Annotated in this window: 44 protein-coding genes and 1 tRNA gene; 12 read left to right on the top strand and 33 right to left on the bottom strand. The window is 68.3% G+C overall.

All coding sequences use genetic code 11. The features are described 5' to 3' along the window. Positions 1 to 36: 36 nt before the first annotated feature. The 11 genes from WBL06_RS06380 to WBL06_RS06330 form a co-directional block, all read right to left on the bottom strand. Positions 37 to 1347 carry an ABC transporter substrate-binding protein gene (locus WBL06_RS06380; RefSeq protein WP_424455142.1) on the bottom strand — a complete coding sequence of 437 codons (1311 nt, stop codon included), beginning with the start codon at positions 1345 to 1347 and terminating at the stop codon, positions 37 to 39. A 145-nt stretch (positions 1348 to 1492) separates the two neighbouring features. Next, positions 1493 to 2458, bottom strand: coding sequence for a DMT family transporter (locus tag WBL06_RS06375; RefSeq protein ID WP_424455141.1), 966 nt, complete (start codon positions 2456 to 2458; stop codon positions 1493 to 1495). After that, positions 2455 to 2925, bottom strand: a complete 471-nt coding sequence (locus WBL06_RS06370) for an RpiB/LacA/LacB family sugar-phosphate isomerase (protein ID WP_424455140.1) — start codon at positions 2923 to 2925, stop codon at positions 2455 to 2457. Before WBL06_RS06370 ends, WBL06_RS06375 begins: the two co-directional genes overlap by 4 nt. After that, on the bottom strand, positions 2918 to 4168 hold the full coding sequence (locus tag WBL06_RS06365; protein WP_424455139.1) for a Tm-1-like ATP-binding domain-containing protein: 1251 nt from the start codon (positions 4166 to 4168) through the stop codon (positions 2918 to 2920). The genes WBL06_RS06370 and WBL06_RS06365 overlap by 8 nt, the downstream gene beginning before the upstream one ends. Beyond that, positions 4165 to 5001, bottom strand: a complete 837-nt coding sequence (locus tag WBL06_RS06360) for a phosphoenolpyruvate hydrolase family protein (RefSeq protein WP_424455138.1) — start codon at positions 4999 to 5001, stop codon at positions 4165 to 4167. The genes WBL06_RS06365 and WBL06_RS06360 overlap by 4 nt, the downstream gene beginning before the upstream one ends. Positions 5002 to 5007: 6 nt before the next feature. Then, a complete protein-coding gene (tpiA, locus tag WBL06_RS06355) occupies positions 5008 to 5802 on the bottom strand; it encodes a triose-phosphate isomerase (RefSeq protein WP_424455137.1) in 795 nt (264 codons plus the stop codon). Positions 5803 to 5805: 3 nt separating this feature from the next. Continuing rightward, the gene (locus WBL06_RS06350) at positions 5806 to 6930 is read right to left on the bottom strand and encodes a Gfo/Idh/MocA family protein (protein WP_424455136.1); all 1125 of its coding nucleotides are present in this window, start codon (positions 6928 to 6930) and stop codon (positions 5806 to 5808) included. A gap of 29 nt (positions 6931 to 6959) precedes the next feature. Further along, positions 6960 to 7739, bottom strand: a complete 780-nt coding sequence (locus WBL06_RS06345) for an amidohydrolase family protein (protein WP_424455135.1) — start codon at positions 7737 to 7739, stop codon at positions 6960 to 6962. Continuing rightward, positions 7736 to 8167: a cupin domain-containing protein gene (locus WBL06_RS06340; protein WP_424455134.1), complete on the bottom strand. Its 432-nt coding sequence runs from the start codon at positions 8165 to 8167 to the stop codon at positions 7736 to 7738. Before WBL06_RS06340 ends, WBL06_RS06345 begins: the two co-directional genes overlap by 4 nt. Further along, positions 8164 to 8805 (bottom strand): NADPH-dependent F420 reductase, encoded by a 642-nt coding sequence (locus WBL06_RS06335; protein ID WP_424455133.1) that lies wholly within the window; start codon positions 8803 to 8805, stop codon positions 8164 to 8166. The genes WBL06_RS06340 and WBL06_RS06335 overlap by 4 nt, the downstream gene beginning before the upstream one ends. Continuing rightward, positions 8802 to 9113, bottom strand: a complete 312-nt coding sequence (locus WBL06_RS06330) for an antibiotic biosynthesis monooxygenase family protein (RefSeq protein ID WP_424455132.1) — start codon at positions 9111 to 9113, stop codon at positions 8802 to 8804. Before WBL06_RS06330 ends, WBL06_RS06335 begins: the two co-directional genes overlap by 4 nt. A gap of 387 nt (positions 9114 to 9500) precedes the next feature. Here WBL06_RS06330 and WBL06_RS06325 point away from each other — a divergent pair, with 387 nt between their 5' ends. The 3 genes from WBL06_RS06325 to WBL06_RS06315 are packed head-to-tail and all read left to right on the top strand — an operon-like array spanning position 9501 to position 12634. Continuing rightward, positions 9501 to 10814, top strand: a complete 1314-nt coding sequence (locus WBL06_RS06325) for an ABC transporter substrate-binding protein (protein WP_424455130.1) — start codon at positions 9501 to 9503, stop codon at positions 10812 to 10814. Further along, on the top strand, positions 10807 to 11760 hold the full coding sequence (locus WBL06_RS06320; RefSeq protein WP_424455129.1) for a carbohydrate ABC transporter permease: 954 nt from the start codon (positions 10807 to 10809) through the stop codon (positions 11758 to 11760). Before WBL06_RS06325 ends, WBL06_RS06320 begins: the two co-directional genes overlap by 8 nt. Further along, positions 11753 to 12634: a carbohydrate ABC transporter permease gene (locus WBL06_RS06315; RefSeq protein WP_424455128.1), complete on the top strand. Its 882-nt coding sequence runs from the start codon at positions 11753 to 11755 to the stop codon at positions 12632 to 12634. Before WBL06_RS06320 ends, WBL06_RS06315 begins: the two co-directional genes overlap by 8 nt. On the opposite strand, the gene WBL06_RS06310 is transcribed toward WBL06_RS06315, so the two are convergent. From WBL06_RS06310 to WBL06_RS06300, 3 genes are all read right to left on the bottom strand, one after another. Further along, positions 12624 to 13610, bottom strand: a complete 987-nt coding sequence (locus tag WBL06_RS06310) for a LacI family DNA-binding transcriptional regulator (protein WP_424455127.1) — start codon at positions 13608 to 13610, stop codon at positions 12624 to 12626. The two genes, WBL06_RS06315 and WBL06_RS06310, sit on opposite strands and share 11 nt — an antisense overlap. Before the next feature lie 377 nt (positions 13611 to 13987). After that, a tRNA-Ala gene (locus WBL06_RS06305) sits at positions 13988 to 14063 on the bottom strand. A 37-nt stretch (positions 14064 to 14100) separates the two neighbouring features. Then, complete coding sequence (locus WBL06_RS06300; protein WP_424455126.1) at positions 14101 to 14976, bottom strand: hypothetical protein; 876 nt, start codon at positions 14974 to 14976, stop codon at positions 14101 to 14103. Positions 14977 to 15100: 124 nt separating this feature from the next. On the opposite strand from WBL06_RS06300, the gene WBL06_RS06295 reads away from it, so the two are divergent. Next, positions 15101 to 15784, top strand: coding sequence for a hypothetical protein (locus WBL06_RS06295; RefSeq protein WP_424455125.1), 684 nt, complete (start codon positions 15101 to 15103; stop codon positions 15782 to 15784). Between the two features lie 24 nt (positions 15785 to 15808). Here WBL06_RS06295 and WBL06_RS06290 read toward each other — a convergent pair whose 3' ends face one another. Together WBL06_RS06290 and galU are read right to left on the bottom strand one after the other, a co-directional pair. Beyond that, positions 15809 to 16450, bottom strand: coding sequence for a GNAT family N-acetyltransferase (locus WBL06_RS06290; RefSeq protein ID WP_424455124.1), 642 nt, complete (start codon positions 16448 to 16450; stop codon positions 15809 to 15811). Then, entirely contained in the window at positions 16447 to 17361 is a 915-nt protein-coding gene (galU, locus tag WBL06_RS06285; RefSeq protein ID WP_424455123.1) for a UTP--glucose-1-phosphate uridylyltransferase GalU, read from the bottom strand. The genes WBL06_RS06290 and galU overlap by 4 nt, the downstream gene beginning before the upstream one ends. A 35-nt stretch (positions 17362 to 17396) precedes the next feature. On the opposite strand from galU, the gene WBL06_RS06280 reads away from it, so the two are divergent. The 3 genes from WBL06_RS06280 to mscL are packed head-to-tail and all read left to right on the top strand — an operon-like array spanning position 17397 to position 18714. Next, positions 17397 to 17972, top strand: coding sequence for a 5-formyltetrahydrofolate cyclo-ligase (locus tag WBL06_RS06280; RefSeq protein WP_424455122.1), 576 nt, complete (start codon positions 17397 to 17399; stop codon positions 17970 to 17972). 11 nt (positions 17973 to 17983) lie between these two features. Further along, positions 17984 to 18289, top strand: coding sequence for an FmdB family zinc ribbon protein (locus WBL06_RS06275; RefSeq protein WP_424455121.1), 306 nt, complete (start codon positions 17984 to 17986; stop codon positions 18287 to 18289). After that, positions 18286 to 18714: a large conductance mechanosensitive channel protein MscL gene (gene mscL / locus WBL06_RS06270; RefSeq protein WP_424455120.1), complete on the top strand. Its 429-nt coding sequence runs from the start codon at positions 18286 to 18288 to the stop codon at positions 18712 to 18714. Before WBL06_RS06275 ends, mscL begins: the two co-directional genes overlap by 4 nt. 247 nt (positions 18715 to 18961) lie before the next feature. Here the strand turns inward: mscL and WBL06_RS06265 are convergent, their stop codons facing one another. Next, positions 18962 to 22690 carry an AAA family ATPase gene (locus WBL06_RS06265; RefSeq protein WP_424455143.1) on the bottom strand — a complete coding sequence of 1243 codons (3729 nt, stop codon included), beginning with the start codon at positions 22688 to 22690 and terminating at the stop codon, positions 18962 to 18964. Positions 22691 to 22811: 121 nt separating this feature from the next. Between WBL06_RS06265 and WBL06_RS06260 the strand changes: the two genes are divergently transcribed. Then, the gene (locus tag WBL06_RS06260; RefSeq protein ID WP_424455119.1) at positions 22812 to 24065 is read left to right on the top strand and encodes a hypothetical protein; all 1254 of its coding nucleotides are present in this window, start codon (positions 22812 to 22814) and stop codon (positions 24063 to 24065) included. 95 nt (positions 24066 to 24160) lie between these two features. Here WBL06_RS06260 and WBL06_RS06255 read toward each other — a convergent pair whose 3' ends face one another. The 6 genes from WBL06_RS06255 to WBL06_RS06230 all read right to left on the bottom strand — a co-directional run bounded on the left by WBL06_RS06255 (position 24161) and on the right by WBL06_RS06230 (position 29521). Next, entirely contained in the window at positions 24161 to 25057 is an 897-nt protein-coding gene (locus WBL06_RS06255) for a 2-hydroxyacid dehydrogenase (protein ID WP_424455118.1), read from the bottom strand. A gap of 35 nt (positions 25058 to 25092) precedes the next feature. Next, on the bottom strand, positions 25093 to 25890 hold the full coding sequence (locus WBL06_RS06250) for an SDR family NAD(P)-dependent oxidoreductase (RefSeq protein WP_424455117.1): 798 nt from the start codon (positions 25888 to 25890) through the stop codon (positions 25093 to 25095). A 99-nt stretch (positions 25891 to 25989) separates the two neighbouring features. Beyond that, positions 25990 to 27252, bottom strand: a complete 1263-nt coding sequence (locus WBL06_RS06245) for an NAD(P)-binding domain-containing protein (RefSeq protein WP_424455116.1) — start codon at positions 27250 to 27252, stop codon at positions 25990 to 25992. 16 nt (positions 27253 to 27268) lie between these two features. Next, positions 27269 to 27826: an OsmC family protein gene (locus WBL06_RS06240; RefSeq protein ID WP_424455115.1), complete on the bottom strand. Its 558-nt coding sequence runs from the start codon at positions 27824 to 27826 to the stop codon at positions 27269 to 27271. Positions 27827 to 27909: 83 nt separating this feature from the next. Beyond that, a complete protein-coding gene (gene deoC / locus WBL06_RS06235) occupies positions 27910 to 28584 on the bottom strand; it encodes a deoxyribose-phosphate aldolase (protein ID WP_424455114.1) in 675 nt (224 codons plus the stop codon). A gap of 10 nt (positions 28585 to 28594) precedes the next feature. Further along, positions 28595 to 29521, bottom strand: a complete 927-nt coding sequence (locus WBL06_RS06230) for a ribokinase (RefSeq protein WP_424455113.1) — start codon at positions 29519 to 29521, stop codon at positions 28595 to 28597. Between the two features lie 89 nt (positions 29522 to 29610). On the opposite strand from WBL06_RS06230, the gene WBL06_RS06225 reads away from it, so the two are divergent. Next, positions 29611 to 30651 carry an SIS domain-containing protein gene (locus WBL06_RS06225; protein WP_424455112.1) on the top strand — a complete coding sequence of 347 codons (1041 nt, stop codon included), beginning with the start codon at positions 29611 to 29613 and terminating at the stop codon, positions 30649 to 30651. Further along, positions 30651 to 31442, top strand: coding sequence for a PfkB family carbohydrate kinase (locus WBL06_RS06220; RefSeq protein WP_424455111.1), 792 nt, complete (start codon positions 30651 to 30653; stop codon positions 31440 to 31442). The genes WBL06_RS06225 and WBL06_RS06220 overlap by 1 nt, the downstream gene beginning before the upstream one ends. 24 nt (positions 31443 to 31466) lie before the next feature. Here the strand turns inward: WBL06_RS06220 and WBL06_RS06215 are convergent, their stop codons facing one another. From WBL06_RS06215 to WBL06_RS06190, 6 genes are read right to left on the bottom strand one after another with little or no spacing between them, the layout of a single operon-like run. Continuing rightward, complete coding sequence (locus tag WBL06_RS06215; protein ID WP_424455110.1) at positions 31467 to 32651, bottom strand: NAD(P)/FAD-dependent oxidoreductase; 1185 nt, start codon at positions 32649 to 32651, stop codon at positions 31467 to 31469. Then, entirely contained in the window at positions 32648 to 33697 is a 1050-nt protein-coding gene (locus WBL06_RS06210) for a Gfo/Idh/MocA family protein (RefSeq protein WP_424455109.1), read from the bottom strand. The genes WBL06_RS06215 and WBL06_RS06210 overlap by 4 nt, the downstream gene beginning before the upstream one ends. 2 nt (positions 33698 to 33699) lie before the next feature. Then, a complete protein-coding gene (locus tag WBL06_RS06205; RefSeq protein ID WP_424455108.1) occupies positions 33700 to 34359 on the bottom strand; it encodes an HAD family hydrolase in 660 nt (219 codons plus the stop codon). Continuing rightward, positions 34359 to 35219: a carbohydrate ABC transporter permease gene (locus tag WBL06_RS06200; protein ID WP_424455107.1), complete on the bottom strand. Its 861-nt coding sequence runs from the start codon at positions 35217 to 35219 to the stop codon at positions 34359 to 34361. The genes WBL06_RS06205 and WBL06_RS06200 overlap by 1 nt, the downstream gene beginning before the upstream one ends. Continuing rightward, positions 35213 to 36184, bottom strand: coding sequence for a carbohydrate ABC transporter permease (locus WBL06_RS06195; protein WP_424455106.1), 972 nt, complete (start codon positions 36182 to 36184; stop codon positions 35213 to 35215). The genes WBL06_RS06200 and WBL06_RS06195 overlap by 7 nt, the downstream gene beginning before the upstream one ends. Before the next feature lie 14 nt (positions 36185 to 36198). Beyond that, the gene (locus tag WBL06_RS06190; protein ID WP_424455104.1) at positions 36199 to 37467 is read right to left on the bottom strand and encodes an ABC transporter substrate-binding protein; all 1269 of its coding nucleotides are present in this window, start codon (positions 37465 to 37467) and stop codon (positions 36199 to 36201) included. Positions 37468 to 37836: 369 nt separating this feature from the next. On the opposite strand from WBL06_RS06190, the gene WBL06_RS06185 reads away from it, so the two are divergent. After that, on the top strand, positions 37837 to 38580 hold the full coding sequence (locus tag WBL06_RS06185) for a GntR family transcriptional regulator (protein WP_424455103.1): 744 nt from the start codon (positions 37837 to 37839) through the stop codon (positions 38578 to 38580). On the opposite strand, the gene WBL06_RS06180 is transcribed toward WBL06_RS06185, so the two are convergent. The 4 genes from WBL06_RS06180 to WBL06_RS06165 all read right to left on the bottom strand — a co-directional run bounded on the left by WBL06_RS06180 (position 38558) and on the right by WBL06_RS06165 (position 43020). Next, positions 38558 to 39709 (bottom strand): LacI family DNA-binding transcriptional regulator, encoded by a 1152-nt coding sequence (locus WBL06_RS06180; protein ID WP_424455102.1) that lies wholly within the window; start codon positions 39707 to 39709, stop codon positions 38558 to 38560. The genes WBL06_RS06185 and WBL06_RS06180 overlap by 23 nt on opposite strands. A 71-nt stretch (positions 39710 to 39780) precedes the next feature. Beyond that, positions 39781 to 40647 (bottom strand): PfkB family carbohydrate kinase, encoded by an 867-nt coding sequence (locus tag WBL06_RS06175; RefSeq protein WP_424455101.1) that lies wholly within the window; start codon positions 40645 to 40647, stop codon positions 39781 to 39783. A gap of 7 nt (positions 40648 to 40654) precedes the next feature. Then, positions 40655 to 41647, bottom strand: a complete 993-nt coding sequence (locus WBL06_RS06170) for an SIS domain-containing protein (RefSeq protein ID WP_424455100.1) — start codon at positions 41645 to 41647, stop codon at positions 40655 to 40657. A gap of 212 nt (positions 41648 to 41859) precedes the next feature. Beyond that, positions 41860 to 43020, bottom strand: a complete 1161-nt coding sequence (locus tag WBL06_RS06165; protein WP_424455099.1) for an acyl-CoA dehydrogenase family protein — start codon at positions 43018 to 43020, stop codon at positions 41860 to 41862. Positions 43021 to 43098: 78 nt separating this feature from the next. Here WBL06_RS06165 and WBL06_RS06160 point away from each other — a divergent pair, with 78 nt between their 5' ends. After that, positions 43099 to 44466, top strand: a complete 1368-nt coding sequence (locus tag WBL06_RS06160; RefSeq protein WP_424455098.1) for an NAD-dependent succinate-semialdehyde dehydrogenase — start codon at positions 43099 to 43101, stop codon at positions 44464 to 44466. Positions 44467 to 44672: the final 206 nt, after the last annotated feature.

Here is a 44672-nt window from a genome sequence, read left to right as displayed (position 1 = left end):
GGCCGGAGCCGGCCACCGCCTGGGCATGCGGGCAAGCTAGCCGATGATGGCCTCGACCTGCGCCTTTGCCTCCTTGAGCAGGGCGGCGTTATCCGCACCCGGCTCCACCGCCTTCTGCAGCAACGGGGTCAGCACGGTGTTGACGATCTCGTTCCACTTCGCTGTCGCCGGACGCGCCTTGGTTGCCGGCGAGTTCAGCGTCTCCAGAATTGCCGCGTAGTTCTCTTTGCCCTCGATGCCGGCCTGCGACTCGAACGCCGAGATGCGCGCGACGAGGCCCAGCGAGGTGTCGATCGACAGCTCGTTGTGCTCGTAGGCGAAGGCGATGAAGTCCTTGGCGGCGTCCTTGTGCGTGCCCGCTGTCGGGACCGAGAGGTACCAGGCACCGGGCACACCGGCGATGCCACCGGGGCCGGCGATCATCGGCGCGGCGCCGATGTTGCCCTTCACGACTGCATCATCCGGCGTCTGGGTGTAGGCGTGTCCCCAGAACCGCATCATCGCGAGCTGGCCCTGGTAGAAGAGGTTCTGAGCTCCCGGCCAGTCCAGCTGGGCGGCGCCGGAGGGCGCGTACGGCAGGAGGCTGGTGTAGAAGTCGAGCGCCTCGAGGTGCTCGGCGCTGTCGATCGTGACCTCCCCGCTCGCGGGGTCGAGCACCATCTGCTCGGCCCCTGCCTGCGAGACGGTCGCGAGCCATTCGGTCTCCACCCCGCCCTTCACATCGGTGCCATAGAGGTCGATTTCGCCATCGCCGTCAGTGTCCCGAGTAAAGAACTTCGCGACATCGGTGTACTCCCCCCACGTCGTTGGCGGCGCGAGCGGGTAGCCGTACTCCGCCTCAAAGTCGGCCTGGTTCTGTGCATCGCCGAACAGGTCGGTGCGGTAGAAGAGGATCTCCGAGTTGGTAAAGATGGGCATGCCGATGTGGGTGCCGTCGACCTGCGACTCGGAAACGAGTCCGGGGAACAGGTCGGATTTGACCTCGTCGGTGAACAGGTCGTCGAGCGGCTCCACCCCGTCGGCGAATGCGCTCAGCCAGATCGCGTCGAGCGCGGCGATGTCGAACGACACGGACCCCGACCCGAGCTCGGTCTGAACACGGTCGAACAGGCCGTCGTAGGGGAGTTCGACGAGCTTGATGCTGGTGCCCGTCTCCTCCTCGTAGAGGTCGGCGATTGGCTGGAGCTCGGCGAGACCGCCGCCCTCCACCAGCACCGTCAGTTCATCGGTTGCACCGTCCGACTGTCCGCCGGCACCGCAACCGCTCAGGGCAAGCGCCGTGATCGATATCACGGCCGTTCCGAATAGCGCGGCACGGGTACCGCGCATCTTGCGAAGCTTCGACACTTCGACTCCGTTCTTCGGTAGCAGCATCGCTACGCACTGTGGTTGGGGATCACCAGATGATGATCTAAACGTTTTGGCAAAACGTCTTGGCACGATTCTGGGCGAAGTCCGACCGGTTGTCCACTGCCAAAAGAGCCAAAACCGGCTATCCGGGCGGGGGCGCCATCGAACGGGACCCGACGCCGATCCAGACGACAGCGGCGAGCGTCAGAGCCACGCCCACATACGTCGGCAACGACGGCGCGTTGCCATCGACCACGTCGAGAACGACCCCCGCCGTGAGCTGCCCGAGAGCGATGAAGATCGCCAACTCCAACACACCTCGTCGGGCGACGAGGACGCTGACTACCGCGATGGACAGGACCGCGAACAGCGCGCTCCCGATCAGCCCGGGATCGAGAAGCGCGACGAACGGAGGCATCTCCGCGCCGGTGGCCACCACGATGACGCCGACGGCGAGAAAGCCCACGCCGACGTTCACGGTCGCGGTCGGTGCAAGGTGCCGCGCCGACCGGAGGGTGCGCCCGGAGGCGGCACCCACCCCGGCAGCGATCGCCCCGACGAGCAGGACCAGCGCGACGATCCACGGCGGCGGGGCGCTCACTCCCTGCCCGGCGGCCCCGATCGCTGAACCGGCGATCGCGAGACCAGCGCCGGCCAGCCGCGCCGCCGTCGGGCGCCTCCGCATCCCGGTCGCCCCGAGCGCATCGAGCAGGATCGCGCCGACGACCTGCCCTGCCAGAAACGTCATCCCGAACACCGCCACCCCGAGAGGCTCGACCGCGAGCCCCTGGCTGAGGACGAACAGCGCTCCTCCGAGGCCGCTCATCACCGCCCACCACGGCAGGCGTCTGGCGCGGAGGTCGGCGACGATGCGCACCGCTCCCCCGCGGGCTCGACGCGAGATGATCGACCACGCCGCCGCGATGAGCAACCCGATGCCGAACATGACGAAGGCGGCGCGGTCGGCGCCCAATCGTTGCGAACCCTCCGCCATCAAGAAGGCCTGAACGGACGCCCCGGCTCCGATCGAGAGCGCGAGAATCCACGCTCCGATGTCGAGCGGAGAAATCAGGGCCCAACGCGCTCCGCGTGCGAGGCCCCCCGTCACGAAGGGCGTCGGCGCTCGAAGTCGGTGATCTCGGCGACCTTGTCGTTCGACGGCGACGCGGGGTCGAACCGATAGCCGAGCCACTCCCGCGCCAGGCGACGCGCCAGCTCCAGGCCGACCACCCGTTCCCCCATCGTCAGCACCTGGCAGTCGTTCGACAGCACGGATCGCTCGCAGCTGTACGAGTCGGCCACGACGGTGGCGCGAATGCCCGGGACCTTGTTCGCGCTGATCGCCATTCCGATCCCGGTGCCGCAGATCAGGATGGCGCGGTCGGCGTCACCGGACGCGACCAGCTGGGCGGCCTCTATCCCGACCTGCGGATACGGGCGCACCTCCGCATCGAAGACACCCAGGTCGACGACGGACGACACACGCGGATCACTGCGCAGATCGTCGGCGATCTGGTCTTTGTACTTCCGACCCGCCTCGTCGGCTCCCACGACAACGCGCCATTGTTCAGTCATCTGCGGCCCCCCTGTGTTCGTGCACTGCGATGAAACGGTCGGCGACCGCATCGGCGAACGCCGCATCGTTGATGTGGGATTCGGATGTCGTCACCGCGATGTCGGCGCGAAGCGCGCCCACCAGGTGGTCGGCGAAGGCGGCGTCGGACGCGGGATCGGAGAACGGTCCCCCCGGCGCGTCGTAACTGTCGAAGCCGCCTCGCGGGATCAGGACGTCGACGCTCCCGACGGCCTGGTTGAGGCGTCCCGCCACCTCGTCGGCGACCCGGATGAGCTCCTCCTGCGTCGCTCGGACGGCCGTCACCTCGGCGTTGTGCCGCACGAGCGGACGGGATCCGTCGCGCAGGTGCTCGGGCACCGTGTCGAAGCCACCGAAGTTGATCACCTCGACGGCGCCGGGCACCACCACCTGCGGGATGCCGAGCCGGCCAGCGGTGCGCAGCCGATCGGGGCCCGCCACGAAAACGCCGCCGAGCAGGTCGTCGGTGACCTCCTTGATGGTGAGATCGATGACGCCGCTGAGGACGCCCGACGCGATGAGGCTCTCGAGCGCCCGGCCGCCGGAGCCGACCGTGTGGAAGACGATGGGGTCGAAGCCCGCTGCCTCGAGGCGTTCGACGATGCGGAGGCCCGCCGGGGTCGTGACGCCGAGCATCGTCACGCCGACCGCGGGTGCGTCCTCGACGTCCGATTCCGCGGAGGCCGCCGCGATCATGCCGGCGAGCGCACCCGCCGCGTTGCGGAGGATCGGCCGGGAGATGCGATTGAGGCCGGCGATGTCGGTCACGGCGTGCATGATGCACATGTCACTCGACTGCACGTACGAGCTCACGTCGCCGGAGCCCATGGTCGAGACCAGCAGCTTGGGAACCCCGAGGGGCAGCGAGCGCAGCACCGCGCTCAGCAGCGAGCTGCCGCCGGAGCCGCCGAGACCGAGCACGCCGTCACACCGACCGGTTGCGCGGAGCTCCGATACGATCGCGACGGCGCCTCGGCTCATCACGTCGAGCGCGTGGCCGCGGGTGTCGCTGCCCTCGCGCGCGAAGCGCAGGTCGTCCAGCGGCACGCCGGCCGCATCCGCGACCTCGCGCGCGCTCACGTCCACCGGAATCACGGGGTCACCGAGAACGCCGACATCGACCAGGAGAACATCGACGCCGGCGCTTTCCAACTCCGCACGCACGAACTCGTATTCACGCCCCTTGGTGTCGAGCGTGCCGATCAGAACGGCCGTGCTGGTCATCTCGTGCGCAGCCGGAGGTCACGGAACGAACGGACGGTCTGCTCGATCGCCCGCTCGACCGGCAGCCGCTCTATGCTCGACGCTCCGAGGAAGCCGTCGACGTCGACGCGGTCGTACACGGCCTGGACGTTCTCGGGCTCATCGAAGGGCCCGCCGTGTGCGACGACCCAGATGTCGGGACGTACGGCGCGCGCGGCAGCCGTCATCTCCGCCACCCGCTCGCACGCGTCGTCGAGCGCGAGCGCGTTCTGCGCGCCGATCATGCCGCCGACAGTCAGTCCGACGTGGGCACCGATGACGTCCGCGCCCGCGCCGGCCATGGCGGCCGCCTCGTCGGGGGTGAACGCGTACGCGATCGAGAACACATCCTGTCGGTCGCATTCGGCGATCAGCTCGAGCTCACGCGGGTACCCCAGGTCGGTGGCGTCGATGTGGGCCCGGAAGGTGCCGTCGTAGATGCCGGCGGTGGGGACGTTGGTGATGCCCGAGAAACCGAGATCGATCAGCTGCCCGATGAGCCGGATCGGGTCACGATACGGGTCGGCGGCACCGATGCCGGCGATCACGGGGGTATCCCGCACGACGGGCAGCACGTGGCGAGCGAGGTCGATCGTCATGCCGTTCGAATCGCCGTAGGCGAGGTAGCCCGAGAGGGAACCGTGGCCGTCCATCCGGAACGGACCGGTGTTGTACGCCATGAGCGCGTCGATACCGGCGCGGTCGGCCGCCTTCGCGATCAGGCCGACGCCCGCGCCGCCGATCACCAGCGGTTCGCGCGCCGCCACGCGGGCCGCGAACCGGTCACGTACCTGCTGGCGAGACATTCCTGACATCAGCTCTTACTCCTTGACGGCCACGAGGGCCGTGTCGATGATCTGATCGAGGTGGATGAAGACCTCGACGTCGAGCGCGGCGCGGCCGACGAAAAGCCCGTCGACGTCTGCCAGCGCCACAAGTTCGGCGGTGTTCTCGGGTCGGACACCACCGCCGTAGAGCACCGGCACGCGCACACCGGCGCCGCCGATGACGTGCGCGGTGTGCCGGATCACGTCGTGAACCTCGGCCACCTGGGCAGGGGTCGCCGGCGTTCCGTCGGTGCCGATCGACCATGCGGGTTCGTAGGCCACCACGACGCGGTCCCACTCGTCATCCGCGAGGCCGTGAAGCGCGACCCGGATCTGACGCTCGACCGTCGAGGTCGCCGCCCCGAGGCTGCGCTCGTAGCCGAGCTCGCCGACGCAGAGCAGAGGCCGTAGCCCGGAGTCGAGGGTGCGGCGCACCTTCGCCCGCACGAGCACATCGTCCTCGTGGTGATCCCGTCGGCGCTCCTGGTGGCCGATCTCGACGAGCGTCGCTCCGGCGTCGAGCAGCATCCCGGCCGAAATGTCGCCGGTGTGCGGCCCGTCCGGTTCGGGATGCACATCCTGCGCACCGACCAGGATGCCGGTGCCGGTCAGGATCTGCGCAACGCGGGCGATCGCGGTGAACGGCGGGACGACGAACAGCTGCGATGTCGACGACCGGGTGGAGGCGTACGCCGCCAGGCTGCGGGCGTACGCCTCCGCTTCTCCGATGGTCTTGTTCATCTTCCACGACGTCCCCAGCCACGGGGCCGAGCGACCGCCCGCGTGCATCGGTTAGACCGTCGCTCGCGCCTGCGAGGCACCCAGGAAGGCCTCTGCAACAGCAGACGGGACGGCGACGTCGACCTCCTCACGAGCGAGGAGGCTGGCGGCGAGGGCTTCCATCGTGAACGTGTTCACCACTGTCTCGGCGAGCGAGACCCGCGGCGCGGACGCACCCCTGACCACCTCGGCGACGTTCAGCAACTGGTCCTGGAACGCGTTCGACCGCGGAACGGCCAGCCGGTCGTCGATGGTCCGGAAGATCCGCTCGTTGTCGCGATGACTCGTGGGCACCGAGCGCCGGATCGTGATCTCTGTCTCGTCGTAGATGGTCCAGCTGAAGGGGAGATAGAGGGTTCCCAGCTCGGCGGAGATCTGCAGCTCCTGGGTGGAGTCGGAGATCTCGCTGGCCTCGATCATCCCGACGACGCCGTTGGCGTAGTCGATGAGTCCCATGATCTTGTCGCTCGTGCCGAACTCGTTGGCCGGTCGGCCGAACGCGGCGACGCGGGTGGGGACGGACGCGGCCACATGGGTGCACGCGTTGATCGCGTACGCACCGATGTCGTAGAGGGCGCCGCCGCCCTGGTCGGCGCGGAACCGCCACGGGCGGTTGGGGTCCTTCGGGTCGATCCCCAGCTCCGAGGCCAGGTTGACGTACGTGAAGCTGGCGCGGACGTGATCGATCGCGCCGAGGGCGCGCGCGTCGAGCAGCCCGTCGATCCGCGTGATCGCCGGGTGGTGGCGGTACATGAACGCCTCGGTGATCGTCGCGCCGGAGCTCGCGGCGAGCTCCCAGACCTCGAACGCCTGGGCACCGGTGAGCACGAACGGCTTCTCGCAGAGGATGTGACGGACTCCCGCGTCGACGCACTGCCGGATGAGCTCGAGGTGGGTGCTCGGCCAGGTGGCGATGACGACGGCGTCGAGGTCCTCGGTGCGGAGCATCTCGGCGACGTCGCCGTAGGCGTGCGCCCACCCGAAGCGTTCGGCGAGCGCGGCGGCCGCCGCGGCGTTGGCGTCGGCGACGGCGACGAACTCGACGTCACGCGGGATCGCAGCCGCGGCGGTGCCGTGCACGCCCGCGATGTAGCCGGCGCCGATGACGCCGAGACGGACGGGAGACTGAGCGGACATTCTTCTCTTCCTTTAGCGGTGGTCGGAGCTCAGCGATGAGCGTCCAGGACGCGTTGGACGTTGGCGAACAGCACGTCGTCCTTGGCGGTCTCGGGGATGTCGGCGGCGAGCACGGATCGATGCACGTCGCCGAGGTCGTAGAACGGGGTGTCACTGCCGAACACGACGCGATCGGAGCCCACGGCGGCGACGAGCTCCTCGGTCAGCGCGGGGTCCGACTGATAGGCGATGTCGAAGTAGACGTGCGGGAAATCGCGCACGATCTCGATCGCCTCGGCCTTCTGCTGGGCGCTCAGGAAGGCGTGCCCGAGGAAGGTCGTGACGTTCGGGAACCGGCTGACGACCGTTCGCACGGCGGCGGCGGACTCACCCGACCCGGGGTCCGGCGAGCTGTGCATCAGGCAGATCGCCCGGCGGTCGTCGAGGATCTCCCAGAGCGGGTCGACCCGGAGCGGGGTGTCGAGGTAGTAGCCCTCGAGCGTCGGATGGACGGCGATGCCCGCGAGGCCGAGTTCGTCGAGGATGCGGATCAGCTCCCTGACGGCGTGCTCCTCGTGCCGCGGCTCGACGAGCCCGAAGCCCGTGGGGAAGCGATCGGGGTGATCCCGCACCGCTGCTGCGACGACGTCGTTCATGCGCCGCGTGTCGACGATGCCCTCGACCTGACGATCGGCCGCCGCCGGCGAGAGCAGCGCCTCGCTGACCGCCGCGGCATCCATGCGTCCGATCAGCTCGTCGACCGTCTGCCCGATGTTGTTCGCGACCGTCTTGCCCACGTGGGCGTGGACGTCGATCACCCGGCGCGTCATGGCGCGCTCTCGGTGTCGACGACGTCCGTGTGCATAAGGACGGGAGCGCCGGGAGCCGCGATGAGGTGCGCGGTCTCGGGCGTACCCGACTCCGGACCCGCGGGGCTGTACATCACGAGCAGGCGCAGCGGCTCCCACCCGGTGTTGTGCGAGTCGTGCCCGACTCCCGTCGGGACGTAGACGGCGTCGCCGGGGCCGATCGGCATCCGCAGGTTCTCACCGACCCCGAACGAGCCGTGGCCGGACAGGACGTACACGATCTCATCGCTCTCCGGGTGGTCGTGCCACTCGTGCGACTTGCCCGGGAGCACGACGACCTCGCCGCACGACAGGGTCGAGCCGTGGGTCTTCTGGCTCACGAGCCACTTCGCGACGCCCCAGGACAGGACCGTGGTCTCCACGTCGTTCGCGTTGACGACGCCGGTCACCGGGCACGCTCCGGCGCGTCGGCCGGGAGCCCGGTGAAACGCCACCCGGTCTTCATCGTGAAGTCGCAGTACGTGCGGTCGAGAATGAGCATCAGCGAGACCATCCCGTCGATGAAGCGGGCGTTGTGCAGGGGGCCGCAGTCGAGCCAGCGGAGACCGAGGTCGCTCGCGAGCTCGGCGACGGCCGCCTTGGCCGCTTCGTCGTCGCCCGCGATCTTGACGTCGGGTCGCTCGGCGCCGTCGGCGTTGATGGTGGCCGCGAAGTTGTCCTTGAACGCGGCGACGAGGCCCTCGCTGCCGCCCAGGGCGTCCGCGGTGAACTCGACCGCCGCGCGCTCGTTGTGCGGGAGGTGGTCGAAGGGGTTCGAGATGTCGATGACGATCTTCCCGCGCAGCGCGTCGCGGAGAGCCGTAACCGTGGGGACGACCTCCGGGAACGGGATCGCGAGGACGACGAAGTCGGCGCCGTCGACCGCCTCGGCGGGCGTCCCTGCGAAGTGCGGAGCGAAGCCCAGCTTGTCCGCGCTCGCGTTCGCGACATCGCGCGTCCCGATTCGCACCGAGTGGCCGGTCCGCGTCCACCCCGCGCCGAGCGCCTTGGACATCAGTCCCGTGCCGAGGATCGCGATGACGCTCACAGCTGGACCTCGCCGCCGAAGGCCGAGGAGACGTGGGAGACCTGGGGTGCCGCGACGAGGAACGGCCCGATGAGCTCGTCGAACGACCGGAAGGCCGGTGACGCCACGAAGCGTTCCGTGTGGTCGGCGATCTCGCGCCACGTCACGAGGAACACGTAGTGACCCGGACGTTCGACGTCGGACATCAGTCGCGAGCCGAGGTGGCCGTCCGCCGCGCGCACGAAAGTCACGGCGTTCTCGAACACCTCCTCGAACTCCGCGCTGCGCTCGGGGTCGATCTCGATCGCTGCAATCTCTAGAACGCTCACGCGTCGGCTCCTTTCCGCGGCTCCGCGGTTGTGAACATCGCCGAGCTGTTACAGCGATGGGGACGAGTCTGGCCAGTACAGTGCGCACTGCCAAATGGATTGGGCCGACTGTAGCCGCTCGCGGGCGCCGCGGTCAAGTCGCTAGAGATATGCCGTATTGACAGGCCACGAGAGGGCTGCTTTACTCGGCTCCCAAGTTGCAAAATGGATTGGGCACGTCCGGATTGGCTGCCAAAGCGATTTTGCAACGCGAGAGGTCTCGGTGGCCCGTAGGGTCACACCAGGACCGCTCCGAAGCGGCCCGCACCCGTGGGCCGCGAACCCCTCACACCGGCGCGACGACCTCGACAGCGCGGCGTCGCGCCGTAGGATGCAAAGGAGCACCAAATGAAGTTCACGAGGCATCGGCTTGCCACGACCGTGGTTGCAGCTGGACTCGTCGTCGGCCTTGCCGGCTGCGGTACCAGCGGCGGAACGGGCAACACGGGCACGACCGGCGACTACGTCGCCCCCGAGTCCGACGTCACAGCGACCCTTACCGTTTCGAACTGGGGAAACCCCGGTGACGAGGTCCTCTACCAGGCCGCGATCGATCGTTTCAACGAGAGGTACCCGAACGTCACCGTCACCAACAACGTGACACAGGTCGTCAACTGGAGCGACTACATCAACAAGATTCTGACGTCGATCGCTTCCGGCGACGCACCCGACATCATCAACATCGCCACGGAGGGCGTCGAGTTCGGGCTGAGCAAGGATCTGTTCCTGCCCCTGACCAACTACATCGAGCAGGACGACTCAGTGAGAGACCTGATCGAGGACATCGACCCGAACCTCATCGCGGGCTTTACCAAGGACGGCGAGACTTATCTGGTGCCGAACAACTGGAACGCGATGGTCGTCTACTACAACAAGGCGATGTTCGACGCGGCCGGCATCGAGCGACCCAGTGACGACTGGACGTGGGATGAATTCCACGCGATCGCCGAGAAGCTGACCAGCGGGTCGGGAAGCAGCAAGACGTACGGATTCGGCCTGCAGACCTACACGTTCGCCTACTTCCCCTGGCTCTATTCGAACGGCGGCTCGATCGCGACGGATGACCTGAGCGCTCCGGCCCTTGACTCGCCCGAGACCATCGAGGCGGTTCAGTTCCTCCAGGATCTGGTCCTGAAGGACGGGATTGCGCCGGACCCTGCTGGCACGGAAGCCAACCAGTTGTTCCAGGCCGGAAAGATCGCGATGACGGCTGCCCCCGCGAATCTGTCGGCCATCCTTGTTCAGGATCTGCCCGACTTTGAGTTCGGCATCCTGCCGATGCCCCAGAGTCAGGAGAAGAAGACAGTCTTCGGCGCCGCCGGGTTCTCTGTGTACAAGGGTTCGGAGAACCAGGATCTGGCCTGGGAGCTCACGAAGGAACTGGCCAGCCAGGAGACCCAGGCGGGGTGGGCCGAGCTGGGCAGCTCGAACCCGACGACCCTCACTGCGGCGACCTCCGACGTGTTCGTCAACCGCCACCCGGACGCGTCGGTGCTCTACGACGCCATCCAGTATGCGAAGCCGGTCGCGGCTCCGACCTTCTTCACCACGCTGGAGCCGGCGTTCCAGCGAGCGCTTCAAGCCATCATGGCGGGCGGCGACCCCGCCGAAGAGCTCGCCAAGGCGCAGGCAGAAGTCGAGGCAACTGTCGGCAATGGCTGACTTCATCACCCGCGACCAGACGTCGTCGCACACCTTCCGGGCGGGACGCACGCGTCCCGCCCGGAAGGGCCTCGGCCGACGTGATGCCATCGCCGGATACCTCTTCGTACTCCCGTCCGTTCTCGGCTTTCTCGTCTTCGTGCTCGGACCCCTGCTCGCAGCGCTCTGGTTCAGCTTCACGCGCTATGACGTCATCTCGGCCCCGACCTTCGTCGGCCTGGACAACTACGCGCGCTTGCTCAGCGACGAGCGGCTGCGCCTGGTCTACTTCAACACGATCATCTACGTGGTCGCTGCCGTCGTCCTCATCAACGGACTCGGTCTTCTCTTCGCAGTCCTCATCAACGTGAGAATGCCGCGCGCCCTGACCTACGTCTTTCGTTCCGTGTATTTCTTCCCGTCCCTGGTCGCTCTCGCCTATATCTCGCTCATCTGGCAGGCGCTCTTCCAGCGTGATACCGGGATCATCAACTACTACCTCGAAGTCATAGGCGCCGACCCGGTCAACTGGCTGAACAGCTCGAGCCAGTCGCGGTTGAGCGTCATCATTGTCGATGTCTGGCGCAACGTCGGCTTTGCGATGTTGATCTACGTCGCGGCGCTCCAGGAGGTCCCCCGGGAACTCGAGGAGGCTGCGCAGATCGACGGCGCGGGGCCATTCACGCAGTTCCGTCGGATCACCGTCCCGATGATCAGTCAGGCCATTTTCTTCAACGTCACGATCACCGTCATCGGTGCGTTCCAGATCTACGAGTCGATAATCGTCCTCACCAAGGGCGGGCCGGGCGACGCCACGCGCAGCATCGTGATGTACATCGCCGAGAAGGCCTTTGCCGACTTCGACCTGGGATACGCATCCGCGATCTCGATGACGCTCTTCGCGATCATCCTTCTCGTCACCGTTCTGCAATTCCGAATCCGGAGAGCTTGGGTCCACTATGAGTAGCGCCGCCACCCTCCCCTTGCGACCGGGTCCCCGACGGCGTCGGGTTCCGGTCGGCCGCGTCATCGCCGTCGCCATCCTGTTCATTGGCGGGTTCGGGATGATCGCACCATTCCTGTGGATGATCGTCACCGCGTTGAAGTCGCCCGAGCACCTCTTCGACGTGCCCCCGAACTGGATCCCGCTCGAATTCCAATGGGACAACTTCTCGAAAGCCGTGAATGGTCCTCTACCGCTACTTCGGAACATGTTCAACAGCGCGTTCATCGCCATCCTCGGCACGCTGGGCATCCTGATCACGGCACCGATGGCCGGTTACGCGTTCGCGCGGCTGAAGTTCCGCGGTCAGAACGCGATCTTCCTGGGCCTACTCGCGTCGATGATGGTCCCGGTCCAGGTCACGATCATCCCGCTGTTCCTCATCATGCGGAACCTGGGCGTCATCAACACCCCGTGGAGCCTGATCCTGCCCGCCCTCACCTGGGCGTTCGGTGTCTTCCTGATGCGCCAGTTCTTCCTCACGGTGCCGAAGGAGATCCTGGAGGCGGCGCGCATCGACGGGGCAGGGCCCTGGACGACCTACCGTCTGGTTGCACTTCCGCTGGTGAAGAACGGGCTGAGCGCACTCGGAGTCATCGCATTCCTCAACAATCCGTACCTGTGGAACGCGTACTTCGCGCCGTCCATCTTCCTCAACAGTCAGGACACCGCGACCCTGCCGCTCGCCCTCGTGCTGATGCAGGGACCGTTCAGCACGGGTCAGATGAACGTCGTCATGGCGGCAACGACCCTCGCGGTGATCCCGGCTCTGGTCGTCTTCTTGCTCGCACAACGATGGATCATCGCCAGCCTCACGCAGTCGGCCGTCAAGGGCTGACACCGAGGCGGCGAATCGAATCGCGTCGCACCACGGTGCTGGCGAGAGCCACGTGCGTCTCCGTACGCAGGGGCTCGCCCTTGAGTTCAGCGACCAGGATGTCCACGGCCACGGCGCCCATCTCGTAGTAGGGCAGCGCCAGGGTCGTCAACGCGGGCGATAGTGCCTCGGCGACGATCTCTTGATTGTCGAAGCCGACGACGGAGAGGTCGTCCGGGATCGCGAGGCCGGCCTCCCGTGCCGCGCGATAGGTGCCCATCGCCATGCGGTCGTTGAAGCAGAACACGGCCGTCGGGCGCCGCGAACGGAACAAGGCGGATGCCGCCTCGTAGCCATCCACGGCGAACGAGCTGCGACCGGCGACCACCAGCGACTTGTTGAACCGGATCCCCGCGTCCTTGAGCGCGGCGCGGTACCCCTCGAGTCGTCCATCACGCGCGGGCATGGGAGTCATCGTGTTGATGAAGGCGATCGACGTGTGACCGGCGCGGATCAACTCCTCCGTCGCGGCGTACGCGCCTTGGAACTCGTCGGGGTAGACGGACCGATGGGTGGCCTGCGTCGACTCGGCGTTCACCACGATGAGGGGCTTTCCCTCGAGCGAAGCGGGCACATCGAGCACGCGATGATGTGCCGCGGCGTACAACACGCCGTCGACCTGATGCTGCCAGATCGCCGAGATCTCCCGCTCCTCGACGGACTTCACGTTCCCTGTCGTCATGATGATCAGGAGCCATCCGTGGCGCGACGCCGCCTCTTGGGCTCCGAGGATGAGTCGGCCGGCGTATGGAGTCGTCGCGATCTCGTCGCTGAGGAGGGCGAGGGTGTTCGACCGTTGGGTCCGGAGGGCGCGAGCGAGTCCGTTGGGCTGATAGCCCATCTCGCGCGCCGCGATCTCGACCCGTTCCCGAGTCGCGTCGGCCACGCGAGCTCCCGCCACCCGGTTGAGCACATGCGACACCGTGGTCGGAGACACACCAGCGCGCGCGGCGATGTCAGTGATGTTCGGACGTCCCTTTCGAGGCACCTGACGCCCTTTCGGCGAAATCCTTTTTGCTTGAGTTTAGAGCGTTTCTGAAGACCTGGGCCCGCTCTCTTCCGGATACTGCGCCTCGACGAAGCTTCTGTTCTTCTGCAAGGTGATGGCCTTGAAGTCGCCTGCGACCCTTCCAGGAGCTGTCCCTGCGTTCCGCCATCTTCACAGATGGCACCGTCATGGACGATGACCCTTGACGTGACACTAGTGACTACCCGGGTCGTCGGGTCCGAGCATGGGCGGCTGCTCACACGTGTGAGCATCACGTGTGAGCATGGGAAGAGCGGTGAGCCCAGCTTCGCCGACTCACCGCCCGGTGGTGGACCCTAGGGGATTTGAACCCCTGACCTCCTCGATGCGAACGAGGCGCGCTACCAACTGCGCCAAGGGCCCGTACAAGCAACGACTCTACCAGCCCTTCGGAGTGTGCTCAGCCCGCCGACCGCCTCCGCCGCAGCACCTCGTCGAGGTCGGTCGTCTCGACGGCGTCGGGGCCGAGCACGCCCATGCCGGCGTACTTCGAGGGTCGCGACGAACGCAGCCGTACGACCTCGGGGGAAGCCTGCGCGGCGCGGAGCGTGGCTTCCGCCTCCGCCGCCGCGGCTCTCAGCGCCTCCTGCAGATCGGCGCGTGGTGCGACCGACTCGGGCGCCGGGCGCGACAGGTACATCGGGCGCGGCATCTCGACGGGGGTCCACGGCTGGCGTCGCACTTCGGGGGGGGCCTCGGCGAGCTGCACGGCGGTGCGCGAATGAGAGGATGCCGCCACGCGCGGCATCGCTCGCGCATCGAGGCGGCGCTGCACCGCGATCGCGATCGCGCCGCCCGTTGCCGCGAGCGCCAGCACGCCGACGGCGCCCGGGGTCACGCCGGTGGTGGCGATGAGCCAGACCTGAAGCAGAGCGACGATCGTCGTCGCGGCCATGAGCAGCGACGCGCCCAGGCGGGTACGGCGCATCCGACGACGACGCAGGATGTCGGGATCGAGCGACACCCGCGGTGCCGATGACGGGGTCTCACGGCGAACCGCCGCGACCTGCCGGGCTGCCATGGCATCCGCTCGGCGTTGCTGCGCACGCAGGATGCGTTCCTGCCGGGCCGCCTCCCGGGCGGTCGCGGCGACGCGCACCGTGTCGGGCATCTCGGCGGTTTCGGCCATCACCCGGATGGTCTGTTGCAGCCGGGTCGCGGTGCGCTCGGTCGCCAGATACTCGCGACGCCGCAGCCAGGTCGGCACGAGGTAGAGGAACCACAGCAGCGCCGCGATGGCGAGCATGATCGCCGTCCCCGCACCCGTGCCGTCCATGACCAGAGATTACGGTTCGCGCACCCCAGCTCTGGGGTGCCGCGCCGAGCCGACAACGCCGCTCACGGCATCCTCGCAGGCGCTAGCCTGAGCCGACCCGTCCGCACCGACCATCGAGGCCTCCATGTCCGAAACCGCCCCCGACGCGACCGCCCCGGCACCCACCGGCCCGTGGTGGAAGCGCCACGTCGACCTGATCACCGTCATCATGCTCGGCGTCGTCGCGACTGCGACCGCGTACACGTCGTTCCAGTCGGGCATCTACGGCGGCCAGAGCGACGACAAGATTTCGCAGAGCGAGGCGGCGGGCACCCTCGCCGAGTCGCTCTACCTCGAAGGCAACCAGCAGTACGTCGTCGACTCGCAGACCATCCAGCAGCTCTCCGCCTACGCGATCGCGGCGGATGCGGGGAGCGCCACCGCCGCGCAGCAGTACGACGACCTCTACTTCATCGGCGTCTCGGATGTTCTGCATGCCGCGATCCAGAGCGCCGCCGCCCTCGACGAGTCCGACCCCGACTTCTGGCATGACCCGCAGTACGACGAGGCCTACCAGGACGCGCTGTTCGGCGGATACGCCGAGGAAGACGCCAACGCGATCGCACTCCGCGCGGAGGGCGACGAGCTCGGCTACCGCGGCGACCTGCTGAGCCTCTACACGACGCTGATGGCCGTGACGCTGTTCCTGCTCGGTATCGCCGCCGTGCTGAAGCGGCCGGTGCTGCAGTGGGTGCTCATCGCGACCGGCGGGGCGATCTTCCTCGTCACCTCGGTGCTGACGGCTTTGGTGCCGTTCACCTGGTTGTAGGGTCGGGCACCCTCTCGGCTTGGGCTAGCGCTGCGGAGTCGCCGCGGCGCGGCGGTCGGCTTCGGGCACGACGCCGGCACCGGCGGGAACCCGGCCGTCCTTCCAGCGACGCAGCACGCCCTGTGGGATCTCCTCCACCGTGAGGGCGAAGCAGAAGTGGTCGCGCCAGTCGCCATTGATGTGGATGAAGCGACGCCGCAGGCCCTCGTAACGGAAACCGAGCTTCTCGACGACGCGTAGTGACGCGGCGTTCTCGGGGCGGATGCAGATCTCCATGCGGTGCAGCCCGAGGCCGAAGAACACGTGGTCGGTGGCGAGGGCGACGGCGGTCGGCGTGACGCTGTTGCCGGCGAAGCGTTCGGCGACCCAATACCCGATGGATGCCGACGACAGCGAGCCGTACGACATGCCCGAGACGTTGAGTTGGCCCGCGAACTCGCCCGCGTATTCGATCACGAACGGCACCCCGCTGCCGGTACGCGCGTGCGCGAGAAGCGACCGGATGCTGCCCTTCGCGTCGAAACCGATCGGGCCACCCGGGTTGGTGGCCTCCCACTGGCGCAGCCAGGAGCGATTGGCCAGCAGCTCACGTTCGAGCGCGCGGGCGTCGCGAACGCGGATGGGGCGGATCGTGACCGATCCGTCGCGCAGGGTCGGGATGCTCACGACTCCGCCGGGGCATTGCCCGGCAGCCCCGCGGCGAACGGCTTGAGCCACTCCCGGAAGTCGTCGCCGAGGTCATCGTGGTCGCTGGCAAGCTGCACGATCGCTTTGAGGTAGTCGAGCCGGTCCCCCGTGTCGTAGCGACGACCGCGGAACACCACGCCGTGCACTCCCCCGGCCCACTCCGGGCCGGTCGCGAGCGCCTGCAGCGCATCCGTGAGCTGAATCTCTCCGCCCTTGCCCGGCTCCGTGGTTTCGAGGATGTCGAAGATCTCCGGGCGCAGCACGTAGCGCCCGATGATGGCCAGGTTCGACGGGGAGCTGCCCGGTTCGGGCTTCTCGACGAGCCCGGTGATGCGAACGACATCGTCGTCGTCGGTCGGCTCGACGGTCGCGATGCCGTACAGGTGGGTCTGCGACGGATCGACCTCGAGGAGGGCGACCACGGTGGTGTTGCGCGTTGCCTGCACCTCGAGCATCCGGCTCAGCAGCACGTCGCGGGAGTCGATGATGTCGTCACCGAGCAGCACCGCGAACGGCTCGTCGCCGACGTGCATGCGCGCCCGCAGCACCGCGTGACCGAGCCCCTTGGGGTCGCCTTGCCGCACGTAGTGCACATCGGCGAGGTCGGTGGAGTGCCGCACCTTCTCCAGCTTCTCGAGGTCGCCCTTGCCGGTGAGGATCTGCTCCAGCTCGCCGACCTTGTCGAAGTGGTTCTCGAGGGCGCTCTTGTTGCGCCCCGTGATCATCAGCACGTCGTGCAGCCCGGCCGCCACGGCCTCCTCGACCACGTACTGGATGGCCGGCATGTCGACGACCGGCAGCATCTCCTTCGGCATCGCCTTCGTCGCGGGGAGGAACCGTGTTCCCAGACCCGCCGCGGGGATGACGGCTTTCGTGATGGGAGCAGGCATGCTCCCAGCGTATCCGGCCCCGTAAGCTCGAACCTGTGCCCGACGTGGAGAGCGAGAAGCGTGCCCTGCGCGCGGAGCTGCGTGAGCGCCGCCGCATCCGCACCTCCACGCGCACGACGCAGGACTCGACCGCGCTCACCGCCAACCTGCAGAAGGTGACGACCGACTCGGGGGCGCGGTCGCTCTCCGCCTACCTCTCCTTGCCCGAGGAGCCGAACACCCGGCCGTTCCTGCGCTGGGCCGCCGAGCAGGGACTGCGCGTGCTGCTGCCGGTGTCACGCGACGATGGCCTGCTCGACTGGGCGCCCTATGACGGCGAAGAAGAGGATGCCGACATCATGGGGCTGCCCACGCCGACCTCCGAACTGCTCGGGCCGATCGCGATCAACGACGTCGACCTGATCCTGGTGCCCGCCGCGGCCGTCGACCGCACCGGGATGCGGATGGGCTGGGGCCGCGGCTACTTCGACAAGACGCTCGGATCGATGGAGGGCAGCCCGCCCGTCTATGCTGTGATCTTCGACGACGAGCTCGTCGAAGCGGTGCCGCGGGAGCGCCACGACATGCCGGTGAACGGCGTCGTGACTCCGAGTGGCATCGTCACGTTCTGAACTGGGGACCCATGCCCACCTATTCCTACCGCTGCACGGAGTGTTCGACGGCGTTCGACATCCAGCAGGCCTTCACTGACGACTCGCTCACCGAATGCCCCGCGTGCCAGGGCCGGTTGCGCAAGCTCTTCTCTGCTGTCGGGGTGACGTTCAGCGGTTCCGGCTTCTACCGCAACGACAGCCGGGCGGCCGCGAAGAAGGATGGGTCCTCGTCCTCGTCGTCGTCCTCGAGTGAATCGTCGACTTCAGGCTCGACTCCGACCCCCGCTCCGGCGGCCGCCGCCGCGACTGGATCGGCGTCCAGCAGTAAGGAGTGACCGTGTTCAAGGGCTTCAAGGAGTTCATCCTTCGCGGCAATGTCATCGACCTCGCCGTCGCCGTCGTCATCGGAGCAGCCTTCACGGGGATCGTGACCGGACTCGTCGAGGGCATCCTCAACCCGGTCATCGCACTGCTCTTCAACGCCGACGACCTGAGCGGGGCGGGCATCACGCTGCGCCCCGAGTCGTCGGAGGGCGCGGGTGACGCGATCGTGCTGGCCTGGGGCCGCGTGATCTCGGCGCTCATCCAGTTCCTGCTCATCGCCACCGTCGTCTACTTCGCACTGATCGTGCCGATGAACTACCTGCGCAAGAACCCCTTCGGGCGCAAGAAGAAGGACGAGCCCGCCCCCGCGCCCGTCCCCACCGAGCAGGAACTCCTCACCGAGATCCGCGACCTCCTGAAGGCCCAGCAGAAGTAGCTCGGTGGTCGAGTAGCGCCCGCAGGGCGCGTGTCGAGACCCGGCCACCGAGGTCTCGACACGCCCGCTTTGCGGGCTACTCGACCACCGAAGTCGTCAATAGTGGGGGGGCTTGTCGTCGCGCAGGCGGGCGTCGTTCTCACCCTCGGGATGCTGGTCGGGCTCCTCGACGGGGGTCGGGTCGCTGCCGGGGGGCGGCTCCGTGGTCACCCGTCGGCGACGCCGCCGCGGGGGGACGGATGCCGGCTCACTGTCCGGCAATGACCGGGATCTCCTGGGTGACGGTGGCGACCTGGAGCCCGGCGGTGCGCGCGATGCGGTCGGCGACGGCATCCGGATCGCTGAACAGCTCGAACGCGTGCACCCGCGCGTAGTGCCAGCCCAGCCGGCGCAACACTTCGGGCCGCAGGCGCAGGGATTCCCGCAGCGACCGCCCGAGCAGCACGGTGTCGGTTTCGACGACGACGCACGTGCCACCGTTGGCTGCGACGAGGCCGAGCTTTCCGCGGTGACCGAGCGCGACGCGCAACCCGCGTGCCTCGAGTCGGCGCGACAGGTCGACGAGCATCGGGTCGGAGTCGTCGGGCAGCGGGGGCTCAGCACGGCGGGCGGCGATCTCGTCGAGGATCTCGGCGAGCGCGATGGCACCGTGCCCGAGGCGGCCCTCTTCGATGTCGTTCGACCGGAAGCAGGTGACGATCACGAGCGAGCGCCGGGCGCGGGTCATGGCGACCGCGAGCAGCCGCTCGCCGCCGGGCTTGCCGAGCGGGCCGAAGTCGCTGAGCACGCGGCCGTGCGGGGTGCGGCCGTAGCCGACCGAGAACACGACCCTGTCGCGGCTCTGCGCCGACGCGCGCGCGATGGTCAGCACGTCGAACGGCTCCGCCCGGTCGCCCAGGATGAAGTCGGTGAGCGCGGGGTTGCCGGGCATCGCCTCGCCGACGGCCTTCCACACCCGGGCGGCGTGCTTCTCGCTCGCGGTGACGACCATGAGCGACTCCTGCGGACGCTGCTCGACGTGCTGCAGCACGAGGTCGACGGCGCGGTTCACTTCGGCATCCACGCTCTCGACCGCCCCGGTGACCGGATCGGGCATGCCGGTGCCGTCGGCGACGTAGTCCAGCACGAGGCTGCCGTGGCCGAGGAACGAGCCGGCCCACGGGAGCGCGTCGATCGCGCCGCCGTAGAACCGTCGGTTGACCAGTTGGGCGAGGTCTTCGCCGCCCGCGCGATACGAGCGGGTGAGCGTGAGTCGGGGCAACACCTCGCCGAGCCGGGCCAGCACCGAGCGGGAATGCAGCTCTTCCAGTGCCCGGGCGTCGGGGGCGGTCGCGTCGGTCTCGGCGTCGAGCGGTTCCACGCCGATCGAGAACGCGGCCGGCGTCTCGGTCACGACGTCTCCGAAGGCGACGACCTGCTTCGCCCGCCGGATGGCCCCGACGCTTTCCGCGACAGTCAGGGCGCCGGCATCCACGATCACCACCGTGTCGAAACTCATCTCCGACGCGACGGAGTCGATCTCGTACGGGGACGCCATCCACACCGGGGCGAGTGCGCGCGACAGGTGCGGGGCGGCGCGGTGCAGGGTTGCGGCGTCGATGTCATCGGCCCGCAACGCCGCCTTGAGCGCCGCAGCCTCGTCGGGCCAGTCGAGCAGTCCGAGCTTCCAGCCGTCCGCGAGCCGGAACGCGAGGCCCTGCGCGCTACCCGCGACGTGCGCGTCGTCGACGAGCCGGAAGTCGGCTTCGAGGCGTTCGAGCACGTCGGTCTTCGCGCCGAGCAGCGCGCGCTCGTTCTGAAGCAGCGAGTCGAGGGCACTCCGCCACCACGCCAGCTCGAGCTCGGCGGCGACGCCCTCCTCGGCGACGTGCCGGTTGGCCAGGTCGGTGATGAGCGCGTCGAGGTCGAGCGCACGCAGCACGCCGACGAGTTCGGCACGCTCCTGCAGGTTGGCGAGGGCATCGGATTCCGCGGCGAGCCCGCCGAGCGTCTCGCCGAGGGTGTGCAGCGGCAGCCCGACGAGTGAGGTCTCGCGGGTCGTGCGACCGAGCGGCTCATCGAGCTGCTCGAGGTCGGCCGCGACCTGCGTCCAGGCGGCCTGCACGTCGGCGATGCCGGTCGGCACCTCGGGGGTCACGCCGGTGGCGACGAACCGCTGCCAGAGGATGCGCTGCCGCTGAATGGCGTCGAGCGCCGCGTGCAGGTCGCGCACGTGCATCCCGGGGCGCACGTACTCCTTCGCGAGGTGGGTCAGCCGGCGCCGGTCGCCCGCGCTCATCTCGGGAGCTTCGCGGCGCGGGGCGGTGGCCGCGATGAGCTCGGCGAGCGAGCGGTCGAACACCGCGGGCACGAAGCGATCCAGGGTGTCGCGGATGTCGGCGAGCAGCCGCAGGTACACCCCGAGTTCCGCGATCGACTCGAACGGCCGCATCCGCGTCGCACCGATCAGCTCTTGCGCGCGCACCAGCAGCCACGGCACCGACTCGGCGTGCAGGCGCTTCGCCAGTCGGTGCGCAGCCGCGGCGTCATCGCCGTTGCGGAAGGTCGCGCCGTACCAGGGTGAATCGGCCGGTCCGTAGCGGAACTCACCGAGCTTCGCCGCCTCGACCATCGTCGCGGCGGCCGGTGCGCGGTTCGCGGCGAGGCGCTCGACGGTGGCGCGGTCGAGGCGCGCGGTCGTAGCCGGCGGATGCGGCAGCAGCGCGAGCCGGGAGAGCTCGGTCACGCAGTCGAGCACCGACACGCTGAGCACGGGATCGGGGCGGGTGAGCGCCTCGCGGTAGTCGAGCAGCACCGAGCGCAGCCGCACGAGCGCTTCGTCGACGTCCGAGACGTCGGGCGCGACCGCCCGCTCGTTGCGCGAGATGGCGCGCAAGAGGTCACGGCGCAGGCTGCGCGGCGACACAGCGACTCCGGGCAGCCCGATATCGGCGAACCGACGCGCGATGCCGGTCAGCGAACCCCGGCGCGGGCTGACGACGAGCACGCGCTTGCCCTGCCCGATGAGGGCTCCGAGCGCGTTGACGATCGTCTGGGTGCCGCCGGTGCCGGGCATCGTCGTCACGACGATCGAATTGCCCGCCGCGATCTGCGCGATGACGTGCTCCTGCTCGCCGTCGGCATCCAGCAGCAGCGAATCGGTCGACGGGTCGCGCAGATCGGCCCCGATGACCTCGACCGGATGCTGGCCCTCGTCGAGCGCCCACTTCGCGGTCGGGTTGCCGGCGAGGGCGTCGAGCACGGTGTGTTCGAGCCCGACGGCGTCGGCGACCAGGGCGTCGGCGACTTCGGCGAACGCCGACACGATGAGACGCGGCTGCACGCCGAACCCGGAGACGTGACCGGTGAGCGCGCGCAGCTGGTCGATGACGGCGTTCGGCTTGAACGTGCCATCGCTGTCGCTCAGCGCGACGAACGCGCGCGCGTCGAGGGTGATGCCGAACTGCTCCTCGAGGGCGCGGGCGAGAGCGGGGTTGAGCACCGGCTCACCCCGGAGCTTGAGTTCGACGTCGCGGCCGTAGCGGCGGATCGCGAGCGGGCGCAGCAGAATCGGCGCGCAGTACTCTCCGTCGACTCCCGACCAGGTGGCGACGCCGATGCCGAGTCGGATGGCGTCGATCCCCCGCGTGCTCGAGAGTTCGAGGCCCTTCGCCGCGATGCGGTCAGCGGCGAGCCGTGCCGCCCGCAGCGCCACGTCGTCGCGGATGAGCTGGGAGAGCAAGGTGCTCGCTCCCGTGATGAATCGCGCGAGGCCGCCGGGGTGGGTCGTCGAGAGCTCGATGCGCGTCGTCGGGTCGTCGACGAAGTGCAGCAACGGGGAGTGACCGCCGACGCGCGACAACTCGGCCCGCCAGTGCTCGCGCACCGGGGCGGCCGGATCCCCGCGCCGCCAGTCGCTCGCGCCGTCCACCGGGTTCAACTCGGGGCGCGACGGATCTTCGCGCCCGGGGGCAGCGTCGAACTCGTCCTCGTCCATCCCGAGGTCGTCCTCCCGCCAATCGGCATGCCGCACATCGCCACGATAAGACGAGATCCTCGGGTTTCCAGGGAGGTAGGGCGGGGTTTCCGCAACCCGTCTCCACCTAGAATCAGTGCCTGTGACCCCCGACATCGTGACGGTCCTCGGCACCGCCGGCGGAACCGTGGTGGTCGCCTTCGCCGCATTGACGGTCGCCGGAGTCGTACTCCTCACCCGCCGTGCGCGCCGCACCGCGAAGGCGCCGCTTCCGGGGCGTACGGATGCCGGGGTGGCGCTGGTGCGTGCGGACGACGCCGTCCGCGCGGCGGCCGACGATCTCGCCTTCGCCGTCGCGCAGTTCGGTGAGGACCGCACGCGGGATTTCTCCCGCGCTCTTGAGGCCGCCCGCGCCGACCTCGACAAGGCCTTCGCGCTGCAGAACCGCCTCGACGACGCCGAGCCCGAGGGCGAGAACCGGCGCAAGGGCTGGGCGAAGAGCATCCGCGCCCTCGCCGACCGCGCCCGCGAGACCGTGCAGGCAGAGGCCGCCCGCTTCGCCGACCTGCGCCGCAGCGAGGCGAGTGCGCCCGAGACGCTGAAGCTCATCCGCGCGCAGCTCTCGGCCGTCGAAACGCGCACTCCTGCCGCCGAGAAGGTGCTCGCCGACCTGCGAAAGACGTATGTCGAATCCGCCGTGGCTCCGGTCGCCGACAACATCGACGCCGCCGTGAAGGCGGTAGCTGCCGCCCGAACCGCCGCCGACGAGGCCGACGCGGCGATCGCCGCCAGCCGGGTCACCGCCGTCAGCGACGCGCTCGATACCGCCCAGCGCCGCGGCCGCGAGGCGGCCACCCTGCTGGATGCGATCGAGCGCCGCCGCGACGAGCTCGCTGCTGCGGTTGCCGAGATCGCGACGCTCGCGGCCGAGCAGCAGAAGGCTCTCGAGCAGGCCCGGGCCCTGCGCGACGCCCCGCCCGACCCCGACTCGTCGGCCGCCGTCAACGACGCGATCGCCGCCCTCGAGTCCGAACTCGCGGCGGTCGGCGGTGCAGGCCGGCGCGACCCGGTCGCGGAACTCGACAGGCTCGTGGATGCCGACGACGCCCTCGACGTCGCCGTCTCGGCAGCCCGCAACCAGCAGCGACGCCTCGATGGCGCTCGCGGAGCCCTCGCCGGCGCCCTCGTCTCAGCTCGAGCCCAGATCAGCTCGGTCGAGGACTTCATCGGCTCCCGCGGCGGAGGTGCGGGTTCGCGCACCAAGCTCGCCGAGGCGAAGCGCGAACTCGTCATCGCCGAGAACGAGTCCGACCCGGTCGCCGCCCTCGACGCCGCCCGCCGCGCGCAGAACCGCGCCCGCGACGCCGACGACCTCGCCCGCTACGCCGGCCGCTGACCTTCCCGAGCGCTTCGCGCCACCGCCTCCATCCGCGAGTTTTCGTCCAGATCGACGCCTCGTCAGCGCGAAAAGTCGCGGATAGCCGAGGTGGGTCAGCGGATGAGGTTGACCGGCTCGTAGCCAGCGGAGAGCGCGGCGATCTGACGGCGCACGAGAGCCTCCACGGCATCCGGCATCGTCGTCACCGCCCCGCCGACGTGCGGGGAGATCACCACACCAGGAGCGCTCCACAGCGGATGGCCGCTTGGCAGTGGCTCCGGATCGGTGACGTCGAGCCCGGCCCGCAGCCGCCTGGCCGTGAGTTCGGCGACCAGGGCGTCGGTGTCGACGATTGCGCCACGCCCGATGTTGACGAGGATGGCGTCGTCGGGCATCGCCGCGAGGAACGCCGTATCGACCAACCCGCGGGTCGAATCGTCGAGCGGGAGACAGACGATGACGGCATCCGCCGAGGCGAGCAGCCCGGGCAGTTCAGAGAGCGCCGCGACCTCACCGCGCTCGTCGGTACGACGCGACCGGGCAACTCGCACGGGCCGGGCGCCGAACGGCAGCAGCCGGTCGTACATCGCGTTTCCGAGCCCACCCGCCCCGAGGACGACGACACGAAGCCCGTGCATCCCCCGGGTGAATCCGCCGCGCCAGGTCTGGGCGTCCTGCTGGCGCACGAAGCGCGGCAGGTCGCGTTGCGCGGCGAGCAGCAGCGCCATCCCGATCTCGGCCGCCGGACCCTCGTGCACGCTGGCCGCGTTGGCGAACGCCACCCCCGCTGGGAGCCGTTCGAGCACACCGTCGTAGCCGATGCTCTGGCTCTGCACGAGACGCACCTCGACACCCTCAAGCGCCGCGAGCCGGTCGGCCAAGCCCATGTACGGCGGCACGACGATGTCGATCGCGGGCCAGGGCGCGGGCGACGCGAGATCCCAGACGGCGACCTCGGCCGCATCGGCGAGCCGGGCGAGAAGCTCTTCGGTCGGAACGGTGATGCGCACGCTTCGACCGTAGCCGGATCAGCCCTGCGCCCTCTTCACCCCATAGCCTTCTTCATCTGGTCGGCGATGATGCCGGTCGAGCGCTGCGGCATGAGCCGCGACATCCGGTCGAGCAGTTTGGCGTCGCCGCCGATGCGCACCTTGTAGCTGCCCTTTTCGATCGCCTCGACGATCTGCGCTCCGGCGCTCACCGCCGTCGTCATCTTCATGGCGGCACTTCCCGCAGCCGCTCCCGGCATCTGCACGCCGGAGTTCGCGGTGATGTTCGTGCCGACAGCGCCCGGGAACACGACGGTCACGGCGACACTCGTGCCACGGAGTTCGGCGTAAAGCCCCTCGGTGAACAGCTTCACGGCCGCCTTCGACGCACCGTAGGCACTCTGACCGGGGAACGGCACGAGCGCGCCCATGCTCGACACGTTGACGACGCTCGCCGCCGGACGCTCGAGCAGTGCGGGCAGGAACGTCTTGACGGTGTTGACGGTGCCCCAGAAGTTGACGTTCATCACGCGCTCGATCTCGTCGAACGTGAGCTCGCTGATCGGCTTGAACTGATGGATGATGCCGGCCACGTTGACCACACCGTCGACCGCGCCGTGCGCCTTCTGCACGGCGCCCAGCAGCTTCGTGACCGCCGCGCGGTCGGAGATGTCGACCGCGTGCGTCGAGAGTCGATCTCCGGCGGCGGCCAGCCCCGCGGTCTCGGCGAGGCCCTCCTCGCGAAGGTCGACGGCGGCGACCCGGCCCGACTTGGCCAGCAAAGCGAGCGCGACCTCGCGACCGATTCCGTTGCCCGCGCCCGTGACGACGAACACCTTGCCTGCGATCTGCACGATCGGCTCCTCTTTCGCCCCTCGAGGCGGTCAGCGACTTTGTCGCTTCCAACCTAGAAGCCGCCGGTCCGCGAGCGGCGGGACCAATGTCCCGCGGGCTCAGGCGACGGCGTCGACGGAACGCGCGCTGCGACCGGCGAGATGCCCGGCGAGGTGCTCGGCGAGCTCCTCGGAGTCTTGCGCCGCTCCCCCGATATACGTCGACCGACGCCGCCGCAGAAGAGAGGTGCCCATCACGTACAGGCCCGGCGACTTCGTGACGACGCCACCCTCGTGCGGCAGCCGCCCCTTGTAGTCGAGCACCGGCACGTCGAGCCACGAGTAATCGGGGCGGTACCCGGTCGCCCAGACGATCGTGCCCACGTTCTCGCGAGCGAGATCGAGTTCGAGCAGCGGTGCATCGTCCACGACGGTCGGGGCCGCACGGGTCGGCTCGCTGAAACCGTCGTCGACGGTCTCAGCCCAGGCGTCGAAACGGTCGAGCAGCCGATCGAGCTTGAGATCCGCGAGTCGCACCGTGTTGGCAAGGCCGCCCGAGAACTGGGCGACGCCGTCGTGGATGCGCCCGACCCGGCCGACCACCCGCACCCCCTTCGCACGCAGCGACGCGATGTCGACGGTGCGGTGGTCGTCGCTGCCGACCAGTTGCGGCGACGGCACGTGGCGGGCGCGGATGATGTCGTCGATCTCGTCATAGCGCTCGTCGAGAACGCCCACGGCATCCATCCACCAGAAGATGTCGCGACCGCGGTAGCTGCGCGGCATCCGCACATGCTCGCCCGCGGCGAGCGTCACCTCGAACCCGGCGCGCGCGATCTCGTCGGCGAGTTGCGTCCCCGAGGCCGACGCCCCGACGACAAGAACCCGACCCTCGGCGAGCGACTCCGGCGACCGGTACGTCTTCGAGGTGAGGGAGAGGATGCCGGCGGGCACGCCGTCCGCGACCGGCGGCAGGTTCGCGATGCCGCTGCCGCCGTTCGCGAGCACCACCGCATCCGCCTCGTATTCGCCGTCGTCGGTCGTGACCCGGTAGCCCCCCTCGGCAGGAGCAACGCTAGTGACTGTGACTCCCGCGCGCACGGGCGCCTCGATCGCGCGCGCGTACGCCCCGAGGTGATCGGCGACCTCGGGTGAGGTCATGAAGCCGTCGGGGTCGGGGCCGGTGTAATCGAGCCCGGGAAGACCGCTCTGCCAGTTGGGGGTGAGCAGACGCAGCGAATCCCAGCGGTCGCGCCGCCACGAATTCGCCACCTCACCGCGTTCGATCACGACGTGGTCGATACTCCGCTCGGTGAGGCGGCGGCTCATGGCGAGGCCGGAGTGCCCGGCCCCGATGATGACGACGGTGGTGCGGGTTGTCACCTAGGAAACGCGCCGTTCAGGAAACGCTGACCGTGACGTTGGTCGGGTTCGTGAGGGCGTCGAACACGGCCGAGCGCTTCTGCGACTGCGCCACGAGTGCGGCGATGTCTTCCTTCGACGCGTCGGCGTCGATGTCGAAGTTCACGCGGATGTCGTTGAAGCCGTTGCGCACCTCGGGGTCGCCGCCGAGGATGCCGAGGATGTCGTGGTCGCCCTCGACGGTGGCCTTGACGCTCTTGAGCTGGATGCCGCGGTTCTGCGCGACAGCGGCAACGCCGGCGGTCAGACAGCCGGCGAGCGCCGCGAGAACGGTCTCGACCGGGGTCGGAGCGTTGTCCTCCGACGCGAAAACCTCGGGGTGGTCGCCCTCGAGCACGAACGCCTTGACGTGCTTCTGGCCGGCGCCGAGGCCGTTGAAGTGCTCGATGGTCTGACGGGAGTGCGTGCCGCGGATCCACTCCGAGGTCGCCTTCCAGGTGAACTGCGCGGCCTCGGGGGCCTCGCGCAGCGCGTCGCGCGCCCCGAGGAGGGCCTCGGTGTTGACTCCGTTGTCGGCGGTGGCGGTGGTGCTCATGGGGTTCTCCTTCTGGATCGGGATCACCGCGAGGCTACGCCGCCGACATCCGCAAAATGCCGGTTGTTACGCCACGTTTCAGGTCAGTAGCTGGCCGTATCGCCGTCGGCTCGGTCGGAGACGATCGCGACGCCCGCGCTTGTTCCAAGGAGCACGGCGCCGGCGGCGAGCAACTCGCGGGCCTGCGTAAGGCTCTTGATCGAACCCGACGCCTTCACCTTGACTCCGGCCGGTGCGCGCTCGACCAGGTACCGGATGCTGTCCACGTTCGCGGTCTCGATCTGCCCGCTGCTCGCGTTCTTCAGGAACGCGGCGCCCGCCTCGACGGACAGCTCGACGGCCGCCTCCTTCTCCGCCTCGGTCAAAAGCGGCAGCTCGAGCATCACCTTGATCGGAACCCCGGACGCGCGCACCACCCCGGCGATGTCCTCCCGGAACGCGTCGAACATCCCGCTCTTCAGCCAGCCGATCTGCACACCGATGTCGATCTGCGTCGCGCCGAGACGCACCAGCTCGGCAGCCTCCGCCGCCTTGCCGGCACTGGTCATCACCCCGACGGTCGGGAAGTCGAGAGCCGAGGCCACCGGGATGCCGGTGCCGGCCAGAACCTCGGCGGCGAGGGGCACCCACGACCCGGGCACCATCGCGGCATTGAAGGAGTACGCCACGGCCTCCTCGCAGTGGGCGATCATGCGGTCGCGGGTGATTCCGACCTCGATCAAGGTGTGCTGGATGGAGGGCGCCAAGTCCGAGGTCATGGGAGGAAGGCTACGGCAGCTCGCCGAGATCGGTCCTCGTGGGCAGCCCCGGCAGCACACCGGGGTGAGCGACCGCGTGGCTCCCGGCCCGCGCAGCCCAGGTCGCGGCAGCCGTCGGCCCGGCACCCTCGGCAAGCGCGACGGCGAGCGCCGCGTTGAAGGCATCTCCGGCACCCGTCGTGTCGACCACCGCGCTCGCGGGCACCGGATCGATCGGGACCTGGCCGTCGGGGGAGGCGACGATCGCGCCGTCCCCGCCGAGAGTCATGACCACGGTGCTGCCGCTGAGACGATGCAGGTCGTCGGCAAGCTGCGCCGGCATCCGCTCCTCCCCGCCGAGCAGGGTGAGCGCCTCCGAGCGGTTCGGGGTGAGGTACGTGATGTGACGCCAGACGGATGCCGGCAGCGGCCCCCGCGCGGGAGCCGGGTTCAGGATGGTGGGAACGCCCTCCTCGGTCGCGATCTCGAGCACCCGTGCAGCAACGGCGAGGGGGATCTCAAGCGACACGAGCACGATGTCGGCGGCGGCGATCCGACTGCGGAAGCCCTCGGCGTGCTCCACCGTCAGGAGGTCGAGGGCACCGGGGGCGATCGCGATGGAGTTCTCGCCCGCGGCATCGAGCAGGATGAACCCGGTCATCGTCGCTGCCGGGCTTCGCAGCGCCGCGTCGGCGTCGACGCCCTCTTCTGCCCACATCGCCACGGCATCCGCACCCGCCGCATCCTCCCCGACGGCGGTGAGCAAGCTCACGTCGGCACCGAGGCGCGCCGCGCCCACGGCCTGATTCGACCCCTTGCCGCCGTGGCCGCTGCTGAGCACGCCGTCAGTCACGGTCTCGCCGGGCTGCGGGAACCGCGGCAACTGCATCGTCAGCCCCACGCCGTACCCGCCGGCGACCGCAACGCTGATCTCGCCACCTTGAGCCACCTTCGGCATGGCGCCATGCTAGGCGCTCCCGCGGCGAGGAGGTGGCGACGCCAAGTTGCACGGGCGGGGGAAATATGCTTGTCTGACAACCATTCCTGATGTCAGACAATGGAGTGGCGATGCTGAACTTTGACGAACCCCGATACCTGCGCATCCAAGAGGGGGCGGTCGCGCAGGCGGGGCCGCTGCACGCGACATTGCGCGAACGGTTTGCGGCCGGCGCGAACCGGCTGGTCTTCGCCGGGTCGGGCGGTGCAGGAATCCTGATGCAGCCCGCGGTCGAGTTGTTGCAGCGCTCCTCGCGGTTTCCGGTGTTCGGCGTCCTACCGGCCGAGCTGGTCGTGACAGGTTCCGCGCAAGTCGATGCGAACACGGTGGTCGTGATCCCCTCGCTCTCAGGCACGACGAAAGAGAGCATTGCCGCCCTCGAGTTCGCGCGCGCTCAGGGCGCCTTCGTCATCACACTCACCGGCCACGCCGACTCCCCGCTTGCGACGAGCGCCGACGCCACGTTCACGAACTTCGCCGAGGACGACACCTCCTGCGAGTCGTTCTATTTGCAGTCGTTGGCGATCGCACTCTCGGTGCGGGAGCTGACGGGCGAGCTGCCCGACGGGGAACGCGAGCGGGTGATGGCCGAACTCCGGCTGCTCCCGGCCGCACTGCTCGCGGCCAAGAGCAGCTTCGAAAACCGCGCGCCCGCGCTCGCCGCGACCATCGCCGCGAACCCGTGGCACATCATCACAGGTGCGGGAGCGAGTTGGCCCGAGGCGTACTACTACGGGATGTGCATTCTGGAGGAGATGCAGTGGATCCGCACCCGACCGGTGCATGCGAGCGACTTCTTCCACGGCACGCTCGAGCTCGTGGAGGCCGGCGTCAGCGTGCTCGTGCTCGCGGGTGAGGGCCCGACGCGCGCGCTGACCGAGCGCGTGCGGTCGTTCGTGCCGACGGTCGGAGGCGAGGTCACGGTGCTCGACACCGCCGAGGTCGAACTCGCGGGCGTCTCGGCCGCGACCCGCGAGCTGGTCGTACCCGTGATCCATGCGGCGCTGCTGGAGCGGGTCAGCGCCCACCTCGAAGTGCTGCGCGATCATCCGCTGACGACCCGACGGTACTACCGCCGCATCGACTACTGATGGGCGAGCCGCGCATCGCGGCGGTGGGCGACAACACCATCGACCGGTTTCGCGACGCCGACGACGCCGACCTGGTCGGAGGCAACGCGCTCAACGTCGCCGTTCAGGCGTTGCGAGCCGGATGCGACGCGCGCTACTTCGGCCCCATTGGCGACGACGCCGACGGCGTGGTGGTGCGAGCGGCCATCGAATCAACCGGGCTGCCGACCGACGGCCTGCGAGTCGAGACGGGCCGGACGGCGCTGACCGTGATCAGCCGGGACGCCGACGGTGACCGGCGTTTCGTAAGCGAGGATTTCGGGGTCACGGCGCACTACCTCCCAAATACCGACGAACTCGAACGGATCGCGCAACACGAGTGGGTGCACATCGGCATGCTCCCCGACGCGCCGCGTCTCGCGGAGCGGCTCCGCCGCCGGCGACCGAACATCCTGATCAGTCAGGATCTGGCGGTGAGCCCCGAAGCAGGCCCGATCGACGTCGCGTTCCTCCCCGGCAGCGCGGATATCGCAGCCGACAGAACGCGCACGGCGGCGATGGTCGGCGACGGCGTCGCGCTCGCGATCACCACGCGTGGGGCGGCGGGCGCCATCGCCTTCGACGGCACCACCTGGCTGTCGCAGTTGGCGATCCCGACCACGGTCGTCGACTCCACCGGCGCGGGAGACAGCTTCATCGCCGGCTTCATCGCCTCTCGCGCGCGCGGTCGCGGCATCATCGAAAGCATGAACAGGGGCGCTCACCTGGCCGCAGCGACCTGCGGCCATCTCGGAGGCTGGCCGCAGCGCTGAACAACCGGCGACCGGTCGGGTCCGTCACGCCGACGTCGACGTCGCCGGCGTCCACGCCCCGGTGCCGGCCGTCGGCGGTCGCGCTGCACCCGCGAACCGATCGACCCGAAATGCGTCGAGCACGGGCGACGGGGTCTGGGTCAGGATCTCCTCCGCGACGAGCTCGCCGAGCACGAGTCCGAGTGTCGCACCGGAGTGGGTGAACAACGTGAAGAGTCCGGAGATCGACGGGACGCGTCCGACGACGGGCTCGCCGTCGCCCGGAATCGGTTTCAGCCCCGTCGCCACCCGATCGGCCACGAGCGCCGGCCGGCCGGCCAGCACCCGGGAAGCCTCCGCGAGCAGGCCGTTCACCGTGTCGTCGGGAACACGCAGCGAACCATCCTCGTCGACGACGATCGAGCGCGCAGCCCAGCCGGCGTCGAGCACGAGCCGGCCGCCCGGGGCGGGCCGGAGCGCGACCCGCGGAGTGTTGAGCACCGTGCGCACCGGCGCATCGACAGGTTTCGTGATCACCACGGCGGCCGCCGGGGTGGCGTCGGGAACGGTGACACCCAGCTCCGCGAGGTGACGCGGCACGTCGCCTCCCGTCGCGAGCACCACCCGGTCTGCTGCGAGGTGCCGGCCGTCGCCCAGGATCACACCCGTGACTGCGTCATCCTCGACGGCCACCCGCGACCGACCCGCGCGTTCGAGCAGCTGCAAGCCGTCGGCGACAGCCTCCTCGAGAAGTGCCGCGATGAGGTCGGGCAGGTTGACCCAGCCCTCGCCCGGGTTGTAGATCGCGCCTTCTGCCGCGATGGCGTCGGCATTGACGTCGGCCGTCAGCCGAGAGACCCCCGCACGGTCGAGCCACACGGCGTCGTAACCTCGGGAACGCTCATACGCGAAGGTGTCGCGAAAGCTCTCGTCGGAGTGGGCCCATTTCAGGGCGCCGTCGAAGCGCAGATAACGCGCGCTGTGCGGCCGGACCGCACTCCACGTGCGGTAGCGGTCGATGGCCAGCAGCCGCAGGTAGTGGTACGCCTCGGAGCGTTCTCCCGAGGAGTTCAGCCAGGCGATTGAGCGCCCCGACGCGCCATCAGCCACGACGCCCGACGTGATGAGCGTGACGGCCGCCCCCGACCGTGCGAGATGGGCCGCGGTGGAGACACCCAGGATTCCGGCGCCGATCACGGCGACGTGCGGGATGGAACGGTGAGCGGTCATGGCCTTCCTTCGTGGATCCGGTCGATCAGGTCGAGAACGAGAGTCGGGTCGACCGGGTCGACGGGCGGTGGCGCGCCCTCGCGAATGGCGGCTACGAGCCCCCGGTAGAAGGCGCCGTAGTCGCCGTGCGCGGTCGGATATGGAGCGACTGCGCCTTCGACGCCAAGCAACCCCCACCGTGCCTCCTCGGTGATCCCGTAGGTGTCGTCCTCTGGTGAACCTCCCGCGCGCAGGTGGGCCTCTTGCCCGTCGAGGCCCCAGGTGGTGAAGCCAGCGGCCGATCCGAGCACACGGAAGCGCGGCCCGAACTGCGGCGTGATCGAGTTCATCCACAGATGAGAGATGACGCCTGAGTTGTGCCGCAGGGCGACGAAGGCATCGTCGTCGGCCATCCCGCCTGTGCGGTTGGTGGCCAGCTCGGAGTACACCTCCGCGGCGGGGCCGAACAACTGCAGTGCCTGGTCGATCAGATGGGCGCCCAGATCGAACAGGATGCCGCCGCCTTCGGCCGCAGACGACTCACTCTTCCAGCCGGGACGCGGCTGAGGCTTGAACCACTCGAAGCGCGACTCGAATCGGCGCACCTCGCCCAGGTCGCCCGCATCGATGAGCCGCCTCACGGTCAGGAAGTCACCGTCCCAGCGGCGATTCTGGAACACGGTGAGGAGGCGGCCGAGCTGCTGCGCTCTGTCGGTGAGGTCGCGGGCCGCCGCGGCCGAGACGGCGAAGGGTTTGTCCACCACGACGTCGAGCCCGGCCTCGAGGGCGGCCGCCGCTATGGCGTGGTGGCTCGCCGGAGGAGTCGCCACGACGAGCAGGTCGAGATCGGCCGCTCGCGTGAGCACGGCGTCGACGTCTCTCACCACGGACGCCGCCGGGTGGAGCAGCTTCGCCTCGCCCGCGCGCCCGGGGTCAGCGGTCACGATGACGTCGAGGGAGTAGGAAGGATGCGTTGCGATGAACGGAGCGTGGAAAACCCGCCCCGACACCCCGAACCCGACGATCGCCGTGCGAATCGGTTCTGGCGACGCGACCTGTCCTGCCATGGTTAGACCGTCCCGATCAGCCGGGGCAGGTCGGCCATGCTGTCGAAGACGACCGTCCGCTCACCCGCGAGGCGTCCGGCCGCCGTCACACCGGCGAACGCGAGTACTCGCATCCCGGCCGCCCGCGCGGCACGCACCCCGAAGACACTGTCCTCGACCACCACGCAGCGTTCCGGCTCGACCCCCGTTCGGCTGGCCGCCAACAGAAAGAGGTCGGGTTCGGGCTTACCGCGCTCGACATCCTGCGCGCTGTAGATGCGATCGCCGAAGTGGGCGAGCAGATCGGTCGCGTCGAGGCTCGCGCGGATCCGCTGGTGGCTGCTGTTCGAGGCGACACAACGCGGGTGCGACAATTCGCTCAGCGCCTGGTGGATGCCGGGCACCGGTTGAAGGCCGGTGCGGAGGGCGTCTTCGTACCAGGTCGCGTATTCGCGATCCCAATCGGCCTCTAGGGTGCGGCCCAGCAGATCGGCCGCCCGCGCGTGGAAGACTTCGGTCGATGAGCCGGCGAAGTGCTCGAGGGTCTCGCTGAGCGAGAGCTCGCATCCGAGGTCGGCCATCACCCGCTGGGTGACCTGCGCTGACAGCGTCTCGCTGTCGACGAGCACGCCGTCGCAGTCGAAGATGATGAGGTCGGGATCTCGTGGGAGGGCCGCACCCACTACTTGCCGATCCCCTCGGACAGACCGCGCACGAAGAAGCGCTGGGCGGCGAAGAAGAACACGATCATCGGCGTGGATGCGAGCGTCATTCCGGCGAAGATCATCGGGTAGTTGGTCGACAACTTCGATGCGAGGTTCGCGAGTCCGACGGGCAGCGTCATCGTCGCGTCGCTGCTCACGAAGATGAACGCAAACAGGTACTCATTCCACGCGAACAGGCACTGCAGAATCACGGCGGACACGATGATCGGCATCGACATCGGCAGGATCAGTCGCCAGAACTGCTGCCGCCTCGAGCATCCGTCCAGTAGCGCGGCCTCGTCGACCTCGCGCGGCAGATCCACCATGTACGACCGGATCAGAAAGGTCGTGAACGGAATCCGGAACGCCGTGTACAACACCGTGAGGCCCAGCAGGGTGTCGTAGATCCCGAGGGTCTGCAGGATGCGCAGCAGCGGGATGAGCGCGACGGTCGGCGCGAGCATCATGCCGCCGACGATCAGGTAGAGCACGGGTCGCGAGAAGGGGATCTCGATCTTGGTCAGACCGAAGGCCGCCCACGCGCTTATCAGCGTCGTCGCGACGATCGATGCGAGGGTGACGATCACGCTGTTCCACATGTACTGGCCGACACCGAGGTTCCAGGCATCCACGTAGTTCTGCCAGAAGAAGGTGCTCGGCAGGCCGAACGGGTCGGCGAGGAACTCCTGATTGACCTTGAAGCTGCTGACTACCATCCAGATCAGGGGAACGATCACGATGATCGCGGCCGACAGCAGCAGGCCCCAGACCATCAGCCTCAGGAGCGTTCGGGCGAAACCGGCGCCGGTCATCCTCGTGGGGGCCGAACTCGTCACCATTCGACTCGCCTCCGTCGCGATATCCAAAGTTGGAGCACCGCCAGCAGGATCGTGATCGTGAAGACCACGGTCGCGATGGCCGCGGCATAGCCGAACTCGTTGTTGATGAAGCCCGCCCGGTAGAGCCAGGTACCCAGCACTTGGCTGCTGTTGTTGGGCCCGCCGGCGGTCATGACCATCACCTCGTTGAAGACCTGGAATGCGCCGGTGATGGTGACGATGACCAGCAGCGTGGTCATCTCTCGCACGAGCGGGGCGGTGATGCTGAAGATCCTGCGGATCGGGCCGACGCCATCGAGATCGGCGGCGTCGTAGAGCTCGCGCGGGATTCGCTGAATCGCGACGGAGAACAACAGGGTGGTATACCCGAAGCTCTGCCACTGGCTCATCGCGATGATCGCCCAGATCGCCGTCGACTCCTGGCCGAGCCACGCCTGCGCGACGTCCCCCAAACCGACGCTGCGCAGGAACTCGTTCAGCAAGCCGGTCTGCGGCTGGTAGAGGAAGTAGAACAGCAAGCCGGCAACCGTCAGCGAGATCGCCGCGGGGATGAAGTAGATGGCGCGAAGGATGCCGCCCCACCTGCGCACGAATGTCTCGACCAGTGCGGCCAGCACGAGCGCGCCGGCCACCTGGAAGACCAGGGAGACGACGGCATACGCCGCGTTGTTGAACATCGATCGCCAGAAGATCGGATCCCGTGCCGCCTGGGCGTAGTTCGCGCCCCCCACGAATTCCGGCACGGGTTGAAAGACCGACCACCGGAAGAAGCTCAGGTAGATGTTCTGCAGCAGCGGAGAGTAGACGAACACTCCGACCAGCAGCAGAGCCGGGAGCACCCAGAGCAGTGAACGCCAGCCGCCGATCACCCCACGGGGCGACCGACGGCCGGCGAGTCGCCGCCGACCCACGACATGACCGCTCTCCTGAACGAGCAGTGCTTCGGTGTCGGTGACGTTCTTCACGGTCGTGCTTCAGCTCACTGCGGTCCGGCAGCTGCCTGCTGCACCGACTCCATCACGCCTTCGGGCGTGCCCGTTCCCCCGACCAGCGCTTCGCCACCGGCCAGGTAGGCCTGCGCAACCGGAGGTGGCGCGACGGTGTCGAGCCAGATGGCGAGGCTGGACGCCTCCCCCAACTTCTGCATCGCCTCGATGATCTGAGGAGTCGTCGCCGGGTCGAGAGAATCCTTGACCGGGCTCGGATAGCCGCTCATCAGCTCGGGCATCTTCTCCGCACCTTCCTTCGAGACGATGAACTTGAGGAAGGCGACGGCGAGTGCCGGGTTCTCGGACTTCGGGTTCACCAGGAAGAGGTCGGGCGCACCCACCAGGGCCCCGGGGTCGCCCTTCGCCCCGCTATCCGCGGGCAGCTGGAAGAGGCCGTAGCCATCGCTGTCGAGCTGGGTGCCCTCGAGCAACCCGATCTCCAGCGATTCGAGATACATCATCGCCGACTTGCCCGCGGCGAAGCCGACCTGCGCATCGGTGTGATCGATGCCGTTGCCGCCGTCCCCCGTGTCGGTGCATCGATCGATCACCTCGGTGAACTGCTCCAGAGCCGTGACATAGCCGGGATCCGTGTACGACGCGTCGTCGGTCGAGTAGTCGGCCTCGAGCGTCGCGGCCGGCACGTTGTAGGCGTTCAGCTGGGTCACATAGTGCAAGCCCGGCCAGCCGTTCTTGTTGCCGAAGTTCACCGGGGTGATGCCGTTGCCCTTCAGGGCGTCGCAGACCTCCAGGAACTCGTCGAACGACGTCGGCACCGACAGATCGTTCTCTTCGAAGATCTTCATGTTGTAGAACATGAACTTCGCGTCGAGGTCGATCGGCACACCGTAGTTCTTGCCGTCGTAGACCCCCGCACCGACGGCGCCGGGCACCAAGGTCTCGTTCCACTCCGTGCCCTCTCCGAGCACCGACGTCAGGTCGAGCGCGAGGCCGGCGTCGACGAACTGCTTGGCATACGCCCCGGGCCACGCGAAATAGATGTCGGGGATGCTGTTGGACGACGCCAGCACCTTGATTTTGTCTTTGTATCCCTGGTCGGATTCCTGCTGCACCTCGACCGTGACGTCGGGATGCGCGGCCTCGAATTCTTCCGCCATCGCGACGAAGTAGCCCGACACGCTGGGGTCGGAGAACTTGTTCACCATCGAGATCGTGCCGCTGTATTCGACATCGTCGAGATCGACGGATCCGGTGCCACCTCCGGGGGCTTCGCCCGAACAGCTGCTGAGAAAGAGCATTGCTCCGACCGCTCCTGCTAGGAGCGCGCTTCGCCTGGTAATTCGCATGCCACAACCCACCTCTCTGTGTACTGTGTGCGCGCCCGTTGGCGCGTGCGAGCAGTTTAGGTAGGGGTTGATACCGGTGTCAACCGGCCAGAACCCACTCATTCGCGCTTGACGAGCGTCACGCGCGCGTTCCGAGGTCGCTGACCACGCACAGTTGCCTGTAAAATCAAGGAAATGGGGCCGGTCGTTGCCGCCTAGGATCGCGGGCTTGTCACTGTGGCTCCGCTCAGCACGAGGTCGCACAACGTCGGGAGTTGTCGGACAATTGCGAGATGTCAAGATGGACGGCATGACCCAGAATCCGGCTCAGCGGCCGACGCGATGAGCGAGCCCGGCACCAACGCGAGCTGGAGTCGCGCATCGAACCACTCGCTGCGCCAGGCGATCGCGCAACTGATCACGGATGACGGCTTGGGCCCCGGTGACCGGCTCCCGACAGAGGCGCGACTCGCGGAGCGATTCGGCGTCGCGCGCTCGACAGTGCGTGAAGCGCTCAAGCAGCTTGAGGAAGAAGGTCTCGTCGACGCCGTCCAGGGCAGCGGCCGCTTCGTCTCGTCGGGTGCCGCTGCCGCCGTCGAGCGTCCTATCACGCGGTACGAAGGCGTCACAGACATGCTGAGGCGACTGGGGTACTCGGTGACCACATCGGTCTTCTCCGTGACCGAAGTCGACGCCGATCCTCAACAGGCACGCGATCTGGCGGTCGCCGCCGGCACCCCGCTCATCCGTCTCGCACGACTTCGATTCGGCGACGGCGAGCCGCTCGTCTTCAGCGTCAACCACGTGCTCCGCGAGGCGCTCCCGGGGCCCCTCACGCATCGCGACTGGTCGGCCCCGCTGACCGAGGCGCTCGACGCCTCGGGCCAGTCAGTAACCTCCTCGATGGCCCGGATCAGTGCCGTCGACCTGCCGATCGAGATCGCGCGCCGACACAAGCTCGTGGGCCTGGGCCCCTGGCTGCTCATCACCGAGACCTGTCTCACGCGCTCCGCCAGGCGCGTCATGCTCGCTGCCGACTACCACCGCAGCGCGATGATCGGGTTCAACGTCCGCCGCCAGCGGTGACACCTGCCGGGGCGCGAGGCGGCGCGAGAGATGCCCGCGGGACCAGCGCCGCGGGGATGGTCTCGACCACGACATCGAAGTCGTCACCCGTGATCCGGGCCAGAGCGTGCCGGGCCGCCGCTCGGCCGAGTTCGAGCATCGGCTGCGCGATCATCGTCAGGGGCGGGGCCATGACGCTCGCCCACGAGCTATCGTCGAATCCGATGATCGAGATGTCGTCGGGGTGTTTCAGCCCGGCATCCCTGATCGCGCGAAGGGTACCGACCAGCGCGTCTGTTTCCGTCGTCAGAACGGCCGTCGCCGGGTCGGGCAGGGCGAGCATCGCGCCGAAAGCACCGACGGTGGCCTCTTCGTTGTGATCACAACTGGTCACCAGCACCGGGTCGAACGGGATGCCGGCTTCGTCGAGGGCCTCGGTGTACCCGCGCAGCCGCTCGGTCTCGCTCCACAGTCGGATCTCCGCCGCCGCGAGGACTCCCGCCCGATCCCTGGCGCCGTCGCGTACCGCCGGCCCCCAGACGAATCCGATGCGGCGGTGACCGAGCTCGACGAAGCGTCGAACGGCGTCGCGTGCAGCTTCGCGGTTGTTGATGACGACGGCATCCAAGTCGAGACCCCGCACCTTGCGGTCGATCAACACGATGGGGATGTTGCGACTCATCGCCTCGAGAATGTGCTCGGTCTGATCCGGCAGCAGCGCGGCTGACGCGAGGATGATCGCGTCGACTTGCTTGTCCATCAGCACGCCGACCGCCGCCTTCTCTTTCGCCAGCTTTTCATCGGCACTCAGGACGATCGCGGTGTACTGGGTCGCGTCCAGGGCGTCGGCGATGCCCCGGATCACGCCGGCGAAGAAGGGGTTGCTGATGTCGGCGACGATCACCCCGATCGTCTGCGTGACGCCGGTCGTCATGCTCCGCGCAAGGCTGTTGGGTCGGTATCGCAGCTTCTCGGCGGCAGCCAGCACGCGGGCACGTGCGTCGGGGCTCACCGCACCGTAGTTTCCGAGCGCCCGCGCCGCCGTCGCCTTGCCCACGCCCGCTTCGGCGGCGACTTCCGCGATGGTTGCCGGCGCCGCGGATCGTGCTCTGCGGGCAGGCACCGCGGGATCTTGGCGATGTGCTGCCATTTCGCCAACCTATCGGAATCGCGCGCGGCGGATCGATGGCCGGCCACGGACCGATCCTGCGCTAGCTGGGTTCACGTCGGGGTGCGACGCCCATGGCCGAACGCCCCCTCGACGTAGCACTGTGCCGCGGCGAACGCCGCCCCTGCCCGGAGTGCCGCCGCGAGCGACTCCGCCGTGGGTATCACCCGTTTTCGCCAGCCGGATTCGAGCAGCGAACAAGCGAACGCCGCGAGGAACGCGTCCCCGCAGCCCATCGTGTCGGCAACCCGTTCGGGGTCGAGAGGCACGGCAGCCACCTGGTGGGTGCGAGACCCGTCGAAGAGCATCGCGCCCGCGTCGCCGCGAGTGCCGAGCGCCATGCTCGCACCAGCGCCCACGACGGCGCGCAGCAGATCATCCGTCTCGCGTTCGCCGAGATCAGAGCAGGACAACAGGGCCAGGTCGAGGTGTCGCGCAAGCGGGTCGAGATACTCGGACGTGCGAAAGCCCTCCTCGCTCGACAGGTCGTACGAGACGAGAACGTCCAGACCCGTCAGAGTCGGCACCTCGGTCTCCGACGCTGAGTAGACGCTGGAGTGCACGAGGTCGAATCCGGCCACGTAGCTCACCGCCGCGTCGTCGAGCACGACGGGCTCGCGAACCGTGACTCCGCCGTCATTGCCGCCTCGGAAGATCCGATCACCGTCGACGACCTCCACCATGGCGATCCCAGTCTCGCCCTCCCGAGTGACACAGCGGGAGATGTCGAGCCCCATCGACGCGAGTTCGGACCGGAGGAACGCCCCGGCTTCATCCGATCCGAACGCGCCCAGATACGCTGCCTCGGCCCCGCGCTCTCGCGCGAAGACGGCGAAATTGAGACAGTTGCCCCCCGGGTAGTCGACCCCCCGGTCGATGAATCGATCGATGACGTTGTCACCGAATCCGAGTACCTTCACGGCGACGTCAGTACTCGACCACGCGGTAGTAGCGGCGCACGTCCAAGCGATGATTGCGAACTAGCTCGAGGTGGGCGCTGAGGCGACTCGCGGCGGTGCCGATCACGAGCGGCGAGATCAGCGCGCGGAATGCGGGGTCGAAGCCCTCAAGCGCGTAGTCCGCCGTGTCGAAGACCGTGACGTCGTCCGAGTAGAGCTCGACGAAGTCGCGTACCCGGTCCATCAGTGGCCGGGTCTCGTCTTCGCCGAAGAAGAGGAGCGTCGTCGTGTCGCGCTCGATCAGCTCGAGTGAGCCGTGGAAGAACTCGGCGGCATGCACCCGAGTGGTGTGCAGCCACTGGCACTCCTCGAGCACGCACATCGAGTACAGGTACGCGTATCCCCACACGTTCCCGGAGCCGACGACGAAGATGTACTCCACGTCTTTGTGCTTGTTGGCGAAGACCGAGGCCTTCGAATCGGCCTGCCTCGCGACGCCGACCATCAGTTTCGGCAGCGTCGCCAGCTGATCGGCGAGCTTCTCGTAGTCGGGAAATTCGCCGCGGGCGCGAAGCAGTGCTGTCACCAGAAGCAGCAGCTGGATGTCGTAGGAGCGTGCGGTGGAGAGGAAGACGTGGTCGAGCGATGTCGCGAACGGGCTCTCGGCCTCGCCGGTGAACCCGACCGTGATCGCCCCCTGCGCCTTCGCCCACTCGATCGCCGTGTTGACATCGGGAGTCGACCCGGTTGCCGAGACGAACACGGCGAGCGAACCCTCCCCGAAACTCCGGTCGGGCGCGAGGACGAACTCCTGCGCGATGACGGCGGCGCCGGGCAGGGTGGACTTCGTCTGCAGTAGCAACGCGTACGGCATCATTTCGGCGTACGAGCCGCCAGCGCCCAGAAAGTAAACGTTCTTGATCTTCCCATCCAGCTCCGCGATCAGCGCTTCGATCCCCGGTCGGAGCGCAGCAGCACTCGAGAGTTGAGCGGTGAATTCTTCTTCATCGAACTTCAGCACGGCTGGATCCTCTTCGTCATTGGAATGGGGTGATACCGGTATCACCACCGTTATCGTTGCATGCTTACAATCGAAGGGTCAAGCTCGGACGGTTGTCCGACAAGGTTTGCACGACTCCGCCTTGTACGGCCCGGCCCGCTCGCTTCGACCGAGTCAGCGCCGCCGCACCCTCATGCGGCGCCTTCGAGCAAGGGGGCACGTCAACTAGGCGCTCATCGGAACGCCGCAATGCCGGTGATGGCCTCGCCGAGCACGAGCGTGTGCACCTCGTCGGTGCCCTCATAGGTGCGCACCGACTCGAGGTTGTTGGCGTGCCGCATCGGTGAGTGGTCGAGGGTGACACCGTTGCCACCGAGCATCGCCCGGGCATCCCGCGCGATCTGGATCGCGACGCGGGTGTTGTTGAGCTTGCCCATCGAGATCTGGTGCGGCTGCAGTTCGCCCGCGTCTTTGCGGCGCCCCAGGTGAAGCGCCAGCAGCAGACCCTTCTCGATCTCAAGCGCCATGTCGACCAGCTTCGCTTGCGTCAGCTGGAAGGCGGCGAGCGCCTTTCCGAACTGCAGCCGCTGCTTCGAGTACTCCAGGGCTCCGCGGTAGCTGTCGCGCGCCGCCCCCATGACGCCCCACACGATCCCGTAGCGGGCTTCGTTCAGGCACGCGAACGGCGCCCGCAGACCCTGGGCCCCCGGTAGCAGTGCGTCGCCGGGAATCCGGACGTCGGCGAGCTCGATGTCGCACTGGATGCTGGCGCGCATCGACAGCTTCGGAGCGATCGGCGTCGCGGTGAACCCCGGCACGTCGGTCGGCACGAGGAATCCGCGGATGCCGTCATCCGTCTGCGCCCAGACCACAGCGATCTGGGCGATGCTCGCCAACCCGATCCAGCGCTTGGCGCCGTTGAGCACCCAGTCGTCACCGTCGCGGCGCGCGAACGTCGTCATGCTGCCGGGATCGGAGCCGGAGTTCGGCTCGGTCAGCGCGAAGCATCCGATCACCTCCCCCGCCGTCATGCCCGGGAGCCACTGGTCCTTCTGCTCTTCGGTGCCGTGCTTGGCGATCGCGGTCATGGCCAGCGAGCCCTGCACCGAGACGAAGGTGCGGAGTCCCGAGTCGCCCGCCTCGAGTTCGGCGGCGGCCAAGCCGTACTCGACGGCGCTCCGGCCGGCACAGCCGTATCCCTGGATGTGCATCCCGAGGAGCCCGAGCTGCGCGAACCGCGGCACCAGTTCGACGGGGAAGGTCGCCCCCTCGTACCACTCGGCGATGCGCGGTCGCACCTCGGCATCCACGAACTCCCGCACGCGGGCCCGCTGCTCTCGTTCTTCATTCGTGAGCAGCGAATCGATCGAGAGCAAGTCATGGGGATCGGGCATGCCCTCAGCCTCGCACTTGTGCTCGATGGGCAGCGGAATGCGTACGCTCTAACCAAAGTCCCCGATGTGAGGAAGCCCATGAGTTACGCAGTCGTCAACCCCGCAACCGGAGAATCTGTCGCCACCTACCCGACGATCTCGGATGCGGACCTGGCTGCCGCGGTCGACAAGGCCGCCGCCGCACACGACGAGTGGTCGCGGTCGAGCACCGCCGCCGAACGCGCCGCCCTCATCCAGAAGGTCGCCGACCTGCACACCGAGCGGCGGCAGCAACTCGCCGACATCATCGTGCGCGAGATGGGCAAGCCGATCGAGCAGGCGCTCGGCGAGGTCGACTTCGCGGCCGCGATCTACGAGTACTACGCCACTCACGGCCCGAGCTTTCTCGCCGACGAGACGATCGACCTGCTCGACGGTGAGGGTTCCGCCTTCATCCGCCGCAGCTCGCTGGGTGTTCTGCTCGGCATCATGCCGTGGAACTTCCCCTACTACCAGGTGGCGCGGTTCGCCGGTCCGAACCTCGTGATCGGCAACACCATCATCCTCAAGCACGCGTCGCAGTGCCCCGAGTCGGCCGCCGCGATGCAGCAGATCTTCCTCGACGCCGGGTTCCCCGAAGGGGCGTACGTCAACGTGTTCGCCTCGAGCAGCCAGATGGAATCCGTCATCGCCGACCCGCGCGTGCAGGGGGTGTCGCTCACCGGCTCAGAAGCCGCCGGGGCCGCGGTCGCCGAGATCGCCGGTCGCCACCTCAAGAAGGTGGTGCTCGAGCTGGGCGGCTCCGACCCGTTCATCCTGCTCAGCACCGACGATCTGGATGCCGCGGTCGAGGCCGCAGTGGGCGCCCGGCTCGACAACAGCGGTCAGTCGTGCAACGGCGCCAAGCGCTTCATCGTGATCGACGACCTCTACGACGCCTTCCTGGAGAAGTTCACCGCCGGGCTCACCGCGGCCACGCCCGGCGACCCCACCTCGGCGGACACCGCCCTCGGCCCGCTCTCATCGCTCGCGGCTGCGGAGGGCCTGCAGGCACAGCTCGACCGCGCGGTCGAGCAGGGTGCCACCCTGGTCGCCGGGGGAACGCGCGACGGGGCATTCTTCCCGGCCGCCGTGCTCACCGATGTCACGCCCGACATGGACGCGTTCCACGAGGAGTTCTTCGGTCCGGTCGCCGCCGTCTACAAGGTGTCGTCCGAAGAGGAGGCTGTTCGCCTCGCGAACGACACCCCGTTCGGCCTCGGCTCGTACCTCTACACGACCGACCACGAGCAGGCTATGCGCGTCGCCGACCAGATCGACGCGGGCATGGTGTGGATCAACATCGTGCTCGCCGATGGCGCCGAACTGCCGTTCGGCGGCGTCAAGCGCTCAGGCTCGGGTCGCGAGCTGGGCCGCCTCGGTGCCGAAGAGTTCGTCAACAAGAAGATGATCCGCATCGGCGGGTGAGCCACCGCAGCGAGCCACTGGCGGGGCATCTTCTCTCACCCCACCATCAATTGGGAGTATCCGGGCTCGAACGCACCTGCTAGTGGTGTGTCCCGGTTTTGGGTGCCTGGTTGAGGGCGACTCGGCCGCGGGCGACTTTCTCGAGGATGGATTCTGCTGAGGCGGTCCAGACGAGTGGGCGTGGTTCGTCGTTGTGCGCGTTCAGG

The organism is Pseudolysinimonas sp. (assembly GCF_049651805.1).
In the GTDB taxonomy this organism is placed as follows: domain Bacteria; phylum Actinomycetota; class Actinomycetes; order Actinomycetales; family Microbacteriaceae; genus Pseudolysinimonas_A.
This window is presented reverse-complemented; position numbering and strand designations above follow the sequence as displayed.

Coding starts and splice junctions, on each gene's coding strand:
- WBL06_RS06180 (WP_424455102.1), bottom strand. CDS start 39,709: ATGGCAGCACATCGCCAAGATCCCGCGGTGCCTGCCCGCAGAGCACGA.
- WBL06_RS06185 (WP_424455103.1), top strand. CDS start 37,837: ATGAGCGAGCCCGGCACCAACGCGAGCTGGAGTCGCGCATCGAACCAC.
- WBL06_RS06240 (WP_424455115.1), bottom strand. CDS start 27,826: ATGAGCACCACCGCCACCGCCGACAACGGAGTCAACACCGAGGCCCTC.
- WBL06_RS06300 (WP_424455126.1), bottom strand. CDS start 14,976: ATGGACGGCACGGGTGCGGGGACGGCGATCATGCTCGCCATCGCGGCG.
- WBL06_RS06370 (WP_424455140.1), bottom strand. CDS start 2,925: ATGACTGAACAATGGCGCGTTGTCGTGGGAGCCGACGAGGCGGGTCGG.
- WBL06_RS06215 (WP_424455110.1), bottom strand. CDS start 32,651: ATGACCGCTCACCGTTCCATCCCGCACGTCGCCGTGATCGGCGCCGGA.
- WBL06_RS06320 (WP_424455129.1), top strand. CDS start 10,807: ATGGCTGACTTCATCACCCGCGACCAGACGTCGTCGCACACCTTCCGG.
- WBL06_RS06220 (WP_424455111.1), top strand. CDS start 30,651: ATGGGCGAGCCGCGCATCGCGGCGGTGGGCGACAACACCATCGACCGG.
- deoC (WP_424455114.1), bottom strand. CDS start 28,584: ATGACCTCGGACTTGGCGCCCTCCATCCAGCACACCTTGATCGAGGTC.
- WBL06_RS06265 (WP_424455143.1), bottom strand. CDS start 22,690: ATGGACGAGGACGAGTTCGACGCTGCCCCCGGGCGCGAAGATCCGTCG.
- WBL06_RS06345 (WP_424455135.1), bottom strand. CDS start 7,739: ATGACGCGCCGGGTGATCGACGTCCACGCCCACGTGGGCAAGACGGTC.
- WBL06_RS06225 (WP_424455112.1), top strand. CDS start 29,611: ATGTCAGACAATGGAGTGGCGATGCTGAACTTTGACGAACCCCGATAC.
- WBL06_RS06210 (WP_424455109.1), bottom strand. CDS start 33,697: ATGGCAGGACAGGTCGCGTCGCCAGAACCGATTCGCACGGCGATCGTC.
- WBL06_RS06360 (WP_424455138.1), bottom strand. CDS start 5,001: ATGTCAGGAATGTCTCGCCAGCAGGTACGTGACCGGTTCGCGGCCCGC.
- WBL06_RS06200 (WP_424455107.1), bottom strand. CDS start 35,219: ATGGTGACGAGTTCGGCCCCCACGAGGATGACCGGCGCCGGTTTCGCC.
- WBL06_RS06350 (WP_424455136.1), bottom strand. CDS start 6,930: ATGTCCGCTCAGTCTCCCGTCCGTCTCGGCGTCATCGGCGCCGGCTAC.
- galU (WP_424455123.1), bottom strand. CDS start 17,361: ATGCCTGCTCCCATCACGAAAGCCGTCATCCCCGCGGCGGGTCTGGGA.
- WBL06_RS06160 (WP_424455098.1), top strand. CDS start 43,099: ATGAGTTACGCAGTCGTCAACCCCGCAACCGGAGAATCTGTCGCCACC.
- WBL06_RS06325 (WP_424455130.1), top strand. CDS start 9,501: ATGAAGTTCACGAGGCATCGGCTTGCCACGACCGTGGTTGCAGCTGGA.
- WBL06_RS06295 (WP_424455125.1), top strand. CDS start 15,101: ATGTCCGAAACCGCCCCCGACGCGACCGCCCCGGCACCCACCGGCCCG.
- tpiA (WP_424455137.1), bottom strand. CDS start 5,802: ATGCACGCGGGCGGTCGCTCGGCCCCGTGGCTGGGGACGTCGTGGAAG.
- WBL06_RS06165 (WP_424455099.1), bottom strand. CDS start 43,020: ATGCCCGATCCCCATGACTTGCTCTCGATCGATTCGCTGCTCACGAAT.
- WBL06_RS06365 (WP_424455139.1), bottom strand. CDS start 4,168: ATGACCAGCACGGCCGTTCTGATCGGCACGCTCGACACCAAGGGGCGT.
- WBL06_RS06315 (WP_424455128.1), top strand. CDS start 11,753: ATGAGTAGCGCCGCCACCCTCCCCTTGCGACCGGGTCCCCGACGGCGT.
- WBL06_RS06190 (WP_424455104.1), bottom strand. CDS start 37,467: ATGCTCTTTCTCAGCAGCTGTTCGGGCGAAGCCCCCGGAGGTGGCACC.
- WBL06_RS06230 (WP_424455113.1), bottom strand. CDS start 29,521: ATGCCGAAGGTGGCTCAAGGTGGCGAGATCAGCGTTGCGGTCGCCGGC.
- WBL06_RS06275 (WP_424455121.1), top strand. CDS start 17,984: ATGCCCACCTATTCCTACCGCTGCACGGAGTGTTCGACGGCGTTCGAC.